Origin of the sequence: Paractinoplanes globisporus DSM 43857, from assembly GCF_000379645.1 — a bacterium.
Lineage (GTDB): Bacteria > Actinomycetota > Actinomycetes > Mycobacteriales > Micromonosporaceae > Actinoplanes > Actinoplanes globisporus.
Window position 1 is genome coordinate 1 of sequence record NZ_KB903332.1, and the last position, 54,754, is coordinate 54,754.

The 54,754-nt window shown below is 69.7% G+C and carries 58 protein-coding genes, 1 tRNA gene, 1 other RNA gene and 1 pseudogene (1 of these 61 cut by a window edge); 22 read left to right on the forward strand and 39 right to left on the reverse strand.

All coding sequences use genetic code 11. From position 1 onward, the window contains the following. Positions 1–1,959: hypothetical protein (locus A3CQ_RS58180; RefSeq protein ID WP_020516601.1), on the forward strand; the 1,959-nt coding region annotated here is incomplete at its 5' end. Here the strand turns inward: A3CQ_RS58180 and A3CQ_RS0140050 are convergent. Both A3CQ_RS0140050 and A3CQ_RS0140055 read right to left on the reverse strand, forming a co-directional pair. Next, a complete protein-coding gene (locus tag A3CQ_RS0140050) occupies positions 1,956–2,162 on the reverse strand; it encodes a hypothetical protein (RefSeq protein ID WP_020516602.1) in 207 nt (68 codons plus the stop codon). The two genes, A3CQ_RS58180 and A3CQ_RS0140050, sit on opposite strands and share 4 nt — an antisense overlap. A gap of 139 nt (positions 2,163–2,301) precedes the next feature. Continuing rightward, positions 2,302–3,324, reverse strand: a complete 1,023-nt coding sequence (locus A3CQ_RS0140055) for an aspartate-semialdehyde dehydrogenase (RefSeq protein WP_026206746.1) — start codon at positions 3,322–3,324, stop codon at positions 2,302–2,304. 112 nt (positions 3,325–3,436) lie between these two features. Here A3CQ_RS0140055 and A3CQ_RS0140060 point away from each other — a divergent pair, with 112 nt between their 5' ends. Beyond that, the gene (locus A3CQ_RS0140060; protein WP_020516604.1) at positions 3,437–4,234 is read left to right on the forward strand and encodes a class I SAM-dependent methyltransferase; all 798 of its coding nucleotides are present in this window, start codon (positions 3,437–3,439) and stop codon (positions 4,232–4,234) included. A gap of 18 nt (positions 4,235–4,252) precedes the next feature. On the opposite strand, the gene A3CQ_RS0140065 is transcribed toward A3CQ_RS0140060, so the two are convergent. Genes A3CQ_RS0140065 through A3CQ_RS0140080 form a run of 4 tightly spaced genes read right to left on the reverse strand, consistent with a single transcriptional unit; the run spans position 4,253 to position 7,588 of the window. Then, the gene (locus A3CQ_RS0140065; protein WP_020516605.1) at positions 4,253–4,846 is read right to left on the reverse strand and encodes a M15 family metallopeptidase; all 594 of its coding nucleotides are present in this window, start codon (positions 4,844–4,846) and stop codon (positions 4,253–4,255) included. A gap of 36 nt (positions 4,847–4,882) precedes the next feature. Then, positions 4,883–5,485, reverse strand: a complete 603-nt coding sequence (locus A3CQ_RS0140070) for a GTP cyclohydrolase II (protein ID WP_020516606.1) — start codon at positions 5,483–5,485, stop codon at positions 4,883–4,885. 37 nt (positions 5,486–5,522) lie between these two features. Continuing rightward, positions 5,523–6,656 (reverse strand): ABC transporter permease, encoded by a 1,134-nt coding sequence (locus A3CQ_RS0140075; protein WP_020516607.1) that lies wholly within the window; start codon positions 6,654–6,656, stop codon positions 5,523–5,525. Positions 6,657–6,703: 47 nt separating this feature from the next. After that, entirely contained in the window at positions 6,704–7,588 is an 885-nt protein-coding gene (locus A3CQ_RS0140080; RefSeq protein WP_020516608.1) for a LysR family transcriptional regulator, read from the reverse strand. 81 nt (positions 7,589–7,669) lie between these two features. Between A3CQ_RS0140080 and A3CQ_RS0140085 the strand changes: the two genes are divergently transcribed. The 3 genes from A3CQ_RS0140085 to A3CQ_RS0140095 all read left to right on the forward strand — a co-directional run bounded on the left by A3CQ_RS0140085 (position 7,670) and on the right by A3CQ_RS0140095 (position 11,277). Then, positions 7,670–8,887, forward strand: coding sequence for an MFS transporter (locus A3CQ_RS0140085; RefSeq protein WP_020516609.1), 1,218 nt, complete (start codon positions 7,670–7,672; stop codon positions 8,885–8,887). 378 nt (positions 8,888–9,265) lie between these two features. After that, complete coding sequence (locus tag A3CQ_RS0140090; protein ID WP_020516610.1) at positions 9,266–10,324, forward strand: type I glyceraldehyde-3-phosphate dehydrogenase; 1,059 nt, start codon at positions 9,266–9,268, stop codon at positions 10,322–10,324. Positions 10,325–10,353: 29 nt separating this feature from the next. Continuing rightward, positions 10,354–11,277: a threonine/serine dehydratase gene (locus A3CQ_RS0140095; protein WP_020516611.1), complete on the forward strand. Its 924-nt coding sequence runs from the start codon at positions 10,354–10,356 to the stop codon at positions 11,275–11,277. 76 nt (positions 11,278–11,353) lie between these two features. Here A3CQ_RS0140095 and A3CQ_RS0140100 read toward each other — a convergent pair whose 3' ends face one another. After that, positions 11,354–12,352: an alpha/beta fold hydrolase gene (locus A3CQ_RS0140100; RefSeq protein WP_245577558.1), complete on the reverse strand. Its 999-nt coding sequence runs from the start codon at positions 12,350–12,352 to the stop codon at positions 11,354–11,356. Between the two features lie 119 nt (positions 12,353–12,471). After that, positions 12,472–13,842 carry an MFS transporter gene (locus tag A3CQ_RS0140105; RefSeq protein ID WP_020516613.1) on the reverse strand — a complete coding sequence of 457 codons (1,371 nt, stop codon included), beginning with the start codon at positions 13,840–13,842 and terminating at the stop codon, positions 12,472–12,474. Positions 13,843–14,012: 170 nt separating this feature from the next. Here A3CQ_RS0140105 and A3CQ_RS0140110 point away from each other — a divergent pair, with 170 nt between their 5' ends. Then, on the forward strand, positions 14,013–14,528 hold the full coding sequence (locus A3CQ_RS0140110; RefSeq protein WP_020516614.1) for a MarR family winged helix-turn-helix transcriptional regulator: 516 nt from the start codon (positions 14,013–14,015) through the stop codon (positions 14,526–14,528). A 5-nt stretch (positions 14,529–14,533) separates the two neighbouring features. On the opposite strand, the gene A3CQ_RS0140115 is transcribed toward A3CQ_RS0140110, so the two are convergent. Beyond that, positions 14,534–15,298 (reverse strand): sulfite exporter TauE/SafE family protein, encoded by a 765-nt coding sequence (locus tag A3CQ_RS0140115; protein ID WP_020516615.1) that lies wholly within the window; start codon positions 15,296–15,298, stop codon positions 14,534–14,536. Between the two features lie 78 nt (positions 15,299–15,376). Here A3CQ_RS0140115 and rnpB point away from each other — a divergent pair. The 3 genes and pseudogenes from rnpB to A3CQ_RS62335 all read left to right on the forward strand — a co-directional run bounded on the left by rnpB (position 15,377) and on the right by A3CQ_RS62335 (position 17,354). Beyond that, an RNA gene (gene rnpB, locus A3CQ_RS58195) (RNase P RNA component class A) lies at positions 15,377–15,776 on the forward strand. 420 nt (positions 15,777–16,196) lie between these two features. Continuing rightward, positions 16,197–16,961 (forward strand): annotated as a pseudogene (locus A3CQ_RS58555) (DDE-type integrase/transposase/recombinase); the annotation flags it as partial. Between the two features lie 201 nt (positions 16,962–17,162). Further along, positions 17,163–17,354: a hypothetical protein gene (locus A3CQ_RS62335; RefSeq protein ID WP_211216774.1), complete on the forward strand. Its 192-nt coding sequence runs from the start codon at positions 17,163–17,165 to the stop codon at positions 17,352–17,354. Position 17,355: 1 nt separating this feature from the next. Here the strand turns inward: A3CQ_RS62335 and A3CQ_RS0140130 are convergent, their stop codons facing one another. The 3 genes from A3CQ_RS0140130 to A3CQ_RS0140140 all read right to left on the reverse strand — a co-directional run bounded on the left by A3CQ_RS0140130 (position 17,356) and on the right by A3CQ_RS0140140 (position 20,002). Then, a complete protein-coding gene (locus A3CQ_RS0140130; protein WP_245577560.1) occupies positions 17,356–17,769 on the reverse strand; it encodes a hypothetical protein in 414 nt (137 codons plus the stop codon). Between the two features lie 216 nt (positions 17,770–17,985). Then, entirely contained in the window at positions 17,986–19,083 is a 1,098-nt protein-coding gene (locus A3CQ_RS0140135) for a hypothetical protein (RefSeq protein WP_020516619.1), read from the reverse strand. Between the two features lie 37 nt (positions 19,084–19,120). Continuing rightward, positions 19,121–20,002: a helix-turn-helix domain-containing protein gene (locus tag A3CQ_RS0140140; protein WP_020516620.1), complete on the reverse strand. Its 882-nt coding sequence runs from the start codon at positions 20,000–20,002 to the stop codon at positions 19,121–19,123. Between the two features lie 268 nt (positions 20,003–20,270). On the opposite strand from A3CQ_RS0140140, the gene A3CQ_RS0140145 reads away from it, so the two are divergent. The 3 genes from A3CQ_RS0140145 to mctP all read left to right on the forward strand — a co-directional run bounded on the left by A3CQ_RS0140145 (position 20,271) and on the right by mctP (position 23,576). Further along, entirely contained in the window at positions 20,271–21,548 is a 1,278-nt protein-coding gene (locus A3CQ_RS0140145; RefSeq protein WP_026206747.1) for a glycoside hydrolase family 18 protein, read from the forward strand. A 146-nt stretch (positions 21,549–21,694) separates the two neighbouring features. After that, positions 21,695–21,928, forward strand: coding sequence for a DUF3311 domain-containing protein (locus tag A3CQ_RS0140150; protein ID WP_026206748.1), 234 nt, complete (start codon positions 21,695–21,697; stop codon positions 21,926–21,928). A 4-nt stretch (positions 21,929–21,932) separates the two neighbouring features. Then, a complete protein-coding gene (gene mctP, locus A3CQ_RS0140155; RefSeq protein WP_020516623.1) occupies positions 21,933–23,576 on the forward strand; it encodes a monocarboxylate uptake permease MctP in 1,644 nt (547 codons plus the stop codon). A gap of 159 nt (positions 23,577–23,735) precedes the next feature. Here mctP and A3CQ_RS0140160 read toward each other — a convergent pair whose 3' ends face one another. Next, positions 23,736–24,188, reverse strand: coding sequence for a MarR family winged helix-turn-helix transcriptional regulator (locus A3CQ_RS0140160; protein WP_020516624.1), 453 nt, complete (start codon positions 24,186–24,188; stop codon positions 23,736–23,738). Between the two features lie 58 nt (positions 24,189–24,246). On the opposite strand from A3CQ_RS0140160, the gene A3CQ_RS0140165 reads away from it, so the two are divergent. Both A3CQ_RS0140165 and A3CQ_RS0140170 read left to right on the forward strand, forming a co-directional pair. Beyond that, positions 24,247–24,912 carry a hypothetical protein gene (locus tag A3CQ_RS0140165; RefSeq protein ID WP_020516625.1) on the forward strand — a complete coding sequence of 222 codons (666 nt, stop codon included), beginning with the start codon at positions 24,247–24,249 and terminating at the stop codon, positions 24,910–24,912. A 36-nt stretch (positions 24,913–24,948) separates the two neighbouring features. Next, positions 24,949–26,277: an alpha/beta fold hydrolase gene (locus A3CQ_RS0140170; RefSeq protein ID WP_020516626.1), complete on the forward strand. Its 1,329-nt coding sequence runs from the start codon at positions 24,949–24,951 to the stop codon at positions 26,275–26,277. A gap of 18 nt (positions 26,278–26,295) precedes the next feature. Here A3CQ_RS0140170 and A3CQ_RS55745 read toward each other — a convergent pair whose 3' ends face one another. Further along, the gene (locus A3CQ_RS55745) at positions 26,296–26,835 is read right to left on the reverse strand and encodes a GNAT family N-acetyltransferase (RefSeq protein WP_084699435.1); all 540 of its coding nucleotides are present in this window, start codon (positions 26,833–26,835) and stop codon (positions 26,296–26,298) included. Between the two features lie 82 nt (positions 26,836–26,917). Here A3CQ_RS55745 and A3CQ_RS0140180 point away from each other — a divergent pair, with 82 nt between their 5' ends. Then, positions 26,918–27,991, forward strand: a complete 1,074-nt coding sequence (locus A3CQ_RS0140180; protein WP_020516628.1) for a hypothetical protein — start codon at positions 26,918–26,920, stop codon at positions 27,989–27,991. 16 nt (positions 27,992–28,007) lie between these two features. Here A3CQ_RS0140180 and A3CQ_RS61865 read toward each other — a convergent pair whose 3' ends face one another. The 5 genes from A3CQ_RS61865 to A3CQ_RS0140210 all read right to left on the reverse strand — a co-directional run bounded on the left by A3CQ_RS61865 (position 28,008) and on the right by A3CQ_RS0140210 (position 31,677). Then, positions 28,008–28,460 carry a hypothetical protein gene (locus tag A3CQ_RS61865; RefSeq protein ID WP_169516347.1) on the reverse strand — a complete coding sequence of 151 codons (453 nt, stop codon included), beginning with the start codon at positions 28,458–28,460 and terminating at the stop codon, positions 28,008–28,010. A 255-nt stretch (positions 28,461–28,715) separates the two neighbouring features. Then, a complete protein-coding gene (locus tag A3CQ_RS0140195) occupies positions 28,716–29,276 on the reverse strand; it encodes a GNAT family N-acetyltransferase (RefSeq protein WP_020516631.1) in 561 nt (186 codons plus the stop codon). A 16-nt stretch (positions 29,277–29,292) separates the two neighbouring features. After that, positions 29,293–30,012: a hypothetical protein gene (locus tag A3CQ_RS55750; RefSeq protein ID WP_020516632.1), complete on the reverse strand. Its 720-nt coding sequence runs from the start codon at positions 30,010–30,012 to the stop codon at positions 29,293–29,295. Between the two features lie 30 nt (positions 30,013–30,042). Continuing rightward, positions 30,043–30,498: a MarR family winged helix-turn-helix transcriptional regulator gene (locus A3CQ_RS0140205; RefSeq protein ID WP_020516633.1), complete on the reverse strand. Its 456-nt coding sequence runs from the start codon at positions 30,496–30,498 to the stop codon at positions 30,043–30,045. 15 nt (positions 30,499–30,513) lie between these two features. After that, positions 30,514–31,677 (reverse strand): MFS transporter, encoded by a 1,164-nt coding sequence (locus A3CQ_RS0140210; protein ID WP_020516634.1) that lies wholly within the window; start codon positions 31,675–31,677, stop codon positions 30,514–30,516. Between the two features lie 46 nt (positions 31,678–31,723). Here A3CQ_RS0140210 and A3CQ_RS0140215 point away from each other — a divergent pair, with 46 nt between their 5' ends. Further along, a complete protein-coding gene (locus A3CQ_RS0140215; RefSeq protein ID WP_020516635.1) occupies positions 31,724–32,296 on the forward strand; it encodes a TetR/AcrR family transcriptional regulator in 573 nt (190 codons plus the stop codon). Here the strand turns inward: A3CQ_RS0140215 and A3CQ_RS0140220 are convergent. The 10 genes from A3CQ_RS0140220 to A3CQ_RS0140270 all read right to left on the reverse strand — a co-directional run bounded on the left by A3CQ_RS0140220 (position 32,293) and on the right by A3CQ_RS0140270 (position 41,270). Continuing rightward, positions 32,293–33,291, reverse strand: coding sequence for a sensor histidine kinase (locus A3CQ_RS0140220; RefSeq protein ID WP_020516636.1), 999 nt, complete (start codon positions 33,289–33,291; stop codon positions 32,293–32,295). The two genes, A3CQ_RS0140215 and A3CQ_RS0140220, sit on opposite strands and share 4 nt — an antisense overlap. Beyond that, a complete protein-coding gene (locus A3CQ_RS0140225; RefSeq protein WP_020516637.1) occupies positions 33,288–34,445 on the reverse strand; it encodes a DUF418 domain-containing protein in 1,158 nt (385 codons plus the stop codon). The genes A3CQ_RS0140220 and A3CQ_RS0140225 overlap by 4 nt, the downstream gene beginning before the upstream one ends. An 81-nt stretch (positions 34,446–34,526) precedes the next feature. Further along, the gene (locus tag A3CQ_RS0140230) at positions 34,527–35,159 is read right to left on the reverse strand and encodes a LuxR C-terminal-related transcriptional regulator (RefSeq protein ID WP_020516638.1); all 633 of its coding nucleotides are present in this window, start codon (positions 35,157–35,159) and stop codon (positions 34,527–34,529) included. 23 nt (positions 35,160–35,182) lie between these two features. Next, entirely contained in the window at positions 35,183–36,013 is an 831-nt protein-coding gene (locus A3CQ_RS0140235) for a 1-aminocyclopropane-1-carboxylate deaminase/D-cysteine desulfhydrase (protein WP_245577562.1), read from the reverse strand. A 59-nt stretch (positions 36,014–36,072) separates the two neighbouring features. After that, the gene (locus tag A3CQ_RS0140240) at positions 36,073–36,495 is read right to left on the reverse strand and encodes an SHOCT domain-containing protein (protein WP_020516640.1); all 423 of its coding nucleotides are present in this window, start codon (positions 36,493–36,495) and stop codon (positions 36,073–36,075) included. Positions 36,496–36,614: 119 nt separating this feature from the next. Continuing rightward, a complete protein-coding gene (locus tag A3CQ_RS0140250) occupies positions 36,615–37,715 on the reverse strand; it encodes a bifunctional RNase H/acid phosphatase (RefSeq protein ID WP_020516641.1) in 1,101 nt (366 codons plus the stop codon). Further along, positions 37,712–38,446 carry a zinc ribbon domain-containing protein gene (locus tag A3CQ_RS0140255; protein ID WP_020516642.1) on the reverse strand — a complete coding sequence of 245 codons (735 nt, stop codon included), beginning with the start codon at positions 38,444–38,446 and terminating at the stop codon, positions 37,712–37,714. Before A3CQ_RS0140255 ends, A3CQ_RS0140250 begins: the two co-directional genes overlap by 4 nt. Further along, complete coding sequence (locus A3CQ_RS0140260; protein ID WP_026206751.1) at positions 38,443–39,297, reverse strand: Nif3-like dinuclear metal center hexameric protein; 855 nt, start codon at positions 39,295–39,297, stop codon at positions 38,443–38,445. The genes A3CQ_RS0140255 and A3CQ_RS0140260 overlap by 4 nt, the downstream gene beginning before the upstream one ends. 19 nt (positions 39,298–39,316) lie before the next feature. Beyond that, complete coding sequence (locus A3CQ_RS0140265) at positions 39,317–39,904, reverse strand: flavoprotein (RefSeq protein WP_020516644.1); 588 nt, start codon at positions 39,902–39,904, stop codon at positions 39,317–39,319. Between the two features lie 139 nt (positions 39,905–40,043). Then, complete coding sequence (locus A3CQ_RS0140270) at positions 40,044–41,270, reverse strand: helix-turn-helix domain-containing protein (RefSeq protein WP_020516645.1); 1,227 nt, start codon at positions 41,268–41,270, stop codon at positions 40,044–40,046. A 242-nt stretch (positions 41,271–41,512) separates the two neighbouring features. Here A3CQ_RS0140270 and A3CQ_RS0140275 point away from each other — a divergent pair, with 242 nt between their 5' ends. Further along, positions 41,513–42,202, forward strand: coding sequence for a bifunctional DNA primase/polymerase (locus tag A3CQ_RS0140275; RefSeq protein WP_020516646.1), 690 nt, complete (start codon positions 41,513–41,515; stop codon positions 42,200–42,202). Between the two features lie 225 nt (positions 42,203–42,427). Here the strand turns inward: A3CQ_RS0140275 and A3CQ_RS0140280 are convergent, their stop codons facing one another. Together A3CQ_RS0140280 and A3CQ_RS0140285 are read right to left on the reverse strand one after the other, a co-directional pair. Next, positions 42,428–43,009: a helix-turn-helix domain-containing protein gene (locus tag A3CQ_RS0140280; RefSeq protein ID WP_020516647.1), complete on the reverse strand. Its 582-nt coding sequence runs from the start codon at positions 43,007–43,009 to the stop codon at positions 42,428–42,430. Continuing rightward, a complete protein-coding gene (locus A3CQ_RS0140285) occupies positions 43,006–43,866 on the reverse strand; it encodes a hypothetical protein (protein WP_020516648.1) in 861 nt (286 codons plus the stop codon). The genes A3CQ_RS0140280 and A3CQ_RS0140285 overlap by 4 nt, the downstream gene beginning before the upstream one ends. Positions 43,867–44,067: 201 nt before the next feature. Here A3CQ_RS0140285 and A3CQ_RS0140290 point away from each other — a divergent pair, with 201 nt between their 5' ends. Continuing rightward, positions 44,068–44,598, forward strand: a complete 531-nt coding sequence (locus A3CQ_RS0140290) for a hypothetical protein (protein WP_020516649.1) — start codon at positions 44,068–44,070, stop codon at positions 44,596–44,598. 49 nt (positions 44,599–44,647) lie between these two features. Here the strand turns inward: A3CQ_RS0140290 and A3CQ_RS0140295 are convergent, their stop codons facing one another. Beyond that, entirely contained in the window at positions 44,648–45,154 is a 507-nt protein-coding gene (locus A3CQ_RS0140295) for a ribonuclease FAU-1 family protein (RefSeq protein WP_026206752.1), read from the reverse strand. Between the two features lie 207 nt (positions 45,155–45,361). Between A3CQ_RS0140295 and A3CQ_RS63340 the strand changes: the two genes are divergently transcribed. Further along, positions 45,362–46,237, forward strand: coding sequence for a DUF4352 domain-containing protein (locus A3CQ_RS63340; RefSeq protein WP_245577563.1), 876 nt, complete (start codon positions 45,362–45,364; stop codon positions 46,235–46,237). 108 nt (positions 46,238–46,345) lie between these two features. On the opposite strand, the gene A3CQ_RS0140310 is transcribed toward A3CQ_RS63340, so the two are convergent. From A3CQ_RS0140310 to A3CQ_RS0140325, 4 genes are all read right to left on the reverse strand, one after another. Further along, positions 46,346–46,417 (reverse strand) — tRNA-Val (locus A3CQ_RS0140310). 55 nt (positions 46,418–46,472) lie between these two features. Continuing rightward, the gene (locus tag A3CQ_RS0140315) at positions 46,473–46,937 is read right to left on the reverse strand and encodes a peroxiredoxin (protein WP_020516652.1); all 465 of its coding nucleotides are present in this window, start codon (positions 46,935–46,937) and stop codon (positions 46,473–46,475) included. A gap of 62 nt (positions 46,938–46,999) precedes the next feature. Continuing rightward, the gene (locus tag A3CQ_RS0140320) at positions 47,000–47,431 is read right to left on the reverse strand and encodes a DUF3052 domain-containing protein (protein WP_020516653.1); all 432 of its coding nucleotides are present in this window, start codon (positions 47,429–47,431) and stop codon (positions 47,000–47,002) included. Positions 47,432–47,527: 96 nt separating this feature from the next. Then, the gene (locus A3CQ_RS0140325; protein ID WP_020516654.1) at positions 47,528–49,777 is read right to left on the reverse strand and encodes a thiamine pyrophosphate-dependent enzyme; all 2,250 of its coding nucleotides are present in this window, start codon (positions 49,775–49,777) and stop codon (positions 47,528–47,530) included. A 151-nt stretch (positions 49,778–49,928) separates the two neighbouring features. Between A3CQ_RS0140325 and A3CQ_RS0140335 the strand changes: the two genes are divergently transcribed. After that, the gene (locus A3CQ_RS0140335; RefSeq protein WP_020516656.1) at positions 49,929–50,333 is read left to right on the forward strand and encodes a YjbQ family protein; all 405 of its coding nucleotides are present in this window, start codon (positions 49,929–49,931) and stop codon (positions 50,331–50,333) included. 169 nt (positions 50,334–50,502) lie between these two features. Then, a complete protein-coding gene (aceE, locus tag A3CQ_RS0140340) occupies positions 50,503–53,241 on the forward strand; it encodes a pyruvate dehydrogenase (acetyl-transferring), homodimeric type (RefSeq protein WP_020516657.1) in 2,739 nt (912 codons plus the stop codon). Between the two features lie 46 nt (positions 53,242–53,287). On the opposite strand, the gene A3CQ_RS55755 is transcribed toward aceE, so the two are convergent. From A3CQ_RS55755 to A3CQ_RS0140355, 3 genes are read right to left on the reverse strand one after another with little or no spacing between them, the layout of a single operon-like run. Beyond that, entirely contained in the window at positions 53,288–53,743 is a 456-nt protein-coding gene (locus A3CQ_RS55755) for an SRPBCC family protein (protein WP_020516658.1), read from the reverse strand. Continuing rightward, positions 53,740–54,075: an ArsR/SmtB family transcription factor gene (locus A3CQ_RS0140350; protein ID WP_020516659.1), complete on the reverse strand. Its 336-nt coding sequence runs from the start codon at positions 54,073–54,075 to the stop codon at positions 53,740–53,742. Before A3CQ_RS0140350 ends, A3CQ_RS55755 begins: the two co-directional genes overlap by 4 nt. Positions 54,076–54,087: 12 nt before the next feature. After that, a complete protein-coding gene (locus tag A3CQ_RS0140355; RefSeq protein ID WP_020516660.1) occupies positions 54,088–54,621 on the reverse strand; it encodes a dihydrofolate reductase family protein in 534 nt (177 codons plus the stop codon). A 119-nt stretch (positions 54,622–54,740) separates the two neighbouring features. Here A3CQ_RS0140355 and A3CQ_RS0140360 point away from each other — a divergent pair, with 119 nt between their 5' ends. Next, positions 54,741–54,754, forward strand: partial view of an MFS transporter gene (locus A3CQ_RS0140360; protein ID WP_020516661.1) — the 5' portion only. The gene runs 1,228 nt beyond the window's last position; 14 of the gene's 1,242 nt are visible here — the first part of the coding sequence; its start codon is at positions 54,741–54,743; its stop codon lies beyond the right edge, outside the window.

Genomic DNA, 54,754 nt, shown 5'->3' on the forward strand with positions numbered 1-54,754 from the left:
GTCGTCTTAGCCGCGGGCGCCCGGGTCCCAGCCGTCTTCCCCGGCATCGCCCTGGTCCCCGACGCGACCTTGGCGGCCGCCTTCTTGGCCGTCGTCGCCGCCTTGGCCGCTGTGCTGTTCGCCGCGGCGGTCTTGGCCATCGTCGCCTTGGCCATCGTCGCCTTGGCCGCCGTCGCCTTGGCCGCCGTCGCCTTGGCCGCCGTCGCCTTGGCCGCCGTAGTCCTAGCCATCGTCGCCTTGGCCGCCGTCGCCTTAGCCCTCGTCGCCTTAGCCGCCGACTTGGCCGCGGTCGCCTTGGCCGCCGACTTGGTCGGTGCCACCTTGGTCGCCGCCTTCTTCGCCGCCGTGGCCTTGGTCGCGGCGGCCCGGGTGGCGGTGGTCTTGGCTCCCGCCGTCTTGGCCGCGGCCCGAGCCATCGCCGCCGTCGTAGCGGCGGCCGCACTCGCCTTGGCCGCCCGCGTAGCCGCAGTCGCCTTGGCCGCAGTCGCCTTGGTAGCGGCGGCCTTGGTAGCGGCGGCCTTGGTAGCGGCGGCCTTGGCCGCGGTCGCCTTGGCCGCGGTCGCCTTGGCCGCGGTCTTCTTGGCGACGGCCGACTTGGCCGCCGACTTGGCCGCACTCTTGGTAGCCGGCGCCCGGTTGGCGGTCGTCTTGCTGGCCGGCGAGGTCTTGGCGACCCCCTTCGCCGCGCTCTTCGCCACCGACTTGGCGACAGCCGCACTCTTGGCCGCCGCCGCAGTCCTAGCGGCCGCAGTTCGCGTGACCGTAGCCGCCTTGGCGGCGGTCTTCCTGGCCGCCGCCGTGGCGGATCCGGTCGCCTTGCCGGCCGTCGACTTCGCCCGCGAAACTGCCTTCCCCGTGGCCCGGGCAGCCGCCTCCGGATCCGGCGAGACCACCGGCATCCCGCTGATCGACCCGAGCACCGCCGGCATGTCCGCGGTCCGGCTGCGCCGCACGGTCCCCGCCGCCGGCCTGATCCCCGACTCGGTGGGCTCCTCCATCACCGGCGCCGGCGCCATCGGCATCGACTCGTCCATGTCCGCCGCGGGAGTCGGCTCCGGCGGAATCGTCGCCGACATCATCCCCGGCATCGGGCTGACCGCGGCCGCCGTCCGCCGAGGCGTGACCGGCCGCCGCTTGCCCGCGACCGCACGCCCCGCGGCCTTGACCGCCACGCTCTTGGTCGTGGTCCCCGCGCCGGTGATCGCCTTGCCCCGCCCGGAGACCGCCGCCGGCTTGACCGTGCTCGGCTTACCGGTCGCGGGCTTCGAGGTAGCGGGCGTGGCCGGCCGCGCGGGCTTCGGCGTCGGCCTGGCCACGCCGGTAGCGCGCTTCGCGATCGTCTTCAGCCCGGCGGCGGTCCGCCCGGACCCGGCGGCCTTCTTCGCGGCGGCCGCTTTCACACCCGTCGCTTTCGTCGCCGTCGCTTTCACGCCCGTCACTTTGGCCACCGTCGTTTTCACGGCCGTCACTTTCGCCACGGACTTCTTGTCGCCCGCGCTCTTCGCACCGGCCGTCTTCTTGGCACCCACGTTCTTGGCGGCGGCGGTCTTAGCCACGGCCGTCCGCGCCGACTTCGTCCCGGCCGTCTTCGCGGCGGAAACAGACTTCGCGCCGGCCGCGGGCTTCGCGGATGCCGCGGACTTCGCGGCGGCCATGGACTTCGCGGCGGCGGACTTCGTGCCGGCCGCCGAGCGCTGCCCGACGATCGCCGGCTTCGCCGCCTTCGCGGCGGCGGCGACACCCCGGTTGGGTGTGCTCGGCTTCGGCACCGTCGGCCGCGTGGTCGTGGTCGTGCGCACCGTCGCCGTCCCGGTCTTCCGGGCGGCCGTTGTTGCTCTGGTCGGAGCCTTTTTGGCAGCGGCCATCAGGGTGTTCCTCCTTGCGAATGACTGCGGGCTCGTCTCCGCCTGGAGACTGCGAATTCCGGCTTGGACACAGGGGGTCGCGCGCCGGTGCTAGCTGACCTCCCCGGTCCAGCGGGCATCCTCGGCATCCCACTCGGCATTGCGCTTCTCGACGGTCTCGAGTGCCCGCGTCGCTTCGTCAGCCGTGGCGTAGGGGCCGAGCCGGTACTGGGCGGGACACATGTCGTCGCCGGTCTCGACACGGCTGTGGCGGAGACACCAGAAATAGCTGCCCCCGCCGAGCCCACTGTCGTTCATGCCATCACTGTGCACCTCAAACCGACCATCCGCCACCGATTCGGGCAAAAAGTCCTAGATTTCCACATTGGATATGAATGCCACTCAAGAAAAAACCGCCCCGGCCGATCCCGGCCGGGGCGGTGCGAAGAGCGAAAACCTAGAGCTCGGCGGCCACCAACTCGGCCACCTGCACCGCGTTCAGCGCGGCGCCCTTGCGCAGGTTGTCGTTCGAGACGAAGAGCGCGAGACCGTTCTCCACCGTCTCGTCGGCACGGATGCGGCCGACATAGGACGGGTCGCGACCGGCCGCCTCGAGCGGGGTCGGAACATCGGAGAGCTCGACACCGGGCGCGACAGCGAGCAGCTCACGAGCACGCGCCGGCGTAAGAGGCCGGGCGAAGCGGGCATTCAGCTGGAGCGAGTGGCCGGTGAAGACCGGCACGCGCACACAGGTACCGGAGACCAGCAGCTGCGGGATGTCGAGGATCTTGCGGCTCTCGTTGCGCAGCTTGTGCTCCTCGTCGGTCTCGCCCCGGCCGTCGTCGACGATCGAGCCGGCCAGCGGCAGCACGTTGAACGCGATGTTCTTGGCGAACGAGCGGGGCGCCGGGAACTCCACGGCCGAGCCGTCGTGGGTGAGCTCGGTGGCCCGGTCGGCGACCTTCTTCACCTGCTCGTCGAGCTCGCTCACGCCGGCCAGCCCGGCGCCGGAGACGGCCTGGTACGTGGTGGCGACCAGCGCGACAAGACCGGCCTCGTCGTGCAGCGGGCGCAGCACCGGCATCGCCGCCATGGTCGTGCAGTTCGGGTTGGCGATGATGCCCTTCGGCCGGTTGCGGGCCGCGTCGGGGTTGACCTCGCTCACCACGAGCGGAACGGACGGGTCCATCCGCCAGGCCGACGAGTTGTCGATGACCACGGCCCCGGCGGCGGCGACGCGCGGCGCCAGCTCCTTCGAGCTGCCCTTGCCGGCCGAGAAGAGCACGATGTCGAGCCCCCGGAAGTCCGCCGTCGCGGCGTCCTCGACGGTGATCTCGCCGTCCTTCCACGGGAGCGTGCGACCCGCGGAGCGCGCGGAAGCAAACAGCCGAAGCTGATCAACGGGAAACTCGCGCTCGGCCAGGATGCGCCGCATGACGCCGCCCACCTGTCCCGTCGCGCCGACAATGCCGATCCTCATGCCGACAAAAGTACGGCCTGACGTGGCCAGGAAGAAATCGCTTAACTCACCACGTACCATATGCTGGGATTTTGTTCTCACATACAAGGACGGCGGGGCTAGCGTCGAAGACATGGCGACCTACACGCACGGACACCACGAGTCGGTCTTGCGCTCGCATCGCTGGCGCACCGCAGAGAATTCGGCGGCCTACCTGTTGCCGCGGCTGAATTCCGGAGTTTCGGTTCTCGACGTCGGCTGCGGCCCCGGCACCATCACGGCCGACCTCGCGACGCTGGTCACACCGGGCCGGGTCACCGCGCTCGAGGTCACCGAGGAGGCGCTCGACCTGGCCCGCGCCGAGATCGCCCGGCGCGGCATCACCAATGTCGACTTCGCGACCGGCGACGTGCACGCGCTCGACTTCCCCGACGACACCTTCGACGTGGTGCACGCCCACCAGGTGCTCCAGCACGTGACCGACCCGGTGGCGGCGCTGCGCGAGATGCGCCGTGTCGCGAAAGAAGGTGGCGTGGTGGCGGTGCGCGACAGCGACTATGCGGCGTTCACCTGGTTCCCGGAGTTCCCCGAGCTCACCGAGTGGCTCGATCTGTACGAGCGGATCGCCCGGGGTAACGGCGGCGAGCCCGACGCCGGCCGCCGGCTGCTGGCCTGGGGTCGAGCGGCCGGGTTCACCGAGCTGACCGCCACCTCGAGCACCTGGTGCTTCGCCACCCCCGACGACCGGGCCTGGTGGGGCGGCATGTGGGCCGATCGGGTGCTGAAATCCGAGATGGCGGCGACCGCGCTGCGCACCGGCGCCGCCACGGCCGACGATCTCCAGCGCATCTCCGACGGCTGGCGCGCCTGGGCCGCCCATCCCGACGGCTGGCTGTCGCTACTGCACGGCGAGCTGCTGGCCACCGCCTGACGCCTCGGGTTTGCTGATCTACTGGGGTTTGAAGGCCCAATGCCAGCTCTCCCGGGGCGCGGTGTTGTAGAAGCCGTACTTGGCGGCGTTCTCCCGCACCCAGGAGAGGGCGTTGGCGTTCAGGTCGAGATCCGCGGCCATGCCCCAGCCATGCTCGCTGGTGCCGGGCTTGGCCGCGAGCCCGCCTTGCGAGTACAACCCCTTCCGCCGGGCGAGATCGACCTGCTCGGCGTACGGGCGGTACGAGTCGGTGATGCCGATCTTGACACCGTCCTTCTCGGCGTCGGACATCATCCGGGTCAGCGCCTCGGCGGCCGGCCCCCACAGCTTGTGCCGGGTGGTGCCGACCTGCTCGAGCGCGCTCGCCGGGACCTTCCCGTTGCCGTACGCGGCGAGGTCGGTCGGGATCCCGTTGCTGTTCAGCGAATAGGTACGACTCGACGACGACTGCGAGACGGCGTCCGACAGGTAACTGGCGAAGTCGTCCCCGGCCGCGCCGCCCGTCGTCACGGAGGACTGGGTCTGCGTACCGCGGCCGGCCTGCTGGGTCTGCAGCGCGATGATCCGGCTCTGGATGTCGGCGATCCGCGCGTTGATTCCCTCGATTCCCACACAATTCCGTTCGGCGGAATGGCGGGAATCTGAGGATCAGCCGGCCATCGGCAGCGTGAGAGTGTGCCGGGTCAGCGACGCCTTGGCCTCCAGATACCGGACGTTGGCCGCGGTCGCGTACACCCCGGTGGGAAGCACTCGCCGCACGCCGATTCCGAGCCGCCGCAATTGTGCGGGTTTATCGGGGTTGTTGGTCAGAAGGTCGATCTCCGAGACCCCGAGCGACGACAGCATCTGCGCGGCCGACGTGTAGTCCCGCTCGTCATCGGCGTGCCCGAGCGCACGGTTCGCGGCGTACGTGTCCAATCCTTGATCTTGAAGCGCGTAGGCGTCGAGCTTGGCGTACAGCCCGATCCCCCGGCCCTCCTGCCGCAGGTAGAGCAGGTAGCCACCGACGCCGGCGATACGCTCGACGGCCTCGCGCAGCTGCGGTCCGCAGTCGCACCGCTCCGACCCGAACACGTCCCCGGTCAGGCACTCGGAGTGCAGCCGCACCAGCGGGGTCGGCCCGGGCGTGCCCACCTTGAGCGCCAGGTGCTCGCGACCGTCGGCGAGCCCGTCGAAGGTCGTGACCTCGGCCGAGGTGGCATAGCCGTCGGGGAACCGCAGCGGAACGGTGACGGTGGTGCGTACGGGCATGCCGGAAGGTATCGGTCGTGCCGATCTCGAGCTGAGGTTAGATCGAGACCGGCTCGCGGCGCTCGGCTCCCTCGAGTCGCTCCGTCAGCTCGAGCTCGACCTCGGAGGTGGCGTTCCGCCGGTTCGGCAGCATGTTGGTGATCAGCACGACCAGCGCACCGATCCCGGCGTAGAGGCCGAGCACCAGCAGATGCCGGTGGATCGGCGCGGCCGGGAAGTAGAGGTTGTCCCGGACGGCCTGGACGCCGGCGCCGGTCGGCAGGTTCTCGCCGAGGTGCCGGCCGAACGACGGCAGGAACTCGGGCAGGATGCTCGCGCCCGAGATGACCGTGCCGAGCGTGAAGTACATGGCGCCGATCAGTGCGCCGGCCGGGCCGAACAACGCGACCGCGCCGGCCGTGGAGGCCGTGATGGCCAGCGAGATCAGCGAGAAGATGCCGAGCATCTCGCCGCGGTCGGCGGTCTCGCCCACCCCGAACCACGTCATCGACCAGAGAATGACGGCCGCGGACCCCACGGCGTACACGATCAGGATGGTCACGTGCGCGAGGCCGCGCCGCCAGGAGCGCGGAGCGCGCGGGATGAGCCGGCCGAGACCCATCGAGGCGATCGTGCCGCCGAGCGCGAGCGCCTGCGTGAGGAAGCCGAGCGAGACGCCGTTGACGTCGTTGGTGGGCAGCGGTACGACGTCGGTGATCGCGGGCGGCGTGTTGAGGTCCTGCGCCTGGCTGACCTTCATCGTGTCGTCGCCCTTGGCCAGGTCGGCGAGGGTGTCGGCGGTCTGCTGCTGCACGACGGTGGTGTACGTGGTGCGCAACAGACCGGCGGCCGCGTTCCCGGCGGCGCTCGCCACGTAGAGGTGCGGCTTGCTCGCGGTGACGTCGACTCCCCCGTACACATCCCGGCGTTTGATCGCGATGATCAGGTCGTCCGACGTGGCGTAGTCGGTGACCCGGAAGTAGTCGTTCGCGGAGAGCAGGCTGATCACGGTCGCCCGCTTGGCGGCCGGCGAGACCAGGCCCACGGGCAGGTGGTGCGGCTGCGCCTTGTGGCCCATGCCCAGGTAGTAGGCGGTCAGTCCGAGCTGCACGAGCATGCCGATCAGGCAGACGGCCAGGGCGAACCGCCGGAACTTCTGCACCGACTCGACCTGCTGGCTGTTCTCCGACATCGACGCCTCCTTGGTCGTCCATCAGCAGCATTACGGACGAAGGCGCATCATGCGGCCGTTTCGCTGATCAGGGCGACAAGGGCTCGCGCCGCCGCGCTCGGGGCCCGCAGCGCGGACACCGCCACTCCGAGCGGCCACTCCAGCTCCACGTCACTCACTTCTTTCAAGATCAAACCCGTTTCGTCCCGTACGGCGAAACGGGGCAGAATGGAGATACCAAGGCCCTCGCGTACGTAGCTGGCGGCGCTCGTGATGTCGATGACCTCGACGCCCACCCGGCGGTCGAACCCGGCCGCGGCGAAGGCCCGGTCGAGCACGATGCGGTTGCCGTAACCCGCCGGGAAGTCGACGAAGAGCTCGTCGGCCAGATCGGCGATGCGCACCTCCTGGTCGCCGGCGAGCCGGTGCCCGGCCGGGAGCACCAGCTCGAGCCGGCGCCGCAGCAGCTGCCGCACCCGGATCCCGGCCGGCGGCCGTCCCGGCAGCGACGCGATCGCAAGGTCGAGCGAGCCGTCGATCAGCCGCTCCACCAGCCCGAGCGAACCGTACGGCGAGACCGTGAGACGCAGCACGACCTCCGGGTGGCTGCGGTGGAAACTGCCCAGCACGGCCGGGACGTCGATCTCCGCGACCGAGTTGAGCGTGCCGATCCGCAGCGTGCCCCGCAGGCCGCCGCGCACCTCGCCGACCGCGTCCCGGGCCGCCTGCGCCGCGTCCAGCGCGCCGCGGGCCCGGGGCAGCAGCGCCTCGCCGGCGTCGGTCAGCGCCACCCGCTTGGAACTGCGCTCCAGCAGCTCGGCGCCGAGCTCCCGCTCGAGCTGTTTGATCACCGCCGAGACGCCGGACTGCACCACGTGCAGGCGCGCGGCGGCCCGGGTGAAGCTGCGCTCCTCGGCCACCGCCACGAAGTACTCGAAGTGCTTGAGCTCCATGAGTCGATCATCTCACCTCGTGATGCTTACTAGCACTCATCATCGTTGGACTTGATGCTTGGCGCGAAGCACTCTGATGACATGACCGTTCTCTCGCCCGTCCGCGCCTCCACCGAGCTCCGCGGATCCACCCGGCACGGCGTCGCCTTCTGGCTGATCGCCGCGGTGTACCTCGTGTCGCAGGCGTTCTCCACCGTGCCCACCCCGCTCTACCCGATCTACCAGCGCGAGGACGGTTTCTCCGCGTTCACCGTGACCATCGTCTTCGCCGTGTACGCGGTCGGCGTCGTCGCCAGCCTGCTGCTCGCCGGCCACGTGTCCGACTGGGCCGGGCGCCGCCGGATCCTGGTGCCCGCGCTCGCCACCCAGGCCCTGGCCGGCGTGCTGTTCCTGGCCTGGCCCGCACTGCCCGGCCTGGTCATCGCCCGGTTCCTCACCGGCCTCGGGATCGGCATGATCACCGCTACCGCGACCGCGTACCTGCTCGAGCTGCACACCGCGCACCGCCCCGCCGCGGGCCGCGCGCGCTTCGACGCCGTCTCGGCCGCGGCCAACCTCGGCGGGCTCGCCACCGGTCCGCTGATCGCGGGCGCGCTCGCCCAGTTCGCGCCGGCGCCGCTGCGTACCCCGTACGTCGTCATGCTGGTCCTGCTGGCACTGGCGATAGTCGCCGTCGTGGCCGTGCCCGAGACCGTGATCGCGCCCGAGGTCAGGCCGGCCTATCGGCCGCAGCGCATCCGGATCACCCGGGGAAGCCGCACCGCCTACCTGGTCGCCGCGGCCGCCGCGTTCACCTCGTTCGCCGTCTTCGGGCTGTTCACCTCGCTCGCGCCCGGTTTCCTGGCCGGGTCGCTGCACCACGGCAGCCGCCTGCTCGCCGGCGCCGTCACGTTCCTGGTCTTCGCGACCGGCGCCGCGATGCAGGCCGCACCCGGGAAGAGGCGCCTCACCAGCGGCCTGATCGCCACGGCCGCCGGGCTCGTGGTGCTCGCCGCCGGGGTCCAGGCCACCGCGCTCTGGCCCTTCCTGGCCGGCGGCGCGCTGGCCGGCGCGGGTGCGGGCATCCTGTTCAAGGCGGCGATCGGCACGGTCGTCGGCATGGCCGCGCCCCACGAGCGCGGCGAGACCCTGGCCGGGTTGTTCCTCTTCGGATACCTCGGCCTGATCCTCCCGGTGATCGGCGTCGGCGTCGCCACCCAGTTCGTGGGGGCCACCACCGCGATGCTCTGGTTCGCCGGTGTCATGCTGGCCCTGCTGGCCGGCGTCGCGATCCTGCACCGCGCCGGCCGCGCCCGGTGATTTCCCACACGCGGCTGATCGGTTCCGGAATATCTATCCGCCGCGCCCGGGTTGGAATTCTCGCAAAAAAATGGCACGCCTGGCCGGAAAACGCATAGCCGATCCGGATGACGCGGACCATCTCCGAGAACCCATTCACCTTTCCGAGCGACATCGCATCAAGCGCCACCAATGCCCGAAAGTCACCGTTCACGAACGCACGACGGTCCCCACCAGGTCATACCCGGATCTAGGCAGGTCTGTGACCCGTCCCGCGTTGACGTGCAAGTTGCACGACTCATAGTGTCGAGGGCGTGACGGTGGGTGGAATCCCGGGTAACCAGGCTCCGCCCGGCGCCACACGACAAGCACGGATCACAAGCGGCCTAGGAGCCTTCGATGACTGTCACGATCGGCATCAACGGATTGGGTCGGATCGGCCGCAGCATCACGAGGATAGTGGCGGCGGCCGGGGAATCCGGAATATCCATTGCCGCGGTGAACGACCTCGCGTCGATCGAGAAAATGGCCTATGGGCTGCGCCGCGACAGCATTAGGGGCTCATTTCCCGGCACCGTCACCACCCGCGCCGATCACCTCGTCGTGAATGACCACGCGATACGCGTATTCCATCACCCGCGCCCCGAGCGCATCCCCTGGGCCGACGCCGGGGTCGACGTGGTCATCGAGGCCACCGGACGGTTCCGGGCCGGCACCAGCGCCCGCCGGCACATCACCCACGGCGGCGCCCGCAAGGTCGTGATCAGCGCCTCGGCCGACGACCCCGACGCGTTCCTGGTCTTCGGCGCCAACCACCACATCTACGACCCCGCGCTGCACGACGTGGTCTCGCCCGGCTCGTGCGGCGTCAACGCGCTCACGGTGATGGCAAAGGTTCTGCTGGATCGATTTGGCCTGCGCTCGGTGAACACGTCGGTGGTCCTGGCCACCCAGGGCTGGCAGAAGGCGCAGGACTCGGTGCTCGGCACCTCCCGCGAGGACCCGCGCCTGGGCCGGGCCGCCGGGGAGAGCATCATCCCGCACAACTACGTCGTCGGCGACCTGGTGCGGGTGGCGCTGCCCGAGATCGGCGAGATGCGGTACAGCTACTACTGCGTGCCCACTCCGATCGGGTCGCTGGCCCAGCTCTCCGGCAACACCGACCACGCGGTCAGCGTCGAGGACGTCAACCGGGCCATGGCCGAGGCCGCCGCCGGTCCACTGCGCGGCATCCTCGCGTACGACCCGGACCCCACCGTGTCGATCGACGTGAAGAACAATCCGGCCTCCTGCCTGCTCGACCCGTCGGGCACACAGACCACCGCGGACGGCGGGGTGACCGTCCGCGGCTGGTTCGACAACGAGTGGGGCTTCTCGAACCGCCTGCTCGACCTCGCGCGCCTCGTGGGTGAATCCTCGCCCGTCGCGTCCCGGCGGGTGAGCTGGAGCATCGCGTAACCCTTGCCTGCCTCATAGAGTCAACAGCGATGATTGACATCGACGACATACGGGCGGCGGAACGGCGGATCGGCGACCGGGTGCGGCGCACGCCACTTCTCGAGGCGGACGACCGGCTCTGGTTCAAGCTCGAGCTCACGCAGCACGCCGGAAGCTTCAAGACCCGCGGCATGATGAACCAGATCGTCGCGGCGGCCACCCGGGGCGTGCTCCCCTCGGCCGGCATCGTGGCGGCCTCCGGCGGAAACGCGGGCCTGGCGGCGGCGTACGCGGCGCGCGAGCTGGGCGTCCCCGCCGAGGTCTACGTGCCGTCGACGGCCCCCGCGGTCAAAGTGGACAAGCTGCGCAAGCTCGGCGCGTCGGTCGTGCAGACCGGCAACGAGTACGCCGAGGCGTACGCGGCGGCCGTGGAATGGGCCCAGGCCTCGGGCGCGTACTTCTGCCACGCCTACGACGACCCCGACATGGTCGCCGGCAACGGCACGCTCGGCCTCGAACTGCTCTCCCAGCTGCCCGGCGGCTTCGACACGGTGCTGGTGGCGGTCGGCGGCGGCGGCCTGATCGCCGGCATGATCGCCGCCCTGAGCTCCTCGGGCATCTCGGTCGTCTCGGTCGAGCCGGCGACCTCCGCCTGCCTGCACGAGGCCCTGCGGGCCGGAGCCCCGGTCGACGTCCCGGTCTCCGGCGTGGCCGCCGACTCGCTGGGCGCACGCCGAGCCGGCGAGATCGCTTTCGAGCTGGCCCGCGACGCCGGGATCGCCTCGCTCCTGGTCGACGACAAGGCCATCGTCGACGCCCGCCGCCGCCTCTGGGACGACTACCGCCTGGCGGTCGAGCACGGCACGGCGGCGGCCTATGCGGCCCTGACCTCCGGCGCGTACCTCCCGGCGCCCGGCGAGCGGGTCGTGGTCCTCCTCTGCGGCGCCAACACCAATCCCGCCGATCTCACCTGACGGAACGAGTTTCTTGTGATGTTCGGCCGGTGACGGGCGGCTGCCGTGGTCGCGGTGGCAGCCGCCCGAGGGCCGGTCATCCCAGGAATTGCAGGAGAATCGTGGTGAGCTCGGCGGGGTGTTCTTGGTAGAGCCAGTGTCCGGAGTTCGGGATGACGACACCGGTCACGTTGGTGGCGTACTGGCTGACCCAAGTGGCCTCACGGCTGCCCAGGTTGGCGGAGGCGCCGATGGCAAGGACTGGCATCGTGAGCTTGGTCTGCTGGTAGACGGCGTTGTCCTTGACGTCTCGCGGCAGGGTGGCGAACCACTCGATGCTTGCCCGCAAGTGTCCGGGTTGCGCGAGGAAGTGGGCATAGATGTCCATGTCGCATGCTGTGACGGCGCCCTTGACCACCTCGCTGGTCGGCATGAAGTCGGTGACCCACTGCTGCTCCCGGCCGGTCATCAAGTCCTCGGCGAGGCCGTTTTTCTCGGCGAACAGGCCGAACCACCACAGCCCCGGGCCGTTCGGAGTCAGCGAGGGGAACGTATAGATGGTCGGATCCGGGATCGGGGCCTCGCTGAGCACGAGTTTCACGATGTCATCGGGATGGGCGGCGGCGTAGGGATAGGCGACCGTGGTGCCGATGTCGTGGGCGACGATCCTGAGGTCGTGGCTGAGGCCGAGTTTGACCATCAGCGCGTAGATGTCGGCGGCCATGGCTTTCTTCGTGTAGTTGGCGGCGGGCGCGGGAGCATCACTCAGCCCGGCGCCGGGCAGGTCGGGCGCGACGACCGTGTAGTGCTGGGCGAGCGCGGGCAGGATGTGGTCCCACGTGTACCAGGTCTGCGGGTAGCCGTGCAGCAGGAGCAGGGTGGGCCCGTGGCCGCCGCGCACGTAGTTGATGCCGATGCCGTTGACCTTGACCTTGCGCTCGACGAAGCCGGCCGGGGGCGACGGGTTGAGTGAACAGGCGCCCGGGGCGGATGAGGCGGGAGCGGATCCGGTTTGGGCGGAGGCCCCCGGTCCGGCCGCGATGAGCAGCCCGGCGATGCCGGTGACCGCCGCGATGGCGATGACGGTTGCACGCACGCTTGTCCGGTGCGCGGCGCGGATGAGTTTCATTGGCCTGCCTTTCCGTGTCTGGGCCAGGTGCCGACTGCATCGCTGGCCAGGAACAATTGCGGCGTTGCGAGTGGATGAATCGGAGCTCAGCTCGCGGTGTCGCGTCCGAGCCGCACCGTCATTGCGCAGACGATGGCGGCGATGAACAGGAGCACGCCGTTGACGCTCAGCGCGGTGTGCAGGGCGGCGGACATGCTGGCGCCGCCCGCGATCCGGCTGGTGAGGATCACGCCGAGGACGGCGGGACCGAGGACGGCGCCGTACTGGCGCAGGGCGGTGTTCGAGGCGGCCGCCATGCCGGCGAGGCGATGCGGGACGGCGTGGATCGCGGCGACGGCGACGGCGCTGAGCATGAATGCGTCGGCGACGCCCAGGATGGCGAGCCGCCATGCGGCGGCGCCGATCGAGGTGTCGGCCTGAATTCCGGTCATCAGGAACATCGCCACCGAGCCCAGCCCCAGCCCGACGGCCAGGAGCGCGACCGGTGGCCATCTGGTCAGCAGCCGTCCGACCAGGGGATTCGCCACGGCTGTGACGCCGTTGATGAACAGCAGCCGCACACCGATGGCTAGTGGTGACAGGTGCTGCCCGGCGCCGAAGAACAGGCTGAGCAGGAAGATTGTCCCGACGAGCGCGAACAGGGCGATCAGTGCGGAGAAACCGGCGGCGCTGAAGGCGGGTGACCGGAACAGGGACAGGTTCAGCAGCGGTGAGCTCGAGCGTGCCTCGATACGCAGGAACGCGGCGAACGCGGCAGCGCCCACGGCCAGCCCGAGAACGGCCCGGGCCGAGCTCCAACCGGACTGGCCGCCCTCGATCACACCGAAGATGCTGGCGGCGATCGCGACCGTCGCGGTGATCTGGCCGGGCCAGTCCAGGCGGCGGCCGTCCGGCGCCTTCGATTCCGGCAGGCGCAGCGCGGCGAGGACACCGGCGACGAGGGCCAGCCCCGCATTCGGTACGAATACCCAGCCCCACCCGGCGTACCGGAGGATGGTCCCGGACAGCAGCGGTCCGACCGCGATGCCGAGCACGAGTCCGGTGGCCCACAGGGCGACGTAGCGGGCCCGGGCATGCAGATCGGGTACCGCGTGGGCGATCAGTGCGAGCGTGGTCGGCAGCAGCAAACCGGCGCCGACGCCGGTGACGGCCTGACCGGTCCACAACAGATGAAGTGCGGACGCGCCGGTCAGCGTGCCTGCGATCGCGGCGATCACGGTGCCGAACACGGTCAGCGCCATACCGATGAGATAGACGCGGCGGCGGCCATGAAGATCCCCGAAGACACCGGCCGAGAGAATCATCGCCGCCATCGGAATGATGTAGCTGTCACTGATCCACTGCAGATCCGCCGTCGAGGCGCCGGTCGAGGCGCCGATCGTGGTCAGCGAATCGCTGACCGTCGTGATCGGCATATACGTTACGAAGACCCCCAGAACGGCCAGCGCGACGGTCAACGCGACAGTCCGCGTGCCGGGAGCACCTTGCGGCTTCGGGTGCGCGGGGGCGACTCTTCCCGCCCTGGTGGCGTTCGTTGCCATGGCTCGATCCCTTCACCTTCATTATCTTGACGTGAAGATAAATTTATCACGACGTCGAGATTCTTCAAGCTGTTATATTTGTGGTCATGGCCACGCCCAGCTCTCGACGCGACCGAGTCGACACGATGCTCGCGTTCCTCGCCACGTTTGAGCCCGAGCGTGACGCCTCCGCGAAGGCGATCGCCTGGCGCCTGCGGCGCGCCGCCCGCCAACTCGACACCGAGGTTCGCCGACGGCTGGCCCCCCTCGGCATGGAGCTTTGGGAGCTGGAGATCCTCAGCGGACTGCGCCGAGCAGGCGGCACGCTGACCGTTGGCGAACTGCTGGACGTGGCCCAGCTGACCTCCGGAGCAATCACCAACCGCATCGCACGCCTCGAGCGCGAGGGCTACGTCCGACGCGATGTCGACCCCGCCGACCGCCGCCAGGTTCTGGTGACGCTCACCCCCAGCGGCCTCGAACGCCAGCTACAGGCCGTCGAGGCCAACGATGTCGCGGAGCAGGAAATCTTCGCCACCATCGACCCGGCACTGCAGCACCGGCTGAGCAGCGACCTACGCGAACTGCTACTCGCTATCGAAGGACCGGACCCTCACGCCTGAAGGTCTTATTTGATGGCCCGGTACAGCAGGACCAGCCCGATGACCGTGCCGAAGGTGACGATCAGGTACCGGAGCACTCGCGCCGGCAGCCGCCGCGCCACCTTCGCCCCTGCGTACCCGCCGACGATCGTCGCCGGCGCCAGCACCAGCACGGCCCCCCAGTGCACATCCGCGAAGAACGAGAACACCACCACGGTGACCAGGCCCACGGCGGCGGAGAGCACGTTCTTGAGCGCGTTGATCCGCTTCAACGGCTCGTCGAGGATCAGGGCGAGCGCCGCCACATACATGACTCCCAGCGCCGCCCCGAAGTACCCGCCGTAGATCGCCCCCACAAAGACCACGGCCTGCAGAGTCACTTTCGCCCGCCGGGGCGACATCGCCCGCGGATGCCCGACGAGCCCACGCAGCCGCTCCTGGAACGCCAGGGTCGCCGCCGCCGCCAGCACCAGGAACGGCACCACCAGCTCGAAGGCCCGCTCCGGCGTGAGCAGAAGCAGCGCACATCCCCCGACCGACCCCACCAGGCTGGTCGGCAGGATCGCCCGCACCCGCCGCCCCTGCCCGACGAGATCGGCCCGGCTCCCGAACACGCTCGCCACGTACCCCGGAAAAACGGACACCGAGTTGGTGACGTTGGCGTCGACGGTCGGCAACCCCGTGGCGATCAGGCTGGGGAACGTGATCAGCGATCCCCCACCCGCGATCGCGTTGACGGTCCCCGCGGCCAACCCGGCCACCAGCAGCAGAAGGATGTGCGAAAGATCCATGGTGAGCTGAATCTACGGCCTTCGGCCCGCCCCCGCCCGAGCGCCTGTCGCCCCGCCCGTACGATTGGAGCCGACGGACGAGTCGGCCGGGCGGTCGCGTCGGCGCCCTCTTGTGGGGCGTCACCGAGGAACGTCCGGACTCCGCAGAGCAGGGTGGTTGTTAACGGCAACCCGGGGCGACCCGCGGGACAGTGCCACAGAAAACAAACCGCCGGCCCACGCTGGTCGGTAAGGGTGAAACGGTGAGGTAAGAGCTCACCAGCACCCCGGGTGACCGGGGTGGCTAGGTAAACCCCACCCGGAGCAAGGCCAAGAAAGGCGAGGGACCGCAAGGCCCCAAACCGGCGCAGGCGTTCGAGGGCTGCTCGCCCGAGCCTGCGGGTAGGCCGCAAGAGCCCGCCGGCAACGGCGTGCCGAGATGGATGACCGCCCCCGGCACCAGCCGGGACAGAATCCGGCGTACAGGCCGACTCGTCCGCCGCCCTCCTGGTCAGGGTGCTGTATACCCTCGCTTACCTGGTGTTTCGTCCGTCAGTTCTGGTCGACATCGGCCGATGTCGGTCGTCGTCTGACGGCCCAGCCATGGCCCGGACAGCGAGAGCCCCGAGTGTCGCCCTGCGCGGCAGATGCTCGGGCTTCGCCGTGTCTGGCTGGCGCTTTCGGATCTGCGCGGCCGGGTCTGAGCGTCGCCGCAGGCGTAAGGCACCGATTCCCGGACCGCGCCTTGAACCCGTACAGAAACTTCGCACAAGGACAGCTCTGAGCAGCTGTCCCGTCACGGGACATGCTTGACACTCGCGTCCCACCTGATGCTTGACATGATCACCATTCGGCTTCTTGATCACGTGTTGTTTGCGGGTAGCACGCGATCTGGGGGCCGGGATTGGCGCTGGTGGGAATGTCCATCGTGGAACAGCGATATCAGGCCGTGCTGGCGGTCCTGGCCGGTGACCCTGTCGTTGAGGTCGCTGCGAAGGTCGGGGTGTCCCGGCAGAGCGTGCATGTCTGGCTGTGCCGGTATACCGACGAGGGCTTGGCCGGGTTGCAGGACCGGTCCCGGCGACCAGACGGGTGTGCGCATCAGGCATCGCCAGAGGTGGAGGTGTTGGTGTGTGAGCTGCGTCGGCACCACCCGAAATGGGGGTCGCGGCGGATCGCGTTCGAGCTGGGCCGGCATGGCTGTCCGGGTCCGGTGCCGTCGCGGATGACGGTTTATCGGATCCTGATCCGGCACGGGCTGATGACCCCGGCCAAACGTCGCCGGGGGCGCAAGGACTACATCCGCTGGGAACGCGACCGGCCGATGGAACTGTGGCAAATGGACGTCGTGGGCGGGATCTTCCTGCCTGATGGCAGCGAGGCGAAGGTCGTCACCGGCGTCGACGACCACTCCCGGTATTGCGTGATCGCGGCGGTGGTGCGCCGGGCCACCGGCCGGGCGGTCTGCCTCGCTTTCGCCGCCGCGTTGCAGGAGTTCGGGGTGCCCGAGGAGGTGCTCACGGACAACGGCAAGCAGTTCACCGCGCGGTTCGGTAACGGTGGTGAGGTGATGTTCGACAGGATCTGCCGGGAGAACGGGATCGTGCACCGGCTCACCCAGCCCGCCAACCGGACCGGTAGCGTTTCGCTGGGTCAGCACCTCGTCCTGGCCGCGGACATCCTCGGCGGCCGCCGGGTCAGCATCCGAATCGACGCGACCACGCTGAGCTTCTTCGCCCCCGAGACCCGGTAGCTGTTGCGCACCCGGCCCAACCCGCTCACCCCGCACGAGGTGGCCCGGCTGCGCGGCCTACGTCCCGCCGGCCCATCACCGTTGCCCTCGACCGAGCCGGTGCGGGTGCAACGCCGTGTGTCGGACACCGGCGTGGTCATCGTCGCCCGTCAGGTTGTTGCGCTCGGCCGGGTCCATGCCGGCAAGACCGTCAGCATCGACGTCACCGACACCGACCTGACCATCGCCTGTGACGACGGGCCCCGCACCGTCCGGCGTACGAACCAACTGCCCATCCGGAACCTAAAAGCTGATCGGCCTCGGAAGGTCGCTGCCGATGGATGAATCAGCTTTCGGGCGACCTGAGCGACTCCATCAACGCCAACAGAGCAGGGTCCAACGGCATCCTGATGTCCCCGGGTCGGGTGACCTCGTCGCCCTGCGGGTCATAAATCGTGAGTCCGTACCGTTGCGCGAGATCATCAATCAAGCTCAGCGCCGGCGTGCTGCGCTGCCCGAAGCTCATCAGCATGCTGACATGATCGATGCCGACATCGAGCGGCATCGACATCCAAGGCGAGTCATCACCGTAGGGCGGGAAGTCGGGATAGCTCGACCGCAGGTGCTCATAAAAGCCGACGACGCGTTCGTCCAGCTCACCTTCGGGATGCGAGGCGCTACGACAGCGCTCCACCATCGCCCGCACCGCGTCGTCGCTCGCGCTGGGGTCGATAGCCACTACGACCAGGCCAAAACTCACCGGCACATGGTGCCGGACGCCCGCTCAACAGTCGAGGAGAACTTGATCACGGCTTCCCGCAAGCCACCACCAAAACCTAGACCAACCGTCAAGCATCAGGTGGGACTAGACACAGCTCTGAGCATCAGCTCTGAGCATCAGCACGACATCGGCTCCACACTCGGGCAATGCGGCGGCCGACCCGTCACCGGCGGCAGCCGATCGGCGGCCCTTCCGTCAGCCTTCGCGCATCAGTCGATCGATTAGTAGGAGCAGGCGTTGCGCTGGTGACGTTGCTGGGAGAGGTAGGGGGACGTCGAAGGAGGGCTGCACGAACGGTAACGCCAGCTGGAGCGATAATCGTCTGGGGCGGATTTTGACGCCGAGCTTTTTGCTCCACTCCGTGGCGGCTGACTCTAGTTCTCCGAGTACCGAGTCGATTTTGACTGCGTCTTTCATCTCGACGTAGGCGCACAGCTCCTTCATGCCTTTTCTGAAGGAGCGTACGTCGGGATCTTCTCTAAGGTGGGCTATCGTTCGGCCGGGGCTCCATTCTCGACGGTGGGATTCTTCGGCTACGTAGCGAGCCAAGGCGGGTAGGGGCAATTCTGGGTCCTTCGCGGTGCCCAGCCAGTTTCGGCGCCTCTCGTGGTAGGCGTCTCGGACTCTGGCGTCGAACATGTCGAATATCGAGCGCGCATGTGCGTAGCCCGGTGGGGCGTCGAATATGCCCTTCGACGGGTGGAGCAGCAGCGCCGGACTGCCCAGGCGTTCCTGGAGTGCCAGGTAGTAGAAGAGGCGGATGAGCACCAGCACTCCGCCTGCACTGAACGATGAGCCCGAACCCAGCCGTAAGCGGAACTCGGTCACCATGTGCTGGAGCAGATCGTCGTCGCCCATGACGAATGCGACATTCTCCCAACTGCTTGACGAACGGAAGTGAGCACCGATCTCTTGGGCCATCCCGTCCGGGACGTGGTATGCGATTCTTGCCACGTCCTGCGCGGTGAGCTCTATTTCCCCGACCAGGGTGGCCGCGCGCCGATAGGTCTCTCGCGCCTCCTCCGGGTCGCTGTTCGCGTAACGCACCGACGCGCCCAGATCGTCGATCGAAAGTATGCTGCGGAGGTTGCGTCTGGCCCGATCGGTATCCCACTCCCGGTTCGAGTCGCCGGCACCTATCGATGGCGAATCCAGGACGATTCTTTCGAACAGCACCAATGCCTCGATCGCCCCGGCGCCTTCGGACGACCATGTGGGGCGGTACTCGTAGTCATCCAGACCGAGATTGATCAGGGTGCTCGTGTCGATCAGAACCGAGTCCAGTTCGCTCATCCACCTATTACCTCATCGAGGACAAGTCGGCGGCCAGTCAGCGGTTGGTGGGGGGCATCGCTGCTTCGCGGAGGCTCCAGCTGTCCAGGAAAGCCAGGGCCTGTTCGGTCGGGCTGGCTGGTTCGAAGGTGTAGGTGATGATGGTCAGACCGGCGTCGCCGGGTAGGTGTAGGGCTTCGCCGGTCAGTTCCAGGTCGCCGGCTAGCGCGTGGTGCATGGTCTTGGTGGATGTGTAGTGCAGCTTGACGTTGTGGGTGGCCCACCACTGGCGGAACTCGTCGCTGCGGGTGCTCAGCTCGCCGACCAGGTCGGTCAGGCCTCGGTCGTACGGGTTGCGGCCGGCCTCCGTGCGCAGGGCGGCTACCGAGTCGGCGGCGACTCGTTCCCATTCACGGTAGAAGTCTTGCGAGTGGGGGTTGAGGAAGAGGTAGCGGGCCAGGTTGAAGGTCGCGCCGCCGGTGAGGGCGTCGGCGAACAGGGCGCGGCCCAGGCGGTTGACGGCCAGGACGTCCATGCGGCCGTTGCGGGCGTACGCGGGTGTGCTGATGGCGTCGAGAATGCGTTGCACGCCGGGGCGGACACCGGTCTGACCGGTGGTGCGCCGGGGCCGTCGCTTCGGGTCCAGCCGGGCCGCGTTGTTGGCGGTGTCGGCCAGGTTCAGCAGGTGCAGGCGCTCGGCCTCGTCCAGGCGCAGGGCCCGGGCCAGCGATTCCAGGACCGCGGAGGACGCACCGGTGAGGTTGCCGCGCTCGAGGCGGGTGTAGTAGTCGGTGCTCATCCCGGCGAGCATGGCTACCTCTTCGCGGCGCAGGCCCTTGACCCGCCGCTTGCCGCCGAAGAACGGCACGCCGGCCTCGTCGGGGGTCAGCCGTTCGCGGCGGGTGGTGAGGAAGTCCCGCACCTCTTCCCGGTTGTCCATGCTTTCGACCGTACGGCGTGGGGTGGTACGCAGGGAGGGTCTGGCATTACCCGGGTCGACGGCCCGGCGGCGAAGTACGGCCTTGCGTGGCAGCCGGCCGGCCCACGAAGGCAGGGACGGAAGTGAATGCGGTCGGTTACGACCTTCACCTCGTACGGTATGAAATGCGTAACCACCCCGAATGCCGCACCGTATTGCCTCGGCGCTTGTGGACGTTTAGCTTCCTCGATTAGGAAACTTTCTTCAACGTTTCGGCCCTGGAGGGCTCATGCGCGGTCTCACCCGCCGCCTCATCGCTGTGGCTGCTGTGGCCACCACGATCGTGGGGGTCACGCCTGTCGCGGCACAGGCGCACGGCAAGTCGTACGTCAAGGTCGGTTACTTCACGCAGTGGGGTATCTACGGGCGGAACTTCCAGCTCAGCAAGGTGCAGAACTCCGGTGCGGCGGCTCGGCTGACGCACCTCAACTACGCGTTCGGGCCGGTCACGGCGGATGGGGTGTGCGCCTCGGCCGATCCGTGGGCCGACTGGCAGACGCCGTTCTCGGACGAGCTCAGCGTGGACGGCGTGGGGGACGTCGCCGGGCAGCCGATCGCGGGGAACCTCAACCAGCTCGCCGAGCTCAAGGCCAAGAACCCGAAGCTGCGGGTGCTGATCTCGCTCGGCGGGTGGACCGGGTCGGCCTACTTCTCGGACGCGGCGCTGACCGACGCGTCGCGGAAGAAGCTGGTCAGCTCCTGTGTCGACCTGTGGATCAAGGGCAACCTGCCGGGGCTGTCGGCGGGGGTCGCCGCGGGGATCTTCGACGGCGTCGACCTCGACTGGGAGTGGCCGGGCTCCGACGGCAACGCCGGCAACGTGATCCGGCCCGAGGACAAGCACAACTTCACGCTGCTCGCGGCGGAGTTCCGGGCGCAGCTCGACAAGCTCGGCAAGTCGACGCGCAAGCACTACGACCTGACGGCGTTCCTGCCGGCGGCGCCCGCGAAGATCGCGGCAGGCTTCGAGGGGAAGATCTTCAAGTACCTCGACTTCGGGACCGTTCAGGGGTACGACTACCACGGCTCATGGGAGCTGCGGACGAACCAGCAGTCGTCGTTGTTCGTCCCGAAGGGCGCTCCCGACAACCCGGACTTCTCCGCCGACAACGCGATCAATGCATGGGTGAAGGCCGGGGCGCCGAAGAGCCGGCTCGTCCTCGGTCTGCCGTACTACAGCCAGGGCTGGACCGGGATCACCTCCGGCGGAAATGGGCGATTTGCGACCGCCACCGGGCCGGCCGTCGGCGTCTTCGCCAACGGGACGGAAGACTACAAGACGGTCAAGAACCTGCCGGGCTTCACGCTGTACCGCGACTGGAAGGCCGGCAACTCGTGGCTCTTCGACGGAACAACCTATTGGACGTACGACGACCCGGCGCAGCTGCTGCAGAAGACGCTCTACATCCGGGCCAAGGGGCTCGGCGGGGCGATGATGTGGTCGCTCGACGGTGACGACGACAACGCTTCGCTGACGAAGGCCGTCAATCTCGGCCTGATCTCGTAGGAGTGCTTCTCACGCGGGCGGGGCGGTGCCGTTGAGCGCACCGCCTCGCCCGTTCGGCGCACAGTGATCGACTCGTTCCTCCCCGCATCGTTAGCGTTTTGGTGGGCCCACATCCCCGGCCCGAAACGAACGAGGAGGTGCGGCTGATGGCCGAGCCTGAATCTCCCGAGGCGGTGCCCGCCGAGACAATCAAGAGGACCGATCACAGTTCCTGGAACTGGTTGCTCCTCATCCCGATTGTGGTGCCGCTGCTCACCCCGATTTACAACCACGATTCACCGCGGTTGTGGGGTTTCCCGGCGTTCTACTGGATCCAGTTCCTGTTCATTCTTCTGGGCGTCACGACCACGAGCATCGTCTACCGGATGACGAGGCGGTGACCCGATGAGCGATCACATCACCGAAATCGTCATCTTCACCGTGCTGTTCCTGCTGGTCAGCGGCATCGGCTTCTTCGCCGCCCGCTGGCGGGCGCCGAAGGACATGGCGCATCTCGACGAATGGGGCCTCGGCGGCCGCAGCTTCGGCGCGTGGATCACCTGGTTCCTCGTCGGCGGCGATCTCTACACGGCGTACACCTTTGTGGCCGTGCCCGCGCTGATTTTCGGGGCCGGCGCCGCCGGCTTCTTCGCGGTGCCCTACACCGTGATCATCTATCCGATGTTCTTCCTGATCCTGATCCGGCTCTGGTCGGTGTCGCACCGGCACGGTTTCGTCACGCCGGCCGACTTCGTCCGCACCCGGTTCGACTCGCCGACGCTCGCGCTGCTCGTCGCGATCACCGGCATTGTCGCGACGATGCCGTACATCGCGCTCCAGCTGGTCGGCATCGAGGCGGTCCTCAAGACGATGGGCGTCACCGGCGACAGTCCGCTCGCCCGGCACGCGCCGATCATCATCGCGTTCGCGATCCTCGCCGCGTACACGTATCAATCCGGATTGCGTGCGCCCGCGCTGATCGCGTTCGTCAAGGACTCGCTGATCTACATCGTCATCCTGGTGGCCGTGCTCTACCTGCCGTACAAGCTCGGCGGCTGGGGCGGCATCTTCGACGCGGCCGACAAGAAATTCCAGGCCACGCCGAGCCCGGCTGACGGCATTCTGCTGAATGCCAACAACCAGATTCAGTACGTGACGCTGGCGTTCGGCTCCGCTCTGGCGCTGTTCCTCTACCCGCACAGCGTCACCGGCGTACTGGCCAGCCGGAACCGCAACGTCATCAAGCGGAACATGTCGGCGCTCCCGGCATACAGCTTCCTGCTCGGCCTGATCGCCCTGCTCGGTTACATGGCCATCTCGGCCGGCGTGAAGCCGCTGCCCGGCTCGAAAGCGGGCACGGTCGACAGCAACACGGTCGTGCCGCTGCTGTTCGACATGAAATTCCCGGCCTGGTTCGCCGGCATCGCCTTCGCCGCCATCGGCATCGGCGCGCTCGTACCGGCCGCCATCATGTCGATCGCCGCGGCCAATCTCTTCACCCGCAACATCTACAAGGAATATTTGAAGCGCGACGCCACGCCGGCCGACGAGGCCAAGGTCTCGAAAATCACGTCCCTGGTCGTGAAAATCGGCGCGGTCGCCTTCATCGTCTTCCTCGACCCGCAGTTCTCCATCGACCTGCAACTCATCGGCGGCGTCATCATTCTGCAAACCGCGCCCGCCGTCGCGCTCGGCCTCTACACGCGCTGGCTGCACCGCGGCGCGCTGATCGCCGGCTGGGTCGCGGGCATGGGCCTGGCGATGTGGATGCTCTGGCAGATCCCCAACGCCGCCACCAAGAAGGCCCACTTCGGTGGCTCGGCCTTCCCGCTCGAGAAGTTCGGCTTCGACACCCCGAAGACGATTTACGTCGGCTTCGTCGCCGTCGCGGTCAACTTCGCGGTCGCCATCCTGGTGACGTTCCTCCTGCGAGCCATGAAAACCCCCGAAGGCGTCGACGGGACCACACCCGACGACTACTTCGCCGACGAGGGCGACCCGCGGATCGACAAGAGCGCCACCCCCGTGGAGACCGTTTCCTCCACCTGAAGTAGCTCCTGAGCCAGACCCGCTCCCGGGTCGGACCGCCGCAACCCCGCGCTGGGGTTGCGGCGGTCGCTTTTTCTCCCACCTTCCAGTGTTGGCGCGGCCAACACTCGTGCTATGTTGGCCAGGCCAACATTGATCGGGGGGTTCGGGCCATGGACATCACCGGGTTTCATCCGCCAGCAGCTTCGTCATCAGGGTGATGAACTGGCGCCGCTGCGCTTCCGTCAACGGGCTCAGGACCTGCTCCTGAACGTCGTCGATGACCTGGTCGAGCTCCAGGAGCTGCGCGACGCCGGCCGGCGTGATGGTGACGATGTTGCGTCGCTTGTGCTTCGGGTCGGTCGAGCGCACGACCAGCCCGCGCGACTCGAGCTCGGACAGCGCCGCCGTGACGTCGCTGCGGTCGATCCCGGTCCCGCGACCGAGGTCGGCCTGGCTGGCCGGGCCGAACTCCTCGAGCGCGGCCAGCAGGCGGTAGTGGTAGCTGCGCAGACCACGGCCGGACGCTTCGAACCCGGCGGCCAGCAGGCCCGCGGAGCGGGCGAAGGTCCGGCTGATGAGCCAGGTCGGACGGTTCGCGACGCGGGCGGGCGGGTTCGGCGGGTGTTCCATGACCGGAATTTATCAGTTGTTGGCACTGCCAACATCGACAGCAGCAGGAGGCCATCTCATGTCCCAGCGCGTCCTCATCGTCGGCCGGAGCCCGGCCGTCATCCTCGACGCCGCCGAAATCCTTCGCGGCCGGGGCTTCCACGCCGATGCGACCAACCAGTTCGACGAGGTCCTGGCGCAGTACGACACCGCGAGCCTCGACCTGGTCGTCTTCGGCGGCATGGTGCCGCCCCGTACCAAACAGCACCTCCGGGAGGAAATCTCCAAGGACAACGGCCACGTCACCTTCGTGCAGGGGCTCGCCGGGATTGCCGGTCTCATCGCCGCCCAGGTCGAGGGCGCAGCGTCGGGTGAAGGGGACGACGGCGGGGTGGCCTACGACGCCACGCTCCGATCGGTGCGCCTCACTCTGCCGGAACCGGCCCGGGTGGTCGTCGACGCCTGGTGGGGTACGTCGTTCGCGCCACCCGAGCCGACGAGCACCTCGCTGCGCGTGGCTGACGCCTGGTTCGATGCCGGGGAGCACGTCGTGGCGCTGCCGGGCGAGGTGCCGTCCGTGGCGTCGTTCGTCACCGTTTCCGCTGGTGGGACCGTTCGTGCGTTCACGGTCGGCGCTATGCCGGACGCGGTCACCCGCCTGGTGCCGACGGGTGATCCGGGTCAGCCGCCCACGCTCCCGCCGGTTCGGGCAGTGGCCACCCACTTCGTCGTTCCAGACAAATAGACTGTCTCTCTCTCGATGATGCGGAAGGCGTGGGCGATGACCGGCGAAGTCGTGCGGCCCGAGGGCCTCCGGTTCCTGTCCGGCATCATCATCGTGTCGGCCGAACCGGAGCGCCTCGTCGCCTTCTACCGCGACATCCTCGGCGTACCCCTGGTCGAAGAAAGCCACGGCGACACCGAGCGACATTGGGGCTGCGAGCTCGGCGACGTGCACTTCGCGATCCACCCGGAGGCCGACTACCCCGGCGAGTCGACGGACACCGGCGCCGTCAAGCTCGCCTTCATGGTCTTCGACCTGGACGGCCTCGTCGCGTGGCTGGGCGAGCACGGGGTCGAGCTCGACTACCCACCGACGGAGTTCGGCGCCCAGTCCCGCATCACCGCCGTCCGCGACCCCGACGGCAACCTGGTCGAGCTGACTTCGCTCGGGCCGTCGTGGCTGGATCATCTGCGCACTCACCGCGCCAACGGCGGCGATCTCGTGGCCCATTGGACCGCCCGATCCCGGGGCGAGACGGGGACATTTGTGCGCTCGGGCCCGCTGACTCTGTGGACCGAACGGTTCGGTGACCCGGCGCACCCGGCGATCCTGCTCATCATGGGGGCGGCGGCGCAGGGGATCACCTGCCCGGACGCGCTCGTCGACCGGCTCGTGGGGCACGGCTTCCAGGTCCTCCGGTTCGACCATCGGGACACCGGCCGGTCCAGCACGGTCAACTTCGACGAGCAGCCGTACGCCATCGCCGACATGGCCGCCGACTGCCTGGCCGTGCTCGACGGGTACGGGATCGAGGCCGCGCACCTGGTCGGGGCCTCGCTCGGGGGCATTCTGGCCCAGTGGCTGGCCATACACGCGCCGGACCGCGTCGCCCGCCTGACCCTGCTCGGGACCACCACGATGGGCGAGTCCTACCTGCGCCTGCCGCCGCCGGCCCCGCATTACCAGGCGTTCGTCGAATCGCAGCGGGACGTGCCGCCCGGCCCGGAGGCCGACGTCGAGCTGTTCCGGGTCATGAACGGCGACGTCCTTCCGTACGACGAGGCGGGCGCCCGCGCCATGCTCGAACGCGCCTGGGCCCGCGCCACCGACCCGGCCGCCGCGCGCAACCACCACCGGGCCGCGGGCGGCGACCTGACGCCCGATCTGCTGACGCCGCTGTCGAGCATCACCGCCCCCACCACGATCCTGCACGGCGACCAGGACCCGATCTTCTCGCTGGCGCACGCGGAGGCGTTGGCCGCCGAGATCCCGCATGCGCATTACGAGGTCGTACGCGGAATGGGGCACGTGTTGTTCTCGCCCGGTCTGCCGGAGCGGGTGGCCGACCTGATCGCACAGGCGGATCAGCGGGTGGCCTCCGCCTGAGCTCGCCTGCGCGGCGGGTCAGCCTGCTGGAGCCCGCTGGTCGCGGGCGAGGACGTACAGCGCGAAGAGCTCGCCGTCGCGGGTGAAGTCTTTCTCGTAGCGGAAGCCGAGCCGTTCCATGACCGCTCGCGATCTCCCGTTGTGCACCTCGGTGAAGGACACGACCTCGCCCGCGGCCAGCTCGTCGAAGGCCATGGCCAGCCCGGCCCGGCCGATCTCGGTGGCGTAGCCCTCGCCCCAGAAGCGACGGTGAAGTACCCAGCCGATCTCCAGCCGAGACCGGCCGTCCACCGTCGCGCGGGAGAGACCGCCGCGGCCGACCAGCTCGCCGGTGGCACGGTGGTACGCCATCCACTTGTGCACGCCATCGTCGCGCCAGCCGCGGGCCATGCGGGCCGCCTCGGCCTCGATCTGCGGCCGCGTCCAGGCGCCGAACCACTCGGCCACGGCCGGGTCGCGGTAGAGGCTCAGCAGGTCGTCGGCGTGGCGCTCGCTGACCGGTTCCAGGCGGAGACGTGGGGTCAGGCGCACTCCGGGCGAGTCAGACATGGCTGTCATGGCTCTCAGCTTGTCTCAGAGGGCACACAGCAACCACGGCCAACACTGATCCGGAGGCATACCACCGGGGTCGGGGGACAACGTGGGACGCGGACTGATCCGATGGCCGGCCTGGTCGGCGTACGCGGCGGCCGGCTGGTCACTGCTGTACGGCGGCCTCGCCCTCTACTGGACGGCCGGCGGCGACGGCTTCCCGTTCGCCCCGATCGACGACGACCACCGGTCGGGGTCGGTCCTCGAGGGCACCGATGTCGCGATCGTGGCCCCGATCATGGCCGCGGTCGCATTGGCCGGGGCGGCCGTCGCGGTGATGATGGCGTCCGGCGCGCGGCGGGCGACACCGCTGATCGTCTTCGGCTGGGTGATGGCGGCGGGCCTCGTGCTGGTCATTCCCGACTACACGCTGCTGGCCCTGGTGGCGTTCGCCCCGCTGCTGCTGGTCTTCGCCTTCACCGGCGTGCCGGGCGACCAGGGCGGCATCGGCGACATCCTCTACTGGCACCGGACGAACCTGATCATCCTGTTCGTCGGCGGGCTGCTTTGGGCCGCAGCCACCCTCGCCTACCAGCGGCGGGCCCGGGGCGCCTGCGAGCACTGCGGCCGCCGCGACGGCGTCGACGGCGGCCCGGAACGGCAAACGCTGCTGCGGTGGGGGAAAGTGGCCGTGGCCGTCGCGCTGCTGGCCCCTCTGCCGTACGAGATCACCCGGCTCGCCTGGTACTTCGGCTACCCGCTGGGGATCACGGAGGACTTCCTGCGCATGATGCAGGACACCCCGGGCATGCTCGAAATCGCTCTCGGCTGCGCCATCGCCTCGGCAATCGGCGGCGTCCTCACCCACGGCCTGGTCAGCCGCTGGGGCGAGACCTACCCGCGGTGGATCTGGTTCAAGGCCGGGAAACGCGTGCCGCCGATGCTTGCCGTCGTGCCGGCGTCGATCGTCGCGATCACGGTAATCCCGGCCGGGCTGATGATGTTCTGGACCATGGACACCGGGGACGGCTGGGCGCTCTACGTGCCGTCGCTGCTCTGGATCGCCTGGGGCGTGGGCCTCGGCGCCGCCACAGTCGCGTACTACCTGCGGCGGCGCCCGCCATGCCGGCTATGCGGAGGGCCAACAACCCTCCGCACACCGATCAATCAGGAAATGTTGTAGCAGCGACGCAACTCGTTCAGGTCGTAGAAGTAGCTGCGCGGCGAGACCGGCCGGCACCCCGCCTTGAACGCCGTCTCCTTCTCGTCGTAGAGCATGCGCACCAGATACCGCCCGTGACCCGCGTGAATCGCAGCACGGCCCCGTAGGAACTCGCCCCGGAAGCCGCCGAAGAGGCCTGCGCGAACAAAGACGACGACGTCTGCGGCAGCCCATCGATCCGCGCCAACACGGCGAGCAATTCCGGGTCACTGTCCACATAGGCCTGGTATGTCGCGTTCTGCGGCTGCTTGTGGAAGTAGAGCAGATCCTTGTTGGTGACCGGCGCCTGAATCAGTGCGGCCAGCGCCGGATCGCCCGACGAAAGGCCACCGGTGAACGCGTTGGCGCTGTCGGTGGCGCGTGTGACGCCCGAGGTCAGCACCGCGATCGGCTTCCGCTTGGCGGCAATCGTGGCGAACAGCGAGGGCAACCGTCGCTCCATTCGCAGCGCGGTCTCCGCCTGCTCCTGCTTCCCACGGCCGGAGAGATTCCCGGGCCCGATCGTCGAAGCGCCGGCCAGCAGAGTCTGAACCTGCGGGCCGAGCTTGGCGCCGAGCCCGGTGAGCCCGGAGCGCCGATCAGAACGGCAGCCAGGGCAGCCGCGACGACCAGGGTGGACTTCATGACGGCGACGCTCGCAGCCGATTCTGGCCTCTAGCTGAGCGGCTGGTTGCGCTTACCCGAACTACGCCGGATTGGCCGCCCACCACTCGTGGTCGAGGATTCCCATGCGGACCTGGTCGTGCCACTTCCCGCCGCGGAAAATGGCCTGCCGGTCGCGTCCTTCCTCGACAAAACCCACTTTCTCGTACGTGTGGAGGGCGCGCTCGTTGAAGCCGGTCGCCGCCAACTGAATGCGGTGCAGCCCGAGCTCGGTGAACCCGTAACCCACCATCAGCCGGGTCGCCTCCGTCCCGTACCCCTGTCCCTGGAACGGCGGCCCGATGATGATGGCGAACGTCGCCGTACGGTTGTGTGCCTCGGCGCCGAAGAGGGCGACGTGCCCGATCACCGTCCCCTCCGCCCGGTTCACCACCGTGAGGCCGGCGTCGGTGCCCGCGTTGCGGTTCCAACTGCGGAACTGCTCGGCGATCGCGTCGGCCGGGCGCGGATGGAACGGCCCGCTGGTCTGCGTCACCATGACGTCCGGGTCCTGCCACCAGCTCACCAGGTCGGCCAGGTCTTCCTCGCGCAGCTCACGCAGGCGGACCCGCTCCCCGGTCAGCGCGTTGATCGTCGAAGTCATGCGTCGACCCTAAAGCTCAGGCCTCGGTCACGAACACGACTCCCGCGCCCGCCTCGGCCCGCACGTCGACCCCCGGACCGCCGTCGCGCCAGCCGTTCGCGGTGAAGACCTGCCCGCCGGCCACGCCCTGGTGGGTCTGACCGTCGATGGTGACACTCCCCGCCCCGGACGCGGCCGTCACTCGCACCGGGGTGCCGGCGGCCAGGCGTACCCGAAATTGGTCCACTCCCCCGGTCATGACCAGCGGAAGGACGGCCGACGGGCGTGCCAGCGCCACGTCGATGAGGCTCGCGCCGCCCGCGAAACGGATCTCGGAGGCCGACCCGTCGGTCATGTCGACGCGCAGCTCGCGGGCGCCGCCGGTCATCCGCAGCGCCCAGCCGACCTGGGCGTTCACGACGACGTCGACCCGCCCGCTGCCGCCGTCCCCGGCCGGCACCAGCCGCAGCCGCACGTTGCCGCCGTCGCGATCGACCTCGGGCCGGATCCCGGCGTCGGAGGGCGCGCTGATCCGGTACAGGTCGTCGCCGATCGAGCCCGCCCACAACCGCACCGACGTCGCGCCGCCGAGCAGCTCGAACGTCGCGTCCCGTACACCGTCGACGGGACCGGAGACGCTGCGGGACGCCGACGGCCGGGCCAGCGATCCGATGAGGATCGCCACGAGCCCGAGCACCACGACGACGCCGAGCGCGATGCCGATGACGACCGCCGGGCGGGAGATCCGGAGCTTCATACGATCGATCTTCCCCGATGCGGGGTGGGTTTACACCCGGCTGCGCATGTGCTCGGCGAGGGCCTCGGTGAAGCGTTCCAGCACGACGGCCAGCTCGCGTTTCTCCTCGGGCGTGTAGTCCTTGAGCACTGTTCCGTACACGAGGCGGCGGGCCTGGCGGACCGCGTCGACCTGCTCCAGGCCGAGCGCGGTGGCCGCGATGACCGTGCCGCGGCCGTCGTGCGGATCGCGGCGGCGCTCGATCAGGCCGTCGTTCTGCAGGGCGGTGACCTGGCGGGTGACGGTCGAACCGTCGAGGTTGAGCGCGGCGGCCAGGACCGACACGTTCAGCGGGCCGTCCTTCTCCAGCTGGCGCAGGATCACGTAGGCCGCGCGGTCGAGGGCACGGTGGGGCGGGCCACCGGTCGAGCGACGCGTTGCCTCGCCGAGCCGCATCAGCAGAGCCATCTGCGTCTCGATCGTCCCCAGCACCAGGTCGTCACTCATAGTTGTATATTACATCTACTTCGACGGTTGCCGAAGAACCGTCGCACCCAGGCCCATCAGCGCGGTCAGCACGACAATCAGCGTAAACGACACTGTCAGGCTCCAAATATGGGCGATGCCGCCGATCACGCCGGGCGCTATGAGGCCGCTACCATACGCGATGCCCGCCACCCCGGCGATGTTGCGCCCCGGGTTGCCGTCGAGCCTCCCGGCCGCGGCGAACACCAGCGGCACCACCACCGCGATGCCGATGCCGACCAGGCCGAACCCGGTGATCACCAGCGCCACCGGCTCGGCCAGCACCACGATCAGCACGCCGAGCGTCGCGCACACGCCGGAGAGCCGCACGGTCGTCACCGGGCCGAGCCGGCGCACCACCCAGTCGCCGCCGAACCGGGCCGTCGCCATGCAGATCGAGAAGATCGCGACGGTCGCCGCTCCGGTCGCCGCCGGGTGGTGCAGCAGGTCGCGCACGTAGACCGCGGACCAGTCGAGGCTCGCGCCCTCGGCGAAGACCGCACAGAGCCCGATCAGCCCGATCGCCAGCACCTCGCGGGACGGCAGGGCGAACGCGGGCGGCTCCTCCACCGACGGCTCCGGGCGGTGCGAGAACAGCCAGCCCGAGGCGAGCAGGGAGACCACGATCAGCGCGGCCGAGGCCAGCGCGAAGTGGGCGGGCGCGCCCAGTCCCGCCCGCGCCGCGAGTGCCGCCGTCGCCGCGCCGCCCAGGCCGCCGAGGCTCCACCAGCCGTGGAAGCCGGACATCACCGACCGCTCGTAGCGCTCCTCGACCAGCACGGCGTGCGCGTTCATCGCCACATCGGCGAGACCGGCGGTGGCGCCGTACACGATGAGGCTCAGGCACAGCAGCGGCAGCGAGGTGGGCAGCGCCGGCAGCAGCAACGCCAGGCAGAAGAGCACGATCAGCACCCGTACGAGCCGCCGCAGGTCGAACCGGTGCACGAGGCGCCCGGAGACCGGCATGGCCAGCAGCGCCCCGACGCCCGGCATGAGCAGCGCGATGCCCAGGCCGCCGACCCCGGTGCCGACGTGGTCGGCCACCCAGGGGACCCGTGCCGCGAACGTGCCCGCCACGGCGCCGTGAACAGCGAAGATCGCAGAGGTGGCGACTCGCGCCCGGCGGAGGGCCGGGGACGGCTGGAGGTGAGTGACGGCCATGGGGCCGACGCTAGACGAATACCGACCGCTTGGTAAGTATTTATTCGTGGGGTACGCGAAGGGCCGCGCGAAGCGGCGAGACATCCTCGACCAGGCCACCGCGCTGTTCGGTGAGTCCGGTTACCGCGGCACGTCGCTGCGGGAGATCGCCGCGCGCTGCGGCATCTCCCATCCCGGCCTCCTGCACCACTTCCCGACCAAGGAGTCGCTGCTCCTGGCCGTGCTGCAGCACCGCGACGAGGTCGACCAGGAGCGCGTCACGGCGGGCCACCCGTCCGGCGCCGCGGCCCTGCGCCGGCTGGTCGACGTGGTCGCGCTCAACGCCACCCGCCGCGGCATCGTGGAGCTGTTCACGGTCCTGTCGGCCGAGGCCACCGCGGCCGACCACCCCGCACACGACTACTTCGTCGATCGATATTCGCGAATAGTGCGAGAACTGGAAAGCGCCTACACCGAGGCGCGCGACGCGGGTGATCTGCGCGCCGAGGTGGACCCCGGCCGCGCCGCCCGCGAGCTGATCGCCCTCATGGACGGCCTGCAGATCCAGTGGCTCCTCGGCGACCCGGAACTGGACATGGCCGCCGCGGTCGCCGAGCATCTCGGCTCCCAGCTCCGCTAGGACGACGCGGTCAGCGGGACGGTGATGGTGACGCGGGTGGGGCCGCCAAGGGGGCTCTCCAGCACGAGGGTGCCGTCGACGGCCTCGAGGCGGTCGGCGATGCCGCGCAGGCCGCTGCCGTGAGCCAGGTCGGCGCCGCCGACGCCGTCGTCGGTCACGGTGATCCACAGGGCGTCCGGCACGTCGGCGAAGGCGACCTCGGCCGACGTGGCGACGGCGTGCTTCACGACGTTGCCCAGGCACTCGGCCACGGCGAAGTAGGCGGCCGTCTCGGTCGCGGCCGGCAGGGACGCCGGCGGCTCGCCGGTCACGGTCACCGGGACGGCGAGGTCGAGCACGAGCGCCCGTACCGCGTCGCCCAGGCCACGATCGGCCAGCACCGGCGGGTGGATGGTGTGCATGACCGTGCGCAGGTCGTCCAGCGCCGAGCGGGCCGTCGACCGGGCCTCCTCGAGCAGCAGCGCGGCCCGGTCGGGGTCGCGGCGCAGCAGGTCGCCGGCGAGCCCGAGGGTCAGCGCGAGGGAGACCAGCCGGGCCTGCGCCCCGTCGTGCAGGTCGCGCTCGACCCGTTTCAGCTCGGCGGCCTGCCGGTCGAGAGCGCCCCGGCGGGACCGGCTGAGCGCGCTCACCCGGGCCGCGAGCTCGCGCTCCCGGCGCCCGGGCGGCCGGCTCGCCACCAACGCGTGCACCCCGAGGATCGACGAGAACCCGAGCATGGTCCAGATCGGCCAGAAGTAGCCCCCACCGGAGAGCACCCAGACCGTCAGGTCGACGGTTATCAGCAGCCCGCAGAACGCGGCGTCGACGGCCAGCCACCGGCGGCGGCCGGGCGGGGTCCGCAGCGCCCGGCGGAACACGAACACCCCGGCGGCCAGCGTGCCGAACCCGAAGTACACCCAGCGCGGCCAGAACTCGCCGCCGCCGGTCAGCGCCCACACCAGGGTGACCGCGACGCAGAGCGCCGCGGCCACCCCGACCAGAACCAGCTTCCTCACGCCGCGGTCCGGTAGGCGATCCGGCGCAGCAGCGTCTCGGCCGGGCCGCGGTAGCCGCGCTCGCTCATCCGCCGCGCGGCCGTCAGCGACACCAGCCAGACCGCGACCGCCGCGAGCACCGCGAGGTAGGTGTTGCCGCCGAGGTCGAGCGCCCACGGCGAGAACAGCGCGACCCAGGCGACCGACTGGAAGAGGTAACCGCTCATCGACCGCTGGCCGAGCGCGACGATGCCGGAGAAGCGGGCACCGGAGGAACCGAGGCGGTGGGCCAGCAGGGCGAAGAGCGCCACGTAGCCGGGCCCGCCGTACTCCCCGGTGACGGCGTGGACGCGGTACATGGCGTCGACGCTACCGGCATCCAGGTGCAGCACTCCGGCCGACACCAACGCGTACGGAAGGGAACCGAGGATGGAGATGCCCAGGCCGCCGATGGCGACGCCGCGCAGCAGCGGCAGATGGCGGCCCGGCTCCTCCAGGAGCCGGCGGCGCGCCGCCCAGATGCCCAGCCAGACGATGACGATGAACGGGATCACCGTGGCGGTGTGCACCGGCCACTCGGCGAGGCGGTCGAGCAGCGACGCGGCGTAGGAGTGCGCGGCCAGCGACGGGTTCGGGCTGTTCACGATGGTGGCGTTGCCCGAGTGCACGGTCGCGAGGGCGATGACGGCGAGCACCGCCGCGTACACCGTCTGGAAGCCCCAGAGCCACAGGACGACGCGATGGAACCGGTCCCCGCGACGCAGCAGCAACAGAGTGGCGATAAGACCCACGATTCCGTACGCCCCGAGGAAGTCACCGAAGTACAGCAGCGTCGCGTGAACGAACCCGAACACGATGAGCGCGGCGTTGCGGCGCAGCAGAATCCGGCGCCCGGCGGTCCCCTGGCGGTTGGCCAGCTGCACCAGCCCGTACCCGAACATGACGGCGAAGACCGGGTAGGCACGGCTGTCGATCAGCGTCGTCATCAGGAAGTTGATCACACGCTGCGGGCCGTGCGGCGTGCCGTCGAGGCCGGGCTGGCCGGCGAAGGCGAAGTTGGCCGCGTTGGCCAGGGCGATGAACAGAAGCATGAAACCGCGGGTGAGGTCGGGGGCGAGGGCCCGCTCGCTGCGGCGGACCGGTCCGGCCTGCGGCTTGTCCAGGAGTGCTGTCATGCGAATGAGCCTCGTCGAGCGGCCGGCCCGTCACCATGACACTGGAACCCGTCCTGAAGTGGTACTAGTACCCCTGTTGCCTCAGTTGTCGAGGTACCGCAGCACCGCGAGAACCCGTCGGTTGTCGTCGTCGGAGGACTGCAGGCCGAGCTTCGCGAAGATGCTGTTGGTGTGCTTGGCGACCGCCTTCTCGGTGATGAACAGCGCCGAGCCGATCGCCGCGTTGGACCGGCCCTGCGCCATGTGCGCGAGCACCTCACGCTCCCGCGGGGTGAGGTCGCCCAGCTGGTGCTGGTGCAGCAGCTTGGAGACGACCGTGGGGTCGAGCGCGGTGCCGCCGGCCGCGACCCGGTTGACGTTGTCGATGAACTCGCCGATGTCGGAGACGCGGTCCTTGAGGAGGTAGCCGATGCCGCCGTTGCCGTCGGCGAGCAGCTCCCGGGCGTAGAGCCGCTCGACGTACTGCGAGAGCACCAGCACCGGCAGGCCGGGAATCTCGGCGCGGGCGGCGAGGGCGGCGCGCAGGCCCTCGTCGGTGTGCGTCGGGGGCAGGCGCACGTCGACGACGGCGACGTCCGGGCGCTGGTCGAGCAGGGCGTGCAGCAGGTCGGGCCCGTTGTCGACGGCGGCGACGACCTCGTACCCGTACGCCTCGAGCATGCGGATTAGGCCGTCGCGCAGGAGAGTCAGGTCCTCGGCCACCACGATCCTCATCGCGCCAGACTAAGCGACTCGGCTTATGCGATCAGCGCGACGACGATCGTTCCGGGCTTGAACCGGTTTGTACGGGATAGCAGCCCGTGCATCATCTTGGCCTCGTAGACCCAGTTCAGCGTGATGCCGTGGCGCTCGCGGAAGTCTTCGACAAAGGCATCAAGCTCGGGCGTACGTCTCGCGTAGCCCCCGAAATGGTGATGCGGCTCGATCTCCCAGTTCGCGGTGGGCACCGGCTGGAGGCGTCGCACCTCGCCGGGCAGGAAGTCGCCCTTGAGCGCCGCGAAGCCGATCGCCCGCCGCCCCGGCCCGAGCGCGGCGGCCAGCCCGGCCAAAGTCGCGCCGGTGCCGACCGAGCAGCAGATCACGTCGTACGGCGTCATGATCTCTTTTATCAGCTCGGAGCATCCCCGGACTCCGTCGAGGTTCGCGCCACCTTCCGGAATCAAATGGAAATTTCCGAATCGGCGATGGAGATCGTCCGCGAGGGCGGCCTTCGCGCGGTACCGCGTCCGGTCGACGTAGACGAGCGTCATGCCGAACGACACGGCCGCCGACAGGATCGGATTGAGTGGCAGATGCTCCTCGCCCCGCACCACGCCGATCGTCGCGAAGCCGAAATGGTGACCCGCCGCCGCCGTGGCCCGCAGATGGTTGGAGTACGCCCCGCCGAACGTCAGGAGCGTGCCGTGCCCGGCCGCCCGGGCCGCCACGAGGTTGTATTTCAGCTTGCGCCACTTGTTGCCGGGAAAGTCCGGATGGATCAGGTCGTCGCGCTTGAGAAACATCCGGATCCCGGCCGCCGCGAACCGCTCGTCGTCGAGGGCTTCCAGCGGCGAGGGCAGGCGCAACACGACCCCCACATTAGGGTGAGCCCGGCCGTCGCGCCGGGCTCATCCCTCCGTCCTCGGGCCTAGGCGGCCGTCGGGGTGGCGCTACGCCCCAGGGCGTCCCCCTTGAGCTTCTCGAACTCGGCCGCCGTGATCGCCCCGGAGTCGAGCAGCGACTTGGCCGACGCGATCTGTTCGGTCGCGGTGCTGCTGGCACCGCCACCGCTGCCGGCCACCGTCCGGATGTAGGCGTCCTGCCGCTTCTGGGCGTCGGCGGCCGAGGCCTCGGCCCGCTCGGTCATGCCACCGCCGCGCACGATCAGGTAAACCAGCATGCCCAGCAGCGGAAGAATGATCAGGAACAGCGTCCACAGCGTCTTGCCCCATCCGCCGAGGTCCTTGCTCCGGAAGAGGTCACCGAAGATCCAGAACAGGCACATGAACCAGGCGAAGAACAGGAAGAACTCCAGCGTCGCCAGCAGGAACGACCCGTTGTTATCGAACACGTCTGCACCCTTCCGGGATAGCCGCCGACCACATCGGCAGCATGTTTCCCATCAGTGCACCGCGTGCCGCCCGATCTGGCCTCATCCGTAAAGGGTTACTAAGAGCCCCCGGACGTGGCTCAGCGGAGGTGGGCGGTCTCGTTCACCGAGCGGACCGCGATGTTTCCGTCCGGCCAGACGTCCATCGTCGACACGCCCGCCGCGTCCAGGAAGAGGCGGTGCAGGAAGGAGTCCGACGCCGCGAGGGCGTCGCGCAGGATCAGCTTGATCGGGGAGACGTGCGAGACAATCACGATCACCCCGCCCGCGTACGACTTGAGCGCCGTCGCCAGCGCCGAACGAGTCCGCGTGGCCACGGCCTCGAACGACTCCCCGCCCGGCGGCGCCACCGACGTCGAGCCCAGCCAGGCCGCCATCTCGGCCGGCCAGCGCGCCTGCACCTCGGCGAAGGTCAGCCCCTCCCACTCGCCGAAGTCGCACTCGACCAGGTCGTCGACGACCGTGACCGGCACCCCGCCGACCTCGGCCGCGACCAGCTCGGCCGTCCGCACGCACCGGCTCAGCGGGGACGACAGCACGGCGGTGACGTCCCGTGAGATGCCCGCCACCCGGCCGCCGGCCGCCATGGCCTGCGCCTGGCCCTCGTCGGAGAGCGGCACGTCCCCGCGGCCGGAGTAGCGACCCTGCTTCGTCAGCGCCGTCTCGCCGTGCCGTACCAGGATGATCCGGGTGGCGTTCTCCAGCGAGTCCGGCGGTGCCCACGAACTGGGGGCGGCGGGAGCGACATCCTCCACCGGCGCCGTGGAGACCGGCTTGCCCTGTGCCTCGTCCATGGCCCGGTTCGCCAGCGCGTCGGCCGCCTTGTTCCGCTCCCGGGGGATCCACTCGAACGACACCCGCTCGAACCCGCTGACCAGCTCGGCCGCCCGGGCCGCGAGCGGCCGCAGTCCGGGGTGCTTGATCTGCCACCGGCCGGACATCTGCTCGATCACGAGCTTCGAGTCCATCCGTACGTCGACCTCGGTCGCCTTCAGCTGCGACGCGGCCGCGAGGCCCTCGATCAGCCCGGTGTACTCGGCCACGTTGTTCGTCGTGACGCCCAGCGATCCGTACCTCTCGAGAAGGATCTCTCCGGTCGGATGGGTCCGCACGACCGCGCCCCACCCGGCCGGCCCGGGGTTGCCCCGGGACCCGCCGTCGGCCTCGATCGCGACTCTCACAGCCCGGACTCCGCGGTGCGCACCATGATGCGCCGGCACTCCTCGCAGCGGACCACGTCGTCGGGGGCGGCCGCCTTCACTCGGGCGAGGTCGGCCCCGTACAGCTCGATGCGGCACCCGCCGCAGCGCCCGGACCGGAACAGAGCCGCGCCGAGCCCGGACTCCAGCCGGATCTTGTCGTAGAGCGCCACGAGGTCGCCCGGGAGGTCGGCGGCGAGTGGCCCGCGGCTGGAGGACTTGAACTCCTCCTCCTTGGCGATGTCGCCGAGCGTCTCGTCGCGCCGTTTCTCCGCCGCCGACCGCCGCTCGGCGGCCGCGGCGAGCCGCCCGCGCACCTCGGCCAGCGTCGCCTCGGCGGTCTCCTTCTGCTCCATCAGCTCGAGCTCGGAGTCCTCCAGCTCGGACTGCCGCCGGTTCAGCGTGGCCAGCTCGTGCTGCAGGCCCTCGATCTCCCGCACCGCGCCGCCCGCGTCGAGCCGTTTCTGGTCGCGCTCCTTGCGCAGCCGTACCTGCTCGATGTCCTTCTCGAAGCGGCTGATGTCACGGTCGAGGTCGTCGACGGCGACCTGGGCGCGGACCCGCTCGTCCTCCATCGCGCTGAGCTCCCGGGACACGGCGTCGATCTCGGCGAGCTCGGGCAACGACCGGCGCTTGTGCGCGAGCTGGGCGAGAGCGGTGTCAACTGCCTGCAGGTCGAGCAGGCGGCGTTGGTCTTCCGGGGAGGCCTTCACGGCTGGGTCTCCTTCTGCGAGGAACTGAAAGCATGGACCGTCCAGGGGTCGGTGTCCACATCGGACACCGCGACCTCGGCGCCGAACTCGCCGCGCAGCCAGTCGGCCACCTCGTCGAGCCACGGGCGCTCCGTCGCCCAATGGGCGACATCGAGCAGTGCCGGGCCACCCTCGGCGAGATGCTCACTGGCGGGGTGGTGGCGCAAATCCGAGCAGAGGTACGCGTCGACGCCCGCGTTCTTGGCGTCGGGCAGGAAAGCGTCGCCGGCGCCACCGCACACCGCCAGGGTACGGATCGTCCGGACGGGGTCACCGGCGGCCCGGATGCCGGCGGCGGTGCCCGGCAGGCGCACCGCGACGAAGCCGGTCAACTCGGCGAGGTCCATCGGCTCGGGCAGCTCGCCGATGCGGCCGATGCCACGCCCCTCCCCCGCGGCCGCACCGGTCGCGGGCACCAGCGGACGCAGGTCGACCAGCTCGAGCCGGCGGGCCAGCGCGTCCGAGACGCCCGGGTTGGCGACGTCGGCGTTGGTGTGCGCGGCGTAGAGCGCCACGTCGCCCCGGATCAGCCGGTGGATGATCCGGCCCTTGTACGTGTCGGGGGCGATCGACGAGACCGGTTTCAGCAGCAGCGGATGATGCGCCACGACCAGGTCGGCGCCCACGGTGAGCGCCTGGTCGACCGTCTCGGGGACGCAGTCGACCACGCAGAGCACCCGCCGCACGGGATGCGCGAGGTCGCCGAGCACCAGGCCCACCCGGTCCCAGGCCTCCGCCCAGTCCCGGGGGTACCGCCGGTCGAGCGCGTTGACCACGTCCAGGACGGTCGGTGGTGCGGCGTTGTCGGTCACGGCCGACAACTCTATCTGCCTAGACGACCGTGTCCGGCTCGACTCGGCTGCTCATCGTCACCGGATTGCTGACCGCCTGCAGCGCGCGCCGCCACGGGAACTGCCCGCGGAAGCGATCGGTCTGCCCGGGGCCGCCGAGCCGGCACACGTCGTCGCCGTACAGGACGTGCACGCCCCAGTCGCGGAGCTTGGCGAGGGACTCGTGCAGGCTCGGGTGCAGGGCCATGACCTTGTTCGTGTACGGGACGACGGCGGTCGGGACGCCGTAGCCGTAGCCCTCGACGAGCAGCCCGAGCACCAGCGTGTCGGTGATCCCGGCGGCCCACTTGTTCACCGTGTTGACCGTGGCCGGCGCGACGATCATCGCGTCCGCCTCGGGCAGCACGTCCGGGTCGCCGGGACTCTTGTAATAGGTCCGTACCGGGTGTCCGGTCTGCTTCTGCAGCGCGGCCACGTCGACGAACTTACGGCCGTCCGGCGTGGTGATCACGCAGACTTCCCAGCGTTCCTGCTGGGCCAGGTCGACCAGGATCCCGACGTCTCTGGCGATGGGCGAACCGCAGACCAGGATGTACAGGACGCCGGGCGGAGGGCTACCGGTGATCACAGGCAAACCCACCTCTGTGCCTGGCCTGCGTTCCGCGACTCGGCTCGTAGCCTCCCCGCTCCACGCAGTGCCGGCCTGCGTTCCGCGACTCGGCGATCATTCGCCGTCGTGGCCGGGGTCCGTAGCCTCCCCGCTCCACTCATACGCCGACTCCCATCTGCTCAGCCAGTTCCGCGATCGGAGCCGGCGGCGTGCCACGCGTACGGCGGAGCACGTCGGAAAGAACCTCGTGGGCGAGCGGGCGGCAGCGGATCTCGGACGGGGCGAGCCGGTCGCCCTCGAGGAGCATCTCGCTCGCCTTCTCGATGTTGCCGATCTGGGTGTAGCCGCGGGCGATGTCCAGGTAGTGGTGCGCCCGCCGCTCGGGCAGCAGCGCGTGGAATCCCACCAGGTCGATCTTCTCGTGGGTCTCCACCGCGGTGCGGCCGTCGCCCAGCTCGACCGCCGTGGCACAGCGATGCAGCTGCACATTGGTCGGGCCGAAGCTGGTCCAGTAGTGGTTGTAGTCGCCGCCGAGCTCGAACGACGCCTGCTCGGCGCCGCAGAGCAGGTCGCGCACGGTCGCGCTGTCGCCGATGCGCGCGGCCGCCATCGCGCCGTTGAGCAGCAGCATCCCGTACACCGAGAGGCGGTCGCCCTGGGCCGGGTCGCGGCTGGGCGCGAGCCGGTTCGCGATGTTGACGTTGACCTCGAGCGCGGGCCGCACCCGGCCGAGTGCGAGCAGCGCGCTGCCGACGCGGTAGCTGGCCAGGCCGGCCAGCAGCTGGTCGCCGGCCCGCTGCGAGACGGCGATCGAGCGGTCGGCGGCCAGCCAGGACAACTCGTGCTCGCCGACCTTGCGCAGCGCCGACGAGGCGATCTGGTACACCTGCCCGAGCAGGTGGGCCGCGTCCTTGGCCTCCGGGGTGCTGGCGTGCGCGCTGTCCGCGGCCTGCGCGTCGCGCAGCAGCTTGGGCAGGGTGCGCGCGAGCACGCCGTACTTGGCGTGCTGATAGGTCAGCCACGCGTGGCTGACCGCCTTGCGCATCTCGTTGAGCGGCGGCGAGTGCGGCACGGCCTGGAAGAACGCGCTCATCTGGTCATAGCGCTCCAGGGCCGCCCGGATCTCCTCGACCTCCACCTGGTCGATGCAGTTCTGTGTTTCCGGCCGGCGTTCCACGTCCTTGCCCAGCAGAAGCTGGACGTCGACCTGGAGCACGTCGGCGATCTCGTAGACGACGGAGAACTTGTCGAGCCGGCGGACCCCGCGCTCCACCTTGTCGACCCAGCTCTTGGATTTTCCCAGTCGATCAGCGAAGACCTGCTGGGACATCTTGCGTCGGCCGCGCCAGTAGGCGACGCGGCGGCCGATCGGCAGCTCGTCCACGGTGCCTCCCCCGACTCGCCGTGCGACCCCCGCCGGCGAGCCCTTGTGTCATCTGCAGTCTCGACCGCCCACCTGCGCGCTTGTCGCACAGCGTGTGTGATCGCCTGCTCACCGATGCTCGTAGTTTTCGTTGCAACTTGCAAAGGGTGAATCTGCCGAACCCAACGACGCGTGTCGCGCTTGGATACGGCTCCGGTGCCTGATATGGCCGCCGGTCCACCCAGATCGGGGGTTTTCGAACCATGCAGTGGAGCGCCAACCGGCCGTTCGTCCCACTTGCGCTTTCCGACGGATGGGACCGTGTACGGCTGCGCCGGCACGCCCTGCGCTATGCGGCGCACGGCTGGGCCGTGACGCCCGGGGCATGTCTGTCCGGCCATCGCTTCGCCTGCGGCCGGCCCGGCTGCCCGATCATGACCTGTCACCCGGCGCTGGAGTCCTGGGAGGACTCCGCGACGACCGACCCCGGCCGGGTGGCCGGGTGGTGGCGTCGCCGGCCGTACAGCGTGCTGCTGGCGACCGGCTGGAAGTTCGACGCGCTGGAGGTGCCGGCGGCGCTCGGGCTGCGCGTCCTCGGCACCGCGCGGTTGCACAGCGGCCTGCTCGGCGCCGGACGGGCGGCCGCACGCGGCCCGGTCGCGGTGACCGCGGCCGGGCGCTGGATGTTCCTGGTGCGGCCCGGTGAGCCGCTCCGCTCCGAATTGGATCACCGGCTGGACGTGGTGCGGCACGGCCGCGGCTCGTGGATCCCGGCCGCGCCCAGCCGGATGCTCGAGGGCCCGGTGCGCTGGGCTGTCCCGCCAGAGCTCACCGAGTGGCGGCTGCCCGATCCCGGCCCGGTGCAGCAGCTGCTCGTGGACGCCCTCGGCGCCGTGCGCGTGCCCCGCCTCACCGTGCCCCGGCAGATGTCGACCGCCCGCCGGGCGGCTTAGGTCCCGGTCTGAGAGCGAGAAAGTCCGACCGACCGCCGAATCGTTAGCGCTGGTAGCGGACGGTAACCGGGCATGGGCGGGGGCACGCATGTCGACACACAACGTAGTTGCATTCTTGGTGACGGTCGAGTCACACAAAGGATGGAATTCTCGGGGGCGCGGTGCGGGCACCCGCCCGCGGGGCTCACGCCCGGCCGGATCGAGGCCGCCCGGGACGCCCCGCCGCTACTGACTTTTCTTCGGCCGGGCGCGGACGTGCATGCGTGCGCCCTGCCGGTCGAAGATCGACAGGAACTCGACCGCCTCGCCGTTGGAGCTGCCGAACCAGTGCGGCACCCGGGTGTCGAACTCGGCGGCCTCCCCCGGCGGCAGCACCAGGTCGTGCGGGCCGAGGACCAGCCGCAGCTTGCCGCTGAGCACGTACAGCCACTCGTAGCCCTCGTGGGTCTTCGGGTCCGGTTCCGGGCGCTCGCCGGCTGCGATGATGTGCTTGAACGCCTGCGCGCCGCCCGGATTGCGGCTCAGCGGCAGGATGACCTGCCCGAATGCGGTGATCGGTCGGGCGTACACCCGGGGGTCGCCGGTCTGCGGCGCGCCGACCAGCTCGTCCAGCGGCACCCGGTGGGCCCGGGCGAGCGGCAGCAGCAGCTCGAGGGTGGCCTTGCGCTGTCCCGACTCGAGCCGGGACAGCGTGCTGACCGAGATCCCGGTGGTCTCGGCCAGCGACGCGAGCGTGATGCCCGACTTGCGGCGCAGCGCACGCAGCCGCGGACCGACCTCGCGCAGCACGTCGTCCGTTGCCGTCATGGCAACAATGATTCCCGTTCTGTCAACTCGCGATAGGCCGCGAGCACGGCCGACGTCCGATCGGCGAGCTCGGGGGCGGCGTCGGCCGGTGGCGCGCCGGCGGTCAGCCGGGCCAGCACCCGCTCGGCCTGTCGCGCGGTGGCGCCGATCCGCTGCTCCTGCAGGAACGACTCGCCGGCCAGGGCGGCCTCGTCGATCGCGCGCAGGATCCGGTTGGCCTGCTCCCCGGTGTCCAGCCACAGCCGTTCGGCGCGCTCCCGCTGCTCCGCCAGCGCGAGGACGGCCCGGCTGCCGGTGGGGAGGTCGTCCCCGCGTACGCCATCGAGGCCCGCACGAAGCCGGCGGATCTCCTGCCGCCGGACCAGCAACGTGGCCAGGTCGTCGAGGGCGTGGGTGAGCGCACGGTCGGCCGTGCCGGGATCGATCATGCCGGGCAGTCCCGGCCACGTGTGCCGCACCCGGCGGGCCATCCCGACGGCCCGGCCGAACGCCGCCCGTTCCTCCTGGGTGCGCAGCACGCGCGCGTCCGGTTCACGGGGAATCGCGAAACTCGTCCGCTGCGCTCGCCGTCGATCGACCCAGCCGGCCGCGCCCACCGCGCCGGCGATGACCACCGCGAGCAGCCAGGACGGCACGCCCGCCGCGAACAGCAGAGTGCCCGCGAGCAGCAGCGGAAGGCTCACCCGGGCGAGGAACGTCACGCGGACCTCGCGGCTTCGCCCGCTCGGCAGGACCGGCTGGCACTCGATCAGGCTTCCGGTCCGCCGCCGGCGGGCGCGTCCGGTCCGGGTCTTCAGGGTGTACGCCGACACGACCGTCTTCTCGGCATCCGCGCCGATGTGCAGTTCCGCCCCCACCGGGCCTCCCATCGCGGATCGCCGGGCGGGCGCGGTCGCCGAGGGGACACCGACCGCCGCCCGCCCACCAGCGGGACCTCCCGCGGGCAACCTGACGAATCGGCCCCCGGACCGGCCCGCTTGAAGGTTCTCGCGGGTGCGAGCGGGTTGCCCGGCCGCAAGGCCCCAAAAACTGTCAGAGGGCAACCCTAAGGTCACCCCATGAATGACACCGCACTCCGCACGTCCCCCATCACCCTCGACCGGCGACTCGTGATCGGCGAGACGGATTACCAGGTCACCGCCTTCCCGACCGACGACCACCGCATCGATCTGTGCATCGTCTCCAGCGACGGCGACGGCCAGGTGGTGAGCGAGATCAGCGGCGGGCTCTCCCCCTCCGACCTGGTCGGCATCACCGACGTGCTCACCTCGACGCTCTCCGGCCTGATCGCGATGACCCAGCCGCCGCTCTCGGCCCGGGCCGACCCACCGCCCGAGCGCCGCGGCCGCCACCCCAACCAGGGCACCCGCTGGACCGAGGTGGACGACGACCGCCTGCTCAGCCGCTATCGCGAGGGCGCGCGCCCACGCGACCTGATGGCCGAGTTCGGCCGCAGCAGCGGCGGCATCCGGTCCCGCCTGGAGCATCTCGGCGTGCTCGAGCCGGGCGGCCCGTGGCGCCCGGCGGCCACCCCACCGGCCCCCGCCGGCACTCCCGACCCGGCGGTCCCACCGCCCCCGCCCTCCTGACCGCCCGACCGCCGGCCGGCGGCCCGTGACGCCCGCCGGCCGGCGCCTGTCACACGAGCGCGAGCCATTTGCGGTAATGCTCGGCGAACGGCTCCTCGTCGCCGCTCAGCGCCGCCCGCAGCTCGGCGGCCCCGCGGAGTGCGCCCTCGACGATCGCGTCCGGGTACCCGAGCGAGACCCGGTGCTCCTCGAACTCGTCCTCGTCCTCCACCTCGACCCGGCCGTCGGCCCGGTACCGCACGAGGTCGATGTCGAGGTCGACGACGGTGAGCTCGGCCGGCCCGGTCCACTCGGCCGGGGTCGTGACGTCGCAGTACATGTCGCGCACGTCCGGCTCGGCCAGGCACATAGCCATCCACCAGCCGTCCACCGGGATGAGCCGCACCGCGTCGGCCCGCGTAAGCCCCGTCGGCCGCGTGCCGTAGTGATAACTGACCACGCTCCCACGAGGCGTGGCGATCCAGGTGCCATACGAGTCCTCACCGAGCAACCGCCCGGTAACCTGCCGATGCGGCCGCCCGTCAAACTTCCGCAAAACAAGATCGACCGCCGTCACGAGGCGAGGCTACCCCGATCAATCAGACCGAACAGCCCCACCCACCCGACCGCGAGGTAAAGCCCCGACGAACCCCAGGCAATCACGGATAGCGAGAGGGCCAACACAGAGGGTGGCGATCTCGACGGTTTCGAACCTTCAACCCGTCGGCAGCCGGACCGATCAAACCTCCCGACCGAAACGCCCTCCCGCGACGGACGGAGATCCATGACTGCCGAATCGAACATGAACGCCGACGGGCAGCAGCCCCACGTGCCCACGCACCAAGCGCCCCCGGAGGCAGCCGGCGCCCATGATCAGCAGTCGTTCTCGTACGGCCCGCCGCCACAGCAGTACGAGCAGGCGTACGCCGCGCCTACGCCGCACGAGCCGGCCTACGGTCCGCCCGCACCGCACCAGCCCTGGCCGCAGTACCAGGCCCAGCCCGGCTATCCCTACGGTCAGCAGCCGCCGCCGATGGCCGGCCCACCGGCCCAGTACCCGCCCGGTGGCTATCCGCCGCCGCCCCCGCCGTACGGCCCACCTCCGATGGCTCCGCCGAAGAAGAAATCCAAGGCGTTGCTGGTTCTCGGCATCTCCGCGGCGGTCGTCTTCGGCCTCTGCGGACTCGGTGCGGTCGTGAGCACCGCCGGCGACGGGTCGTCCACCACCGGCTCCACCAGCACGGGCGGCACGAAGGCGAAGACGGTGGCGATGAACACCGCGGCCCGCGACGGCAAGTTCGAGTTCACGGTCGACGACATGGACTGCTCCCAGACCACGCTCGGCGGCCAGTACCTGAACAAGCAGGCGCAGGGAAAGTTCTGTGTGATCACCGTGTCCGTGCGGAACATCGGCGACGAGGCGCAGACCTTCGACGGCGGCAACCAGAAGGCGTTCGACGCCACCGGCACCCAGTACGAGAACGACGGCGCCGCCGAGATGTACGCCAACGACGACGCGGAGACGTTCCTCAACGACATCAACCCCGGCAACAGCGTCACCGGAAAGATCGTCTTCGACGTCCCCACCTCCACGACACTCACCCAGGTGGAACTGCACGACTCCATCTGGTCCGGCGGCGTGAAGGTCGCTCTCCAGTAAGGTCCCGACGACCCGGCCGCGGGGCTTCCGGGAGCTCGGCCCCCGGAGCAGACATGACGAGGCCCTCCCGTCCGCGAAATGCGCGGACCGGAGGGCCTCAGGGTCTCGTGGGCGCGGCAGGTTTCGAACCTGCGACCCCTCGCTTGTAAGGCGAGTGCTCTCCCGCTGAGCTACGCGCCCGGTGCGGTTCGCCGCGGGGCGGCGTGACCGGAGTGGTCATCGTACCTTGCGGCTGTCAGGCCTTAAGCGCGGCGATGGCAGCTTGCCAGGCCTGCTGGTTGCGGCTCTCGCCGGGGCCGGCCTCCTCGGCGAAGCGGATCACGCCGGCCGGGTCGATGAGGAAGGTGCCGCGGTTGGCGAAGCCGGCCTCGTCGTTGAAAACCGCGTAGCGCCGGGCCACCTCACCGTGCGGCCAGAAGTCGGCCAGGAGGGGGAACTCGAAGCCCTCCTGCAGGGACCAGATCTTGTGGCTGTAGGTCGAGTCGACGCTGACCGCCAACACCTGGACAGATTTATTCGCATAAAGCCCGATATTGTCGCGGATCTCGGTTAACTCGCCCTGACACGTGCCGGTGAACGTCAGCGGGTAGAAGACCAGCAGGACGGCCTTGCGATCGTGGAAGTCACGCAGGCGTACCACCTGATTGTTCTGATCTTTGAGGGCGAAATCGGGGGCCGGCGAACCCACGGCGAGCGGCATGCGCACATGCTAACCGGACCGGCGCCCGCGGACGCCGGCCGGCACGACAGAGGCGACGCGAGCTACTTCTTCTTGGCACCCCTGGGGGAGACGAGCCGGGCACCCGTCCAGTCCTTGCCGGCGTTCACCGTCGAGGTCTGCTGCAGGCCCGCCGTGGGGGCGGACTCGCTGATCTCGCTGGGCTCGACGTGGCCGTCACGGCCGGCCTTCGGGGTCAGCAGCCACACCACGCCATTGTCGGCGAGGGGGCCGAGGGCATCGGTGAGCAGCTCGAACAGGTCACCGTCACCGTCGCGATACCACAACAGCACCGCGTCGACGACTTCGTCGGTGTCTTCGTCGACCAACTCTCCGACGCGTTCGGTCAGGGCGTCACGGAGGTCTTCGTCGACGTCGTCGTCGTAGCCCATCTCCATGACCACCATGTTCGGCTCGAAGCCGAACCGGTCCGCCAGGCTGCGTACGCCGTCGGCCTGACCAGCGGTCGCGCTCACTGTCTAAGTCCTCCTAGCCGTTAAATTGCCGAAACCTTGGGGTAGTCCACACACTTGCGGCCCCGCGCGCAAGTGGCGCACCGAGTGTGTGGGAATTTACCGCGCCAGCAGGGCATGGGCACCCTGTGTGATGGCATCCTCCCCCACGAGCACATGCTGCGCGGCCGGACCGAGCGGAATCAGCGAGTCGGCCGAGGCTATCCGCCGGGCCGAGCCCACGAATCCGCCGTCCACCAGGGCGGCCAGGACGCCCTCGCCGACACCGCCGGAGCGCCGGGTCTCGTCGACGATCAGCACCCGCCCGGTGGCGGCCGCCTCGCGCACGAGATCGGCCGTCGGCAAGGGGCTCAGCCAGCGCAGATCGACCACGCGCGACCCGTACCCCTGCTCGGCCAGCCGCGCCGCCACGCGCAGTGACATCCGCAGCCCGTTGCCGAAGGTGACGATCGTCAGATCGGCCGCGTTGCCCACGGGATAGGTGCGCGCCCGGCCGATCGGGGCGTGCTGACCCGACCACTCGCCGGGCGCCGCATAGGGCGCCAGCCACTCGTTGTCACCCTGCTCGTAGAGGTCGCGGGTGTGGTAGAGCGCGATCGGCTCGAGGAAGACGCAGACCGTGCCGTCCGCCGCGGCCGACGCCAGGCTGGTGCGCAGCATGGGCGCCGCGTCGGAGGGCCGGGCCGGCACCGCGAGGACCACGCCGGGGATGTCGCGCAGCACGGCGACCGAGTTGTCGTTGTGGAAGTGGCCGCCGAAGGCCTGCTGGTAGGCCAGGCCCTGGATCCGGACGACCATGGGATTCTTGTACGCCCCCTGGGAGAAGAACGACAGCGTGGCGGCCTCGCCGCGGATCTGGTCCTCCGCGTTGTGCAGGTAGGCCAGGTACTGGATCTCGGGGACCGGCAGCAGGCCGTCGACGCCGGCGCCGAGCGCGAGCCCGAGGATCGTGGTCTCGTCGAGCAGCGTGTCGAAGACCCGGTCGGCGGTGAAGCGCTCCTGCAGCCTTTTCGTGACGCCGTAGACGCCTCCCTTGCGGGCCACGTCCTCCCCGAAGATCAGCATGCCGGGGTTGGTGAGCATGGCGTCGGTGAGTGTCGCGTTGATCGTCTGGGCGAGCGTGAGCGGGCCGGACTGCTCGGGCAGCTTGCCGTCGAAGGAGCGCAGCCGGGCCGCCGCGCCGGGTCCGGCCGCGCGGGTGGCGGCCTCGGTGATCTCGTGGGCGACGCGCAGCGGGCGGCGCGGGGCGAGCGGGGCGACGACCTCGGCGACGCCGGCCAGCTTGGGCTCGCCGAGCACCTCCTCGGCGACCTTGCGGACCTGCCAGCCGATCTCGTCGTACCGGGCGACGACCTCCTCCGGCGTCATCAGGCCGGCGGCGACCAGCAGCCGCGCGGTGCCGACCAGCGGGTCGCGCTCGAGGTCGCGGTTGATCTCCTCGGTGGAGCGGTAGCCGACCTCGGCGTCCGCGCCGGCGTGGCCCATGAGCCGGACCATCGACAGGTGCAGGATCGCGGGGCGCCGCTCGCGCCGGACGAAGCCGGCCGCCTCGACCGCCGCGTCGTGCACGGAGGCCAGGTCGCAGCCGTCCGCCGAGGTGTAGCGGACGCCGGGGCGGGTGGAGAGCATCGCGGCGAGCCAGCCGTCGGGCGAGGGCACGCTGATGCCCAGGCCGTTGTCCTCACAGATCAAGAGCAGCGGCAGCCGTACGCCGGAATGCTCGAACCAGCCGGCGGAGTTCAACGCGGCCGTGGCCGACGCGTGGTTGGCCGAGGCATCGCCGAAGGAGGCGACCGCGATGGCGTCGGCGGGCCAGCGCCGCTGCCCGGCCCGCGGGCGAGCCAGCGACCAGGCGAGACCGACCGCTCGCGGCAGATGCGAGGCGACGGTCGAGGTGGTCGGGATGATGTGCAGGTCGGCGCTGCCGAGGACCTTGTGCCGGCCGCCCGCGATCGGCTCGTTGGCCGAGGCCACGACGCCGCGCAGCACGTCGCGGGCGGCGTCGCCGATGCTCTTGGCCCGGGCGCAGAAGAACGCGGCCGAGCGGTAGTGCAGCAGGGCGGGATCGGTGGGCAGCAGCGCGGCGGCGACGGCCGCGTTTCCCTCGTGGCCGGAGGATCCGATGGTGTAGAAGCCCTCGTTGAAGCTGCGCAACCACCGGGCGGCCAGGTCGAGATGGCGGCTGGCGAGCTGCGCGTCGAACAGTTCCTGGGCGCGGGCGCCGGTGAGCAGGGCACCGTCGCGGACGGCGTCGGCCGGCGCGCGACGCGCGCCGGGGTCGGGCAGCGCGGACACCGCGTCGCGGAAACGCTCGTCGAGGTTCTGCGGGGTGGTCACGCGACCCAGCATTGCCGACCCGGGCCACCGCTGCCACCGCCTGTGCTCTACTCAAAACATGATCATGCGTACGGTGGTGGTCCGGCTCGGACTGGCCGTGCTCTGGGTGAGCTGCACCGCGGCCCTGTTCCTGGCCCTCGATCTGTACACATAGGCTCGCCGGATGCGTACCGAAGTGATCACCGTGCGGACCGGCGGGTCACCCGTGGTCCGGGACATCACGGCCGAGGCCGAGGCGTTCGTGCGGTCCGAAGCGGACGGGCTGCTGCACGTCTTCGTCCCGCACGCCACGGCCGGGCTGGCCATCATCGAGACCGGGGCCGGCTCGGACGACGACCTGCTCGCGGCGATCGACGAGCTGCTGCCGGCCGAGGACCGCTGGCGGCACCGGCACGGCACGCGCGGGCACGGCCGCGACCACGTGCTGCCGGCCTGGATCCCGCCGTACGCGACACTCCCCGTGATCGGCGGCAAAATCGCGCTCGGCACCTGGCAGTCGATCTGTCTCGTCGATACCAACGGTGACAATCCGACCCGGCAGGTTCGCTTCAGTTTCCTGCCCGGCTGAGAGCTCGGTTACAGCAAAACAAAGTTACTGGTCAGTACGTGTGTCCCGGATCGCGGACACCTCGGGTAGGCGTGACGATGCCCACCGCGAGGGTGGAGGATGGAGACCTATCCGAGCGACCCACACAATGGGTCGCCCGGTTTCCGACACCCGACCAAGAGGATTGCCTGTGGCCACGGAGCGCAAGCGCCCGGTAATCAGCGATGGACTGCCGAGCCAGCTTCCCGACATCGACCCCGAGGAAACCAACGAGTGGGTCGAGTCGCTCGACGGAGTCATCGACGAACGCGGCGCCAAGAGAGCCCGTTACATCATGTTGCGCCTGCTCGAGCGGGCCCGGGAGCGACAGGTCGGCGTTCCGCCACTGACCTCCACGGATTACATCAACACGATCCCGCCGGAGCAGGAACCCTGGTTCCCCGGTGACGAGTTCGTCGAGCGCCGCATCCGGGCGTACATCCGGTGGAACGCGGCCATGCTCGTGCACCGCGCGCAGCGACCCGAGATCGGCGTCGGCGGCCACATCTCGACCTACGCGTCGAGCGCCAGCCTCTACGAGGTCGGCATGAACCACTTCTTCCGCGGCAAGGACCACCCGGGCGGCGGCGACCACATCTTCTTCCAGGGGCACGCCTCCCCCGGCATGTACGCGCGCGCCTTCCTCGAGGGCCGGCTGAGCGCCAACCAGCTGGACGGCTTCCGGCAGGAACTGTCGCACCCCGGTGGCGCCCTCCCGTCGTACCCGCATCCGCGTCTGATGCCGAACTTCTGGGAGTTCCCGACGGTCAGCATGGGCCTCGGCCCGCTGAACGCGATCTACCAGGCCCGGTACAACCGCTACCTGCAGAACCGCGGCATCAAGGACACCAGTCAGCAGCACGTCTGGGCGTTCCTCGGCGACGGCGAGATGGACGAGGTCGAGTCGCTCGGCGCGATCGGCCTGGCCGCCCGCGAGGAACTCGACAACCTCACCTTCGTGATCAACTGCAACCTCCAGCGCCTCGACGGCCCGGTCCGCGGCAACGGCAAGGTGATCCAGGAACTCGAGTCGTTCTTCCGCGGCGCCGGCTGGAACGTGATCAAGGTGATCTGGGGCCGCGAGTGGGACCCGCTGCTCGCCGCCGACACCGACGGCGCCCTGGTCAACCTCATGAACGTGACGCCCGACGGTGACTACCAGACATACAAGGGCGAGTCCGGGGCGTACGTGCGGGAGAACTTCTTCGGCCGTGATCCGCGCACCCGCAAGCTGGTCGAGGGCATGTCCGACGACGAGGTATGGAACCTCAAGCGCGGCGGCCACGACTACCGCAAGCTCTACGCGGCGTACAAGGCGGCTCTCGAGCACACCGGCCAGCCCACCGTGATCCTCGCCAAGACGATCAAGGGCTGGACGCTCGGCTCGCACTTCGAGGCCCGCAACGCCACCCACCAGATGAAGAAGCTGACCCTGGACGACCTCAAGGGCTTCCGGGACCGCCTCTACCTGGACATCAGCGACAAGCAGCTGGAGGAAAACCCGTACCTCCCGCCGTACTACCACCCGGGCGACAAGTCCGACGAGATGCAGTACATGCTCGAGCGGCGCCGCGAGCTGGGCGGTTTCGTGCCGTCCCGGCGTACCACGCACAAGTCGCTGGCGATCCCGGACGCGAAGGCGTTCGCTGACGTCAAGCGGGGCAGCGGCAAGCAGAAGGTCGCGACCACCATGGCCTTCGTCCGGCTCCTCAAGGACCTGATGAAGGACAAGGACTTCGGGGCGCGCTGGGTGCCGATCATTCCGGACGAGGCACGCACGTTCGGCATGGATTCACTTTTCCCGACCAAGAAGATCTACTCGCCGCACGGGCAGACCTACACCTCGGTCGACCGGGAGCTGTTCCTGTCGTACAAGGAGGCGATCAACGGCCAGATCCTGCACGAGGGGATCAACGAGGCCGGGTCGACGGCGAGCTTCATCGCGGCCGGCACCTCGTACGCCACGCACGACGAGCCGATGATCCCGCTGTACATCTTCTACTCGATGTTCGGCTTCCAGCGGACCGCCGACGAGCTGTGGGCGGCCGCCGACCAGATGACCCGGGGCTTCCTGCTCGGCGCCACCGCGGGCCGCACCACGCTGAACGGCGAGGGCCTGCAGCACGAGGACGGCCACTCGCTGCTCATCGCGGCGACCAACCCGGCCGTGGTGGCCTACGACCCGGCGTACGCGTTCGAGATCGCGCACATCGTGGAGAACGGCCTGCACCGCATGTACGGCGAGAAGCAGGAGAACATCTTCTACTACCTCACCGTGTACAACGAGCCGATCGTCCAGCCGGCCGAGCCGGCGGAAGTCGACGTGGAGGGCCTGCTCAAGGGCATCTACCGGTACAGGGCGGCGCCCGAGACCAACGGGCCGAAGGCGCAGATCCTGGCGTCGGGCACCGGCATGGGCTGGGCGCTCAAGGCGCAGGAACTGCTCGCCCAGGACTGGGGCGTGGCCGCCGACGTCTGGTCGGTGACCTCGTGGACCGAGCTGCGGCGCGACGCCGTCGAGGCCGAGGAGCACAACCTGCTCAACCCGGGCGACCAGCCCCGCAAGCCGTACGTCCAGCAGAAGCTGGAGGGCACCGAGGGTCCGGCCGTCGCGGTCAGCGACTTCATGCGGGCCGTGCCCGACCTCATCGCCCGCTGGGTGCCGAACGACTACACGTCCCTGGGCACCGACGGCTTCGGCATGAGCGACACCCGGCACGCGCTGCGGCGCCACTTCCACGTGGACGCCGAGTCGGTGGCGGTGGCCACGCTGCGCCAGCTGGCGCTGCGCGGCAAGGTCCCGATGCACGTGCCGGCCGAGGCCGCCAAGAAGTACGCGATCGACGACGTCTCCGCCGCCCCGGTCGGCGAGACCGGCGGCGACAGCTAGTCAACGGCCGGAGAGCCCCATCATCCGATGGGGCTCTCCGGCGACTTCACGGCCTGAGTCTCAGGTGCGCCCGCAGCTTGTCGTACTGCTGATCGGTGCCCTGGCGCATGAAGGGCTCGATGGCGTCGGTCGTCCAGCCGGCGTAGTGGTTGGTCATCTCGGTGCGGCCGTCGCCGAGGTCGCGCAGCGTGATGGTGACCCGGCCGGCGCCCAGGCCCCGGTCGGCGTCCCACTCGAACTCGAGCACCGACGGCTCGTCCACCCTGGTGTAGCGCATGTCCGACGGGAACGCGGCGCCGTTCTCGTCGGACACCATGGTCACCCGGAAGACACCGCCGGGGCGTACGTCGAGATCGACGGTTTCCCGCGGCGTGTGCATGCGCGCCGGACCCCACCACACCGCCACCTGGTCGGGCTCGGTCCAGGCGCGCCAGACCAGCTCTCGGGGCGCGTCGAAGATCCGGACGAACTCGATCTCGCGGAATGTCATCTCGTCGCTCACGGCGGCGGTCCCTTCATCAGCGACTTCAGGTGGGCGTCGAGCCGGTCGAGGCTCGGGTCCCAGAACTGGCGGTAGCGGCTCATCCACTCGGTGGCCTCGCGCAGCGGCTCGGCCTCGAGTGTGCAGGGCCGCCACTGGGCCTGTCGGCCGCGCGAGATGAGGCCGGCTCGCTCGAGCACCTTGAGGTGCTTGGAGATCGCCGGGAGGGTCAGCGCGAACGGCTCGGCGATCTCGTTGACGGTAGCCGGGCCGTCGGCCAGGCGGGCGATGATGGCGCGGCGGGTCGGGTCGGCCAGCGCCGCGAAGACGACACTCAGCTGATCCGTGGCCACGTCGACTCCTGGTTACGCGGGGATGTAGGTGACGACCTCGACACCGGTCGCGGTCTTCCACGTGTCGGTCAGCTTCAACGCGATCTTGGTGCCGTCGTCCCAGAGCTTGCGGCCCTCGCCCTGCACGACCGGGAAGATCATGATGCGGTACTCGTCGATGAGGTTGTGCTTGGTCAGGTAGTTGACCAGCGAGGCGCTGCCGTTGATCAGCAGGTTGCCCGGCTCGGTCTTGAGCTTGGCCACCGCGTCGGCGACCTCGCCCTGGATGAAGGTCGCGTTCCACTCCGCCTCGGTGAGCGAGGTGGTGGCGACGTGCTTGGGCATCGAGTTCATCTTCACCCCGAAGAAGCCGGTCTCGGCCTCCATCTGCGGCCAGGCGGCCTTGAAGCCCTCGTAGGTCTTGCGGCCGAGCAGCAGCGCATCGGCCTCCTCGAGGTTGCGCGCCTGCCAGGCGCTCAGCTCGTCGTTGAAGTACGGCCCGCTCCAGGCCGGCTCCTCGAAAACGCCGTCCAGTGTCGTGTACTCGACGGCTACGACCTTGCCCATCTCGCCACCTCCGTGTTTTACCTATCGGTTAATTAGCTGATCGGTAAATTACGCGAGCGAACGCCTCTCGTCAAGCTGTCTGACATTCCGTATCCTCAGCGCTACGGAGAGGAGGCTCGATGGCCGTCACTCA

Bases quoted from the DNA above. Each gene is read 5' to 3' on its own strand.
- A3CQ_RS0140050 (WP_020516602.1), bottom strand. From the start codon at position 2,162: ATGAACGACAGTGGGCTCGGCGGGGGCAGCTATTTCTGGTGTCTCCGC.
- A3CQ_RS0140055 (WP_026206746.1), bottom strand. From the start codon at position 3,324: ATGAGGATCGGCATTGTCGGCGCGACGGGACAGGTGGGCGGCGTCATG.
- A3CQ_RS0140060 (WP_020516604.1), top strand. From the start codon at position 3,437: ATGGCGACCTACACGCACGGACACCACGAGTCGGTCTTGCGCTCGCAT.
- A3CQ_RS0140070 (WP_020516606.1), bottom strand. From the start codon at position 5,485: ATGCCCGTACGCACCACCGTCACCGTTCCGCTGCGGTTCCCCGACGGC.
- A3CQ_RS0140075 (WP_020516607.1), bottom strand. From the start codon at position 6,656: ATGTCGGAGAACAGCCAGCAGGTCGAGTCGGTGCAGAAGTTCCGGCGG.
- A3CQ_RS0140080 (WP_020516608.1), bottom strand. From the start codon at position 7,588: ATGGAGCTCAAGCACTTCGAGTACTTCGTGGCGGTGGCCGAGGAGCGC.
- A3CQ_RS0140085 (WP_020516609.1), top strand. From the start codon at position 7,670: ATGACCGTTCTCTCGCCCGTCCGCGCCTCCACCGAGCTCCGCGGATCC.
- A3CQ_RS0140090 (WP_020516610.1), top strand. From the start codon at position 9,266: ATGACTGTCACGATCGGCATCAACGGATTGGGTCGGATCGGCCGCAGC.
- A3CQ_RS0140095 (WP_020516611.1), top strand. From the start codon at position 10,354: ATGATTGACATCGACGACATACGGGCGGCGGAACGGCGGATCGGCGAC.
- A3CQ_RS0140110 (WP_020516614.1), top strand. From the start codon at position 14,013: ATGGCCACGCCCAGCTCTCGACGCGACCGAGTCGACACGATGCTCGCG.
- A3CQ_RS0140115 (WP_020516615.1), bottom strand. From the start codon at position 15,298: ATGGATCTTTCGCACATCCTTCTGCTGCTGGTGGCCGGGTTGGCCGCG.
- A3CQ_RS0140135 (WP_020516619.1), bottom strand. From the start codon at position 19,083: ATGAGCGAACTGGACTCGGTTCTGATCGACACGAGCACCCTGATCAAT.
- A3CQ_RS0140140 (WP_020516620.1), bottom strand. From the start codon at position 20,002: ATGGACAACCGGGAAGAGGTGCGGGACTTCCTCACCACCCGCCGCGAA.
- A3CQ_RS0140145 (WP_026206747.1), top strand. From the start codon at position 20,271: ATGCGCGGTCTCACCCGCCGCCTCATCGCTGTGGCTGCTGTGGCCACC.
- A3CQ_RS0140150 (WP_026206748.1), top strand. From the start codon at position 21,695: ATGGCCGAGCCTGAATCTCCCGAGGCGGTGCCCGCCGAGACAATCAAG.
- mctP (WP_020516623.1), top strand. From the start codon at position 21,933: ATGAGCGATCACATCACCGAAATCGTCATCTTCACCGTGCTGTTCCTG.
- A3CQ_RS0140160 (WP_020516624.1), bottom strand. From the start codon at position 24,188: ATGGAACACCCGCCGAACCCGCCCGCCCGCGTCGCGAACCGTCCGACC.
- A3CQ_RS0140165 (WP_020516625.1), top strand. From the start codon at position 24,247: ATGTCCCAGCGCGTCCTCATCGTCGGCCGGAGCCCGGCCGTCATCCTC.
- A3CQ_RS0140170 (WP_020516626.1), top strand. From the start codon at position 24,949: ATGACCGGCGAAGTCGTGCGGCCCGAGGGCCTCCGGTTCCTGTCCGGC.
- A3CQ_RS55745 (WP_084699435.1), bottom strand. From the start codon at position 26,835: ATGACAGCCATGTCTGACTCGCCCGGAGTGCGCCTGACCCCACGTCTC.
- A3CQ_RS0140195 (WP_020516631.1), bottom strand. From the start codon at position 29,276: ATGACTTCGACGATCAACGCGCTGACCGGGGAGCGGGTCCGCCTGCGT.
- A3CQ_RS55750 (WP_020516632.1), bottom strand. From the start codon at position 30,012: ATGAAGCTCCGGATCTCCCGCCCGGCGGTCGTCATCGGCATCGCGCTC.
- A3CQ_RS0140205 (WP_020516633.1), bottom strand. From the start codon at position 30,498: ATGAGTGACGACCTGGTGCTGGGGACGATCGAGACGCAGATGGCTCTG.
- A3CQ_RS0140210 (WP_020516634.1), bottom strand. From the start codon at position 31,677: ATGGCCGTCACTCACCTCCAGCCGTCCCCGGCCCTCCGCCGGGCGCGA.
- A3CQ_RS0140225 (WP_020516637.1), bottom strand. From the start codon at position 34,445: ATGACAGCACTCCTGGACAAGCCGCAGGCCGGACCGGTCCGCCGCAGC.
- A3CQ_RS0140230 (WP_020516638.1), bottom strand. From the start codon at position 35,159: ATGAGGATCGTGGTGGCCGAGGACCTGACTCTCCTGCGCGACGGCCTA.
- A3CQ_RS0140275 (WP_020516646.1), top strand. From the start codon at position 41,513: ATGCAGTGGAGCGCCAACCGGCCGTTCGTCCCACTTGCGCTTTCCGAC.
- A3CQ_RS0140280 (WP_020516647.1), bottom strand. From the start codon at position 43,009: ATGACGGCAACGGACGACGTGCTGCGCGAGGTCGGTCCGCGGCTGCGT.
- A3CQ_RS0140290 (WP_020516649.1), top strand. From the start codon at position 44,068: ATGAATGACACCGCACTCCGCACGTCCCCCATCACCCTCGACCGGCGA.
- A3CQ_RS63340 (WP_245577563.1), top strand. From the start codon at position 45,362: ATGACTGCCGAATCGAACATGAACGCCGACGGGCAGCAGCCCCACGTG.
- A3CQ_RS0140315 (WP_020516652.1), bottom strand. From the start codon at position 46,937: ATGCCGCTCGCCGTGGGTTCGCCGGCCCCCGATTTCGCCCTCAAAGAT.
- A3CQ_RS0140325 (WP_020516654.1), bottom strand. From the start codon at position 49,777: ATGCTGGGTCGCGTGACCACCCCGCAGAACCTCGACGAGCGTTTCCGC.
- A3CQ_RS0140335 (WP_020516656.1), top strand. From the start codon at position 49,929: ATGCGTACCGAAGTGATCACCGTGCGGACCGGCGGGTCACCCGTGGTC.
- A3CQ_RS0140355 (WP_020516660.1), bottom strand. From the start codon at position 54,621: ATGGGCAAGGTCGTAGCCGTCGAGTACACGACACTGGACGGCGTTTTC.